We start from the raw sequence: 57015 nt of genomic DNA, 5'->3' as shown, positions 1-57015 counted from the left end.
CCATCTTCGCAGCAGGTGTTGGGCAAGCCGACGGTGACAGGCGATAATGGCGTTCTCAACCAGGTAGTGGCGGGCGGCGGATGGCCGCGGCCCGTGGACGTGGAGCCGGAGCCCAGGCGGGCCCCCGCACTGCCCAGCAACATCGAGCCGGTGCCCGCGCGCCCGGCCCGGCCCGCGCCTGACGCGGGCGGGATCCCCGGCCAGGCACGGCCATCTTCCTTGTAACTGGGCACAGCCCAGCGGAGACCTCGCACCATGTGTGGCATCGTCGGAATCGTCGGCAACCAGAACGTCGCCGGGCAGTTGTATGACGGCTTGACCGTTCTCCAGCACCGTGGCCAGGACGCGGCAGGCATCGCCACCGCCAACGGCAGTCGCCTGCGGGTGCAGAAGGCCACCGGCCTGGTCCGGGACGTATTCGATGCCCGCACCATGTCCACCCTGGAAGGCAGCGTCGGCATCGCGCACGTGCGCTATCCGACCGCCGGCTCGGAAGGCATGGACGAGGCGCAGCCGTTCTACGTCAATTCGCCCTACGGCATCGCGCTGGCGCACAACGGCAACCTGATCAATACCGAGGCGCTGCGCCAGCAGGTGTTCGAGCAGGACCGCCGCAACGTCAACACCGATTCGGACAGCGAAGTGCTGCTGAACGTGTTCGCCTACGAGCTGGAGCAGCAGCGCCAGCTGAGCCCGGAGGCCGCGATCCGTGCGGTGGCCGGCGTGCACCGTCGCTGCAAGGGCGGCTATGCGGTGGTCAGCGTGGTGCTGGGCCTGGGCCTGGTGGCCTTCCGCGATCCGCACGGCATCCGTCCGCTGGTGCTGGGCAAGCGCAGCCATGCCGAAGGTGATGAGTACATCGTCGCCTCCGAGTCGGCCGCGCTGGACGTGCTGGGCTTCCAGCGCGTGCGTGACGTGCAGCCGGGCGAAGCGCTGGTGATCACCGCGCGTGGCGAACTGTTCTCGGAGATCTGCGCCGAACCGGCCGAGCACACCCCGTGCATCTTCGAGTACGTGTACTTCGCGCGCCCGGATTCGATGATCGACAACGTTTCGGTGCACAAGGCGCGCATGCGCATGGGCATCAAGCTGGGCGAGAAGATCCTGCGCCTGCGCCCGGACCACGACATCGACACCATCATCCCGATTCCGGATACCTCGCGCGACGCCGCGCTGGAGATCTCCAACGTGCTGGGGGTGAAGTACCGCGAAGGCTTCATCAAGAACCGCTACATCGGCCGCACCTTCATCATGCCGGGGCAGGGTGAACGGGTGAAGTCGGTGCGCCGCAAGCTCAACCCGATCCACCTGGAGTTCCGCAACCGCGTGGTGCTGCTGGTGGACGATTCGATCGTGCGCGGAACCACCAGCCAGCAGATCGTGCAGATGGCCCGCGATGCCGGCGCGCGCAAGGTCTACCTGGCCAGCGCCGCGCCGCCGGTGCGGTTCCCGAACATCTACGGCATCGACATGCCGGCCGCCGAAGAGCTGGTCGCGCATAACCGCAGCGTGGAAGAGATCGAAGCCCACCTGGGTTGCGACTGGCTGATCTACCAGGACATCGAGGACATGGAAGCGGCGGTCAGCGAAGGTAATCCAGCGCTGCGCAGCTTCGATTCGTCCTGCTTCAACGGGCATTACCCGACCGGCATCGAGCCGGGCTACTTCGAGCGCATCCAGCAGCTGCGTTCGGACGACGCCAAGCACAAGCGCCGCGCCTGAGGTCCAGGCGTGGTGGATGTAGCCGACGTAGGAGGCGATCTGCTGCGCGCTGCACAGCAGTGCCTGGCCGAAGCCGATCCGCTGCGCAAGGTGGCGCTGACCCAGGCCCATGCCGCCGCGTTCCGCGCCGGCCGGCTGAAGGTGGCCACCGATGCGCCGGCGCCGGAGCCGATCCGCATGCCGGGTCGGCCGGCGCAGCTGGTGCTGGTGCATCCGCGCGAGGTGCCGCGACGCGGACTGGGTGGCGTGGAGGGACGCGCCGCCTTCATCCACGCCATTGCCCACATCGAGCTCAACGCCATCGATCTGGCCTGGGATGCGGTGTATCGCTTCCGCGGCCTGCCGTCGGCCTTCCATGCCGATTGGGTCAGCTGCGCCGATGACGAATCGCGGCACTTCATGCTGCTGCGCGAACGGCTGCTGGCCCATGGCCACGACTACGCCGATTTTCCCGCGCACAACGGCCTGTGGGAGATGTGCGAAAAGACCGCGCACGATGGCCTGGCGCGCATGGCGCTGGTGCCGCGCGTGCTGGAAGCGCGTGGCCTGGACGTGACCCCGGGCATGATCGACAAGCTGCGCAATGTGGGCGACGGTGAAACCGCCGAAGTGCTGGAGGTGATCCTGCGCGAGGAAGTGGCCCATGTCGCCGCCGGTTCGCGCTGGTACCGCTGGTACTGCGACCGCGCCGGCGTCGAGCCGCGCGCACGCTTCAAGGAGCTGCTGGTGGAGTACGCCGGCGGCTACCTGCACGGGCCGTTCAACATGGAAGCCCGCCTGTTGGCCGGCTTCGATGCCGACGAACTGGCCAACCTGGTCGAGCAGGCGGGTTGAAAAGAGGGGAGGAGGGAGTCAAGGCGTTTGTGCCACAGACGACTTGATTCCCTCCGTCGCCTTTTTCATGCGTTGGGCAAAACCACGCGCTTGCCGTCGACCGTCGGGCGGTTGATGTAGAACAGCCCGGGCCCGGGCCGGTAGGGCAGTTCGCTGACCCCGGCGTCAGCGGCGTAGGTCAGTGCGGTGTCGCCCAGCGCGTCGAAATTCCAGTGCGCCGACTGCATCAGGTAACGCCGGCGCAGCAACGCTTCCTGCGGCTGGGTGAGCGCCTGCCCAGCCACCAGGCGACGCGCGATCGGCTGCAGGGCGGAGGGCAACGCCCACTCGGCAACATCGGCGGCATGGCCACGCCACTGCACACCGGCGTCGATGGCGTGCTGCTGCATCACCTGCAGTGCGATCAGTTGGTAGCGCCAGTCGATGCGCCGCCGCAGCACCACCGCCGCGGTCACATACAGCGTCGGTGCCAGCAGCACGCTGCGGCTGCCCGCACGGCGCTGCTGCTGCCACTGGTGCCAGACGTCCACCCAGACCTCGTTCGCGCCTGCCCCCAGCTGTTGCCGCCAGCGCTCGGCATCGGCCTGCGCTTCGGCATAGGCCGTGGTGGCCTGCAATACCGCCAGCGGCGGTGTCTGGTAATCGGCAACGGCGGGGCGACGCAGCTGCTGGCGCCGAGGCCGGCTCAACAGCTTCGGTCCTTCTTCCACCTGGTTGTAGCCGCCACCGATGTTGGCATGCACCCCCGGCAACGCGATCTCGGCAAACGGGGGCGCCACGCTGGTGAGCGGATAGTGCTGGCGATGCTCGTCACGCGCGGTCAACTGCACCACGTGCGCGGCCACGCCGTCGCGCAGCCGTACCTGCGGCTGCTCGTCCGCGCGCCCACTGTTGACTGCTACCACCGTGTCGAACAGGCCGATGAAACGCACCACCGGTGTAGCCGGTGCGAAGTCCTCCGTGCAGGCCAGGCCCGAGGCCTGCAACTGCTGCCGCCAGCGCGCGCTGTCCCAGCCCTGCAGCTGGTTGGCAACGTCACGTGCCGCAGCGGCACCGCGCGAGTAGCCGAACAGGTCCAGCTGCACGCGCCGCAGCGGCGTTGTCCAGCGCGCGGAAAGCGCGGCCAGCGCCGCCGGCAACAGCACCTGCAATGCGCGTTGCACTTTGGCACGCACGCCGCTGGCGCCGATGCCGAACGCCAGTCCGATCAGATCGTCGTCGGCATCATCGCGGGTTCCCACCCCTTCCACGTAGATCGACAGCGAGGGTGAGGCATGGGTCTGGCGGCGGCTGTCCGGATAGAGCTGCTGCAATCGCGCGATGTTGGTCAGGCCGTTGTCGTAGCTGCTGGTCAGCCGGCTCTGGTAGGTCGAGTCATCGTCGGCCCGCATCTGCGCCGGTCGCGGCTGCGGTTGCTGCGGGCGGCCGCGCGCCAGGTTGTGCGCGTTGTTGCGGGTGCCGTCGAAGAACAGGCCAATCCGCAGCAAGCCGACAGCTTCGTCCGTGTCCTGCGATGGTGCCATGTGCATTCCCCGTCGTGGCTGCGTCACGGTAGCGCGAAAGTGGTGTGTTGACGACGTGTAGTGATGCTTTTGACCTGCCTGAACGCAGATGCGGTCGATCACATTTCCCGATTTTCATTCTCATCATCTATTGAATTCACACGACCGGCGCAGGCCAGATGGCCAAACCCGGCAGATCCGGGTCGTGCTGCATCAACGCTGTTCACATCATTCAAGGAGCGACGCAATGTTGTCCAGATCGATTGGCAAAGCGGCAGGTGGCCTGGTGTTGGGTTTGTCGGTGGTAGCGGCCGCACACGCGGCTCCCCTGTTCGAACCGGTGACGGTACTCAGTCGCGCCTCGGCGTCGAGCGAGCCCGCGCTGGGCAAGCTGCTGGCGACCCCGTCCACGGCCACGGTGCAGGAAGTCCGCGTTGATGCGGCAGCCACTGCATCGACGCAGCTGGAGTTCGAGCTGCTCGGCCAGCGCGTGCAGGCAGTACGCAGCAAGCTCGAAGCGCTGCCCGACGGCGGCAGCATCTGGTATGGCCAGTTCCGTTCGCCTTCGGACAAGCTGACCGCCGCGACCTCCAACGGCCAGGACGATCCGGGCAATTCGCTGATCCTGGTGCGCTCGGGCAACACCCTCACCGGTTCGATCCGCAAGGACGGCAAGTTGTACCGACTGCGCCCGCTGGGCAACCGCCATGTGCTGGTCGAGGTGGACGAATCGCGGATGCCGGCCGACCATCCGGCCGACTACAACCAGTTGCCGAAGATCCCGATGGGCGACAGCGACCGCATCGGCATCGCGCAGGCATCGTCGGGCACCCCGGCCACCATCCGAGTGCTGGTGGTGGCAACCAACGCGGCGGTGGCGGCCTACGGCGGCAACATGCAGTCGCTGGTGCAGCTGGCGGTGGCCGAGTCCAACCAGGGCTACACCAACAGCAACGTCGGCCTCACCCTGCAGCTGGCCGGCTACGAGACCACCAGCTACAGCGAGTCGGGCAGCTTCGATACCGACCTGGCGCGGTTCCGTGGCACCAGTGATGGCTACATGGACAGCATCCACACCAGCCGCAACACCACCACCGCCGACGTCGGCGTACTGCTGATCAACAACAGCGCCTATTGCGGCCTGGCCTCGGGTATCGGCTCGACGGCGTCGACCGCGTTCGCGGCGGTGTACTGGGACTGTGCGACTGGGTACTACTCCTTCGCGCACGAGATCGGCCACCTGCAGAGCGCACGGCATGACATCGCCACCGACCCGAGCACCTCGCCCTATGCCTATGGCCATGGCTACCGCTATGAACCGTCCAGCGGCACCGGCTGGCGCACCATCATGGCCTACAACTGCACCCGCAGCTGCCCGCGCCTGAACTACTGGTCGAACCCGAACATCAGCTACAACGGCATCCCGATGGGCAATGCCAGTACCGCCGACAACCAGCGCGTGCTGGTCAACACCAAGCACACGATCGCCGCCTTCCGCTGAGCCCAGGCGCCGACCAGGGTCGGCGTCTACCAGGGCGCGTGCACCTGCTCTGGTAGATGCCAACCTTGGTTGGCACCCTGCGATCCATCAGTCGCGCGCGAGGGTCTCCAGCGACCAGCCGCTGGCATCCACGCGCAGTACCGAGCCCTGTTCGTACCAGTCGCCCAGCACGATGCGGGTGCGGTCTCGGCCGCCGGCCTGCAGCGCATGGATGGCCGGGCGGTGTGTATGGCCATGGATCATGGCGTCCACACCATGGCGCACGAAGGTGGCCTCGACCTCGGCCGGCGCCACGTCGGTCACGGTCTCGAACTGCGCACGATCGCCCTGCTTCATTTCCGACTGGCGGGCCTGGCTGGCGTCACGTGCCTTCTGTGCGAAGGCGATGCGAGCGGCCAGCGGCTGCGACAGGAACTGTGCCTGGAACGCCGGATCGCGGGTCTGCGCACGGAACTGCTGATAGGGGATGTCATCGGTGCACAGCAGATCGCCGTGCTGCAGCAGCACCGGGCGTCCGTACAGCTCGATCACGCACGGGTCGGGCAGGATGCGCAGGCCGGCACGGCGCGCATAGTCCTCGCCGAGCAGGAAGTCGCGGTTGCCACGGATGAAGTACACCGGCACGCCACTGTCGGACAGCACCTTCAACGCATCGGCCACCGCATCGGCGGCGGGCGAGGGTGTGTCGTCGCCGATCCAGGCTTCGAACAGGTCGCCGAGAATGTACAGGGCATCGGCGCCGGGCGCCTGCTCGCGCAGGAAGCGCAGGAACAGGTCGGTGATCTCCGGACGGCTGGGGTCCAGGTGCAGGTCGGAAATGAACAACGTGGTCATGCCCGCATTCTAGGGCATCAACGATGACGGTAGCGCCGCAGGAGTAGCAGGGGTCAGATCCCTCTCCGAAGGAAAAGGCATCTGATCCCGAGGGCTACACCGGCAGCGGCAACCAGGCCAGGCTGGCCGAGGCCAGCCCGATGGCGATGCCCGTGGCGGCCAGCACATCGCTGGGGTAATGCAGCCCCAGTACCACGCGCGACAGGGCCACGCCGCAGGTGAACGGCACCAGCAGCGGCGCCAGCCACGGGTAGTAGGCCAGTGCGACGATGGTGAACGACACCGCGTGCAGCGTGTGCCCGGAGGGGAAGCTGAACTCGTCCAGCGGCGCCACCCAGGCGCGGATGCGCAGGTCGGCCGCGTACGGGCGGGGACGTCGGGTCCAACGCTTGAGGCCCTTGTACAGCAGCAGCGCAGCCAGCCCGGTGGCGGCCATGTGCACCGACGCGCGCAGGCCGTCAAAGCCATCGATCAGCACCAGCGCACCCATCAGCACATACCAGAACACGCCATCGCCGAGCCGGCTGATCACCGCGAACAGGCGACGCACGCGGCGGCGCCGGCAATAATGGTTGGCTCGCCGGCACAGGCGCGCTTCGCGACCGGCCAGCAGTTCAAGCGGCGTGGTGCGCATGGCCGCTCCTCCGCGACTGGGCCAGTTCGGCCAGCAGGGCATCGAACTCGGCCACTACCTGCTGGGGATGCAGTCGCTTCATCGCACGCGCGGCGTTGCTGCCGAGCTCGCGCCGTTGCGCATCATCGCCCGCCAGCTGCACGGCGGCGTCGATGAACTGCTCATCGCTGTCCACCGCCGCGCCGTTCTCGCCGGTACGCAGGTACTCGCGCGCGGCACCGTAATCGAAGGCCACCGTCGCCACACCGCTGGCCATGCTTTCCAGAGTCACGTTGCCAAAGGTCTCGCTGCGGCTGGGGAACAGGAACAGGTCGCCGCTGGCGAAGTGCCGGGCCAGGGCATCGCCGCGCTGGATGCCACAGAAGATGAAGTCGGGGTTCTCATGCGCCAGCTTCTCGCGGGCGGGGCCATCGCCGACCCAGACGAAGCGCGCCTTCGGCCGGATCTGCTGCAGGCGGCGGAACGCTTTCACCGCAAGACCCAGATTCTTTTCGGCGGCAATGCGGCCCACATAGATGGCCACCAGGCCGTTGCCATCCACGCCCCATTCTTCGCGCAGCGCGGGATCGCGCCGGCCCGGATCGAACTGCTGGCTGTCGACCGCGCGGGCCAGCAGGCGCACCCGCTCGAAACCCTGTTCGCCGAGGAACTGCTGCAGTTCGCGGGTCGGCACCAGGGTGGCATCGGCCTGGTTGTGGAAGCGCCGCATCCAGCGCATCGCCGCGGCCTGCAGCCAGGCTACGCCATAATCGGGAAGGTATTCGTCGAAGCGCGTGTGGAAGCCGCTGGCAACCGGAATGCCCAGGCGGCGCGCGGTGCGCAGCGCCGACCAGCCCAGCGGGCCTTCGGTGGCAACGTAGACCGCATCGGGGCGTTGCTGCTGCCAGTGCCGACCGAGCCGGATCGGCGCCGGCAGGCCGAAGCGCAGGCCCGGGTAACGGGGCAGCGCCGCGCCCGGCACCAGCAGGGTGCCCGGCGCCGAATCGAGCGCTTCGCTGGCCTGGCGGGGGCGTACCAGGTCGATCTCGTGCCCGGCCGCGCGCAGTCCCTGTTCCAGCCCCTGCACGGTAAGGGCAACGCCGTTCACTTCCGGCGGATAGGTCTCGGTGACGATGGCATAGCGCATGTCGGGCCTCCGGGTTTCGGGCATGCTCGGGCCTGGCGATGTAGCCAACATGACCGCTTTGCGACCATCAGATGACGGTGGCGCCGGCCAGCGCCTGGGCGCGGCGGCCAATAAAAAACCACGGCCCCGAAGGGCCGTGGTCGTCATGCTTCCGTCACAGCGCGATGGATCAGAAGCGCTGCTGGTACTTCATGTAGATGAAGCGGCCGATATCGTAACCACCGTAGTACGAGAAGGCCGAGTTCGGCTTGCTGTACATGACCGGGCCGGTCTTCTCGAACACGTTGTTGGCACCGACCGACACGGTGGCGTCCCACGGCAGCGAGTAACGCACCTGCACGTCGTGGAAGGTGACCGCGCCGCGCTCGTTGTAGTTGCGTGCGCCCTTGTACCACGGTGCGTACACACCCGGATCCGAGCACTCGTCCGGGTACAGCGCGATGTTCGAGCAGGTTTCCTTCACGCCCGAATAGTAACGCGCGGTCCAGCTCGCGCCGAAGTTGCCCCGCTCGTAGCCCAGCACCAGGTTGGAACGGACGCGGAAAGCGCTGCCGATGCCGTTGGTGACGATCGGGACGATCGAGCTGTCGTTGGAGGTGCGGTAGGTCGCACTGGACACGTAGGTGGTGGCCGAGTTCACGTTGAACTTGCCGAACCGGGTGTCCAGACGGTAGCTCACGTCCAGATCGTAGCCTTCGGTTTCCATGAAGCCCGCGTTGCGGTTGCCGAACTTCAGGTTGGTCACGATGCCGGTCACCGGGTCACGCTGGAAGCGCGAGCAGCGCGCGTCGATACCCGATTCGTAGCAGTCCTGCAGGATCTGGGTCGGCGTGTCGGCGATGATCGTGTTGTCGATGCGGATCTTCCACCAGTCCAGCGAGGCGTTGAAGCCCTGGATGAAGCTCGGGCTCCAGACCAGGCCCAGCGTCTTGCTGGTCGAGGTTTCCGGCGTCAGCAGCGGGTTCGACCCGGAGGTGAACGGCACCGGGGTCGCGTCCGTCGACGTGTTCACCGGGGTGCCACCCTGGCGCAGCTGGCGGAAGGTATTCGCATTGGCGATGTCGCGTGCGCAACGTGCACGGACTTCCGCGCTGGAGGCCGAGGAACCGAAGCGGGTGTCGCACGGATCGCTGAACTGCGCGAAGGTCTCCGAACCACCACCGAACAGGTCGCTGATGGTCGGTGCACGGAAGCCCTCGGCCCAGGTGCCACGCACCATCAGCGAGTCGATCGGCTTCCACTTGAAGCCGAACTTGCTGTTGAGCGTGTTGCCGAAGGTGTTGTAGTCCGAGAAGCGGGTTGCGCCATTAAAGGTCAGTTCCTTCGCGCCCGGCAGGTCGGCCAGCACCGGAACGTTCACTTCCAGGTAGGCCTCGTTGACGGTGTAGTCACCGCCGGTCGGGCCCGCGGCCAGGTTGGTGGTCGCGCCGGTCTGGGCCAGGGCATCCGGGGTGTACTTGCCTTCTTCCTTGCGGCTTTCCACGCCGAACGCGAAGCCCAGGTCGCCAGCCGGCAGGGTCACGATGCTGCCAGCGATGTTGGCAAAGAAGTTCTTGGAGGTGGTACGGCCCTTGGTGATCTCTTCCGGGAACAGCCACGCCTGCAGTTCTTCGTTGCCGTACAGGCCATCGGCAGCCGTCGTGCCGTACGGCACCAGCGGGTTCCACGGCTTGCACACGTCATAGGAGATCGGTGCAGCGGCGGTGCCGCACTGCACCTTGCCGGTGGCGGCGTTGTAGAACGACGGGCCGACGCCGCCGGCGACGCGACCCTTGTGCAGGTTGCCGGTCGCCACCGATTCCAGTTCATTGCGGTTGTACTGGTAACCCACTTCCCAGTCGAAGTAGCGGCTGCCGATCTCGAACGAACCGTCGAACGACGCCACCGCGCGGTAGGTCTTCAGCTCGCTGGTGGTCACGCGCGGCACTTCCCAGGTGCGGCGGTTCCATGCCACGGCGGTCGGGGTGGCATACCCGTGCTGGCGGCCGAACGGATTGAAGTAGCTGTCGATCGACATCGAGCCGACACCGGCGGTGCTCGACTGCAGCGGATAGCCCGCGATCTGGCGGGTGGACTCACGCTGGTTGTAGCCCAGCTCGGTGCGGAAGTTGACGTTGTCGGTGATCTTGAAGCGGCCGTCGAAATAGACCGAGTCGCGCTTGACCGGATACATCACGTGCATCTGGTCGTTGGCATTGCTCACGTCACCGGTGAACGGCGTGCTATCGGTGAGGTGGTAATTGGCCGGGTTGGTGGGATCCGCGCCGCGGTTGAGGGAATAGCCGCAGCCCGCAGTGGCGGTACAGCCCGGGCCGCGCAGACCGGTGAACTGGCCGTACTGGCTGATCGTGGTCCAGTTGCTGCTGTCGTACGGATGGCGATCGGTCATGCCGTACTTGCTGAAGCCGCGATCGCGCGCCCACACGCCCTTCTCTTCGGCATGCTCGGCGGACAAGGTCAACGACACGCGATCGTTGCTCCAGCCGGCGACCACGTCGAAGCGGTCACGTGCGCCGTCGCCCTGGCTGTACTGGCCGTGATAGACGTTGGCGGTCACACCGGTGACATTGGAGCGGGTGATGATGTTCACCACGCCGGCCATGGCGTCGGAGCCATAGATCGCAGAGGCGCCGTCCTTCAGCACCTCGATGCGCTCCACGGCGGACACCGGCAGCGTGGAGATGTCCTGGTAGCCGGACGTGCTGATGCCCATGCGCTTGCCGTTGACCAGCACCAGCGTGCGCTGGGTGCCCAGGTTGCGCATGTCGATGTAGGTGCCACCCGCGTTTTCACCCGCGGTCAGCGCATTGGCGCGGCTGATGGTCGGGCTGCCCATCGCGGTGACGTTCTGCAGGATGTCGGCAACCGAGCTGAAGCCCTGCTTTTCGATGTCGTTGCGGCTGATCGCGAACACCGGCTGGGCGGTTTCCACGTCCACCTGGCGGATGCGCGAGCCGGTGATCTCGATGCGGTCGAGGTTGGTGGGCGTTGCGTTGCTGCCGTCCTGGGCAAACGCGGGCAGGGCGGCCAACGTTGCGGTGGTAGCCAGGGCATAGCGGATGGCCTGCCCCAGTGCGGTGGTGCGTGAAGTCATGGCGAGCTCTCTCTCTCAGGTCGTGCACAAGACGCCAAAGTGGGCGTCGAAGGAGCCAGCTGGGTTGATGACCGAGCCGGTGACCCGATAGTAGTCTCGTTAGTTAATGCTCTGTAAAGAGTTCGTATCGATTTATGTCACGGGACACCCCCATCCTTCACAAAACGTGAACAAAAGCAGGCGCTTACGTGAGAGGTGCGATACGCGATACGGTGCCGTCGTGATGCGAAGCAGCACAAAAAACCGCCAGACTGCGCAAAGTGGGGGTGCGAAGTGCGTCACTCCTGCTGTCGTGTGGACAACAGGCGACGGCGTATTCAGGCTACGAACGGACGGAACTGGATGCCCAGCCCGGCGATCCCGTCGGTCTCGCCGATCAGGTCGGCGCGCAGCAGCGGACGGGCATCGATGAACGCCTGCGGCACGATCAGCGACAGCCGGTTGTCGTCGGCGGTCAGTTCCAGCGCCGGCAGCGGGTCGTCTTCATGCGCGCGGTTGAGCAGCACCGCCAGCCGCAGCAGGGCCGCCAACCGGCGCGCGGTCAGCAGCAGGCGTTCGGGCAGGGCGTCGAAGGCGGTCTTGGTCACGCTGCGGCGATGGCTGCGCACCAGCGCGGCCAGCATCTGCTGTTCCTGGCGGGAGAAGCCGGCGATGTCCGAGTGCTCCAGCACGTAGCTGCCATGCACGTGGTAGCCGCTGTGGGCAATCATCAGGCCCAGCTCGTGCAGGCGTGCGGCCCAGCCGAGCATGCGTGCGTCGTCGGCATCCAGGGCCCAGCGCTCCTGCACCTGCTCCAGCAGCGACAGCGCGGTGTCCTGCACGCGGTCGGCCTGTACGGCGTCGATGCCATAGCGCTGGCTGAGCGCAGCCACCGACTCCTCGCGCAGATCGTTGTCGCCGGCACGGCCGACGATGTCATAGAGGATGCCTTCGCGCATCGCCGCCTTGCTGACCAGCAGCTTCTGCAGGCCCAGCGCCTGGAAAGCGGCTTCCAGCACCAGGATGCCGCCGGCGATGATCGGGCGACGATCGCTGGACAGACCTGGCAACTGGATGTCGTCGATCTTCTTGGCTTTCAGCAGTTCGTCGCGCAGCTGCGGCAGCGCTTCAGCGGTGATCGCGCCCTTGCTCAGCTTCATCGTCGCGCAGATCTCGCTGATCGCCTTGTGCGTGCCCGAAGAACCCAGCGCCTCCTGCCAGCCCAGCGCGCGGTATTTGCTGGCGAAGGGCTGGAACTCGCGGCCGATCTCGGCCAGCGCGTCCTTCCAGCGCTTCTTGCTGAGCTTGCCGCCGGGGAAGAAGCGCCGGGTGCTGGCGATGCAACCGGCCTGCAGGCTTTCGCGCTCCAGGGTCTGCATGCCCATGCCGATGATGAATTCAGTGGAGCCGCCACCGATGTCGATCACCAGCCGGCGCTGGCCGGGCTTGGGGGGTTGCGCGTGGGCCACGCCCAGGTAGATCAGGCGGGCTTCTTCGCGGCCGCTGACCACTTCGATGGCATGCCCCAGTGCAGTTTCGGCCGGGACCAGGAACGACTGGGGAGAACGCAGCTGGCGCACCGTGTTGGTGGCCAGCGCGCGCACCCGATGCGCCGGCACATTGCGGATGCGCTGGCCGAAGCGGGCCAGGCACTCCAGCGCACGCTGCCGGGCCGCAGCGGAGAGGCCGCCCTTGCCGTCCAGGCCGTCGGCCATGCGTACCGTTTCGCGCAGGCGGTCGATCACCCGCAGCTGGCCGAGCGTGTAGCGCGCGATGACCATGTGGAAACTGTTGGAGCCAAGGTCGATGGCGGCCAGCAGGTCGCCATCCTGCAATGCGGGCGGAGTCGTGGTGGTATGCGGCATGGACGAATGTTAGCCGAAGGGGCGGTGTGCTCGTCACCGCGTGGCCTTCACATTTTGGAAGAGGGGAGTGCGGCAGGGCTGCGCCCTGCACCCTCAGAGGCCAGAGCAACGGCAACAGCAACAGCGGGCTATCCGTGGGATGGCGGGGTGGGTCCGATGGCAGAGGACGCCGTGAACCCGTCCATGGGGGCTGGGTCGCCGCAGCCATGCGGCTCACACCCCTGTCACCGGACCCACCCCGCCTTAGACAGTTCTCTGCGATCTGATGGTGGGTGCCGACCGTTGGTCGGCACCGATCCAATCCCGATCAAAATCGGTGCCTACCGCTCCTGGCAGGTGTCGACCTTGGTCGGCACACCGGGTCACAGCCCCTGCATCAACGCCATCTGGGCCGAGTGCGGCGCCTCGTCATGGGCCGGGGCGCGCTTGTGGTACATGCCGTTGGCATCGAGCTCCCACGCGTTGAGGTTGTCGTCCAGGTAGTTCTGCAGTACCTCGCGGTACACCCGCTTGGCCAGTTCCGGGTCCAGGATCGGGAAGCAGGTTTCCACCCGGCGCAGCAGGTTGCGTTCCAGCCAGTCGGCGCTGGCGCAGTACATCTCCGGCGCGCCGTCATTGCCGAACCAGTAGACGCGGCTGTGCTCGAGGAAGCGGCCGACGATCGAACGCACGCGGATGTTGTCCGACACGCCCGGCACGCCCGGGCGCAGGGTGCAGGCGCCGCGGATGATCAGGTCGATCTGCACGCCGGCCTGCGAGGCGGCGTACAGCGCACGCACCACCTGCGGTTCGTTCAACGCGTTCATCTTGGCGATGATGCGCGCCGGGCGGCCGGCGGCGGCGATGCGCGTCTCGCGCTCGATGCGGCCGAGGATGCCGGTGTGCAGGGTGAAGGGCGACTGCAGCAGGCGCTTGAGCTTCATCTTCGAGGCCAGCCCGGACAGCTGCTGGAACAGCAGGTGCACGTCGTTGCCGATGTCCGCGTCGGCGGTGATCAGGCTGATGTCGGTGTACGCGCGCGCGGTACCGCTGTGGTAGTTGCCGGTGCCCAGGTGCACGTAGCGGCGCAGCTTGCGGCCCTCGCGGCGCACGATCAGCAGCATCTTGGCGTGGGTCTTGTAGCCGACCACGCCGTACACCACCTGCACGCCGGCTTCCTGCAGGCGATCGGCCAGGCCGAGGTTGGCTTCCTCGTCGAAGCGCGCGCGCAGTTCGACCACCACGGTCACGTCCTTGCCGTTGCGCGCGGCCTGGATCAGCGCATCGACAATGAGCGAATCCTTGCCGGTGCGGTACAGGGTCTGCTTGATCGCCAGCACGTTGGGATCGATCGCGGCCTGCCGGATCAGCTCCAGCACTGCGGTGAAGGCATCGAACGGGTGGTGCAGCAGCAGGTCCTGGCGCGCGGCGATCTCGAAGATGCCGTCGCTGTCGCGCAGGGTGCGCGGGGTCATCGGCGGATACTTCAGGTCCGGCTGCGCGATCAGGTCGTACAGCTGGATGATGCGGTTGAGGTTGACCGGGCCGTCGATGCGGTACACCGCGTTCTCGGTCAGGCCGAAATTCTGCAGCAGGGTGCGCACGATCTCGCGCGGCATGTCGTGCGCGATCTCCAGCCGCACCGCTGGCCGGTAGCCGCGATCGACCAGTTCATCGCGCAGCGCCAGCGCCAGGTTCTCCACTTCTTCCTCGTCCACCACCAGTTCGGAGTTGCGGGTGACGCGGAACTGGTAGGCGCCCTGGACTTCCATGCCCGGGAACAGCTCGTCGACGAAGGTGGACAGCACCGAGGACAGGAATACGAAGTTCTGCGAGCCACCCAGCTTCTCCGGCAGCTGGATGATGCGCGGCAGCGAGCGCGGCGCGCGCACGATGGCCAGGTGGCCGGCACGGCCGAACGCGTCGGTGCCCTTCAGCACCACCACGATGTTCAGCGACTTGTTGAGGATCTTCGGGAACGGATGCGCTGGGTCCAGGCCCAGCGGCGACAGCACCGGCATGATCTCGTTGCGGAAGTAGGCGCGCAGCCAGCGCTTCTGGCGATCGCTCCAGGAATGGCGGCCGAGCACGCCGATGCCGGCGTCCATCAGCGCCGGGCGCAGCGTCTCGTTCCAGCAGCGGTACTGCTGGTCCACCAGTTCGGCGGCGCGTTCGTGGATGGCATTGAGGATGGCCTGCGGGCTCATCCCGTCCGGCGCCGGCGGCAGGCCGAATTCCTGCGCATGGCGCACGGCGGCGGCACGGATCTCGAAGAATTCATCCAGGTTGGTGCAGGAGATGCACATGAAGCGCAGGCGCTCCAGCAGCGGCACCTGCGGGTCCATCGCCTGGGCCAGCACGCGGAAGTTGAAATCCAGCTGTGACAGCTCGCGGTTGATGTACAGCGCCGGGTCGCGCAACGGATCGTTGTCCGGGCTCACGGGGAGGGGGAGGGATCCGAGGCTGCTCATGGCGTCATTCTTCGATGGTGGTCAGGGGGGCGGACTCACGTGGGCGCACGTGGTCGGCATCGAAATGGCAGGAGAACACCGAGCCCTTGCCGACTTCGCTTTCGATCTCCAGCCGCGCATGGTGCAGGCCGAGGATGTGCTTGACGATCGACAGGCCCAGGCCGGTACCGCCGCTCTCGCGCGAACGGCTGCTGGAAACACGGTAGAAGCGTTCGGTCAGGCGCGGCAGGTGGTTGGCCGGAATGCCATAGCCGGAGTCGCGCACCGCCAGCACCGCGCCGTCGCCTTCGCGGCGGAATTCGACCGCAATGCGGCCGCCGGCCGGGGTGTAGCGCACCGCGTTGGTGACCAGGTTGGAGAAGGCGCTGTGCAGTTCCTTGGTCGAGCCCTGCAGGTCGACACCGGCCAGATCGTCGATGCTGATCTGGTGGCGGCCCTGGCTGTGCGCTTCGGCCTCGCGGCGCAGCGTGGCCAGCATCGGCTGCATGGCCACGGTCTCCTCCTCGCTGTGTTCCTGCGATTCCAGCCGCGACAGGGTCAGCAGGTCTTCCACCAGCTGGGCCATGCGTTGGCTCTGCTTGCGCATTTCTTCCAGCATCGGACCTGTGCCCGGGAAATCCTCCGGGTCCATCATGTCCAGGTAGCCGTGCACCACGGTGAGCGGCGTGCGCAGCTCATGTGAAACGTTGGCCACGAAGTCGCGGCGCACCTGCTCCAGGCGCAGCAGCTTGCTGACATCGCGGGCGATCAGCAGCCAGTAATCGGAGGAATAGGGAATCAGGCGCAGGTTCAGGCGGATCGCCGGATCGACCGGCGAGGGCACGTCCAGGATCGGCTCGGCATTGCGGCCGCCGGCCAGCCAATGCGCCAGCGGCATCGGCTGCAGGCGTTCGACCAGCGCCTCGCCGAGGTCGCCCGGATGGTGCAGGCCGAGCAGAGCGGTGGCCGCTTCGTTGAACCACTGCACGCGCTGGCTGTTGCGGTCCAGCACCACCACCGCATCGGGCAGCGCGGCGGCAGCGGCGCGGTAGCTGCGCAGCATGTCCAGCAGGCGGCGCTTGCGCACGCGCATTTCCACCTGGTTGCGGTACAGCAGGCGGTCCAGCTCGTTCCAGACACCGGTGCCTTCTTCGGCGGTGTCCCAGCGCTGGCGCGCGGTCAGCCGGCGCAGCACGCTGCGCAGGCGCCAGTAATGCCAGGCCAGCGTGGCCAGTGCGCCCAGCGCGATGCACAACCACAGGTGGCCCGTGAACCACCCCACCAGTCCGGCGAACAGCAGTACCGCGGCAACGGTGGCCAGGGTCTTCAACCAGGCAGAGCGGATGTGGCGGGGCATTGCGATCTCGTCGTTGAGGTGCGGCGGTTCACTGGGGGGAACCGAGGGTTATAGCAGAGTTGCCGGCACCGGCACCCGCGGGTGCGCGGCGCCGGCACGACGAGACTCAGGTGGCCGTGGAAAAGCGGTAACCGGCGCCGCGCACGGTCTGCACCATGTTTTCGGCGTTGAACGGTTCCAGCGTCTTGCGCAGGCGGCGGATGTGCACATCGATGGTGCGTTCTTCCACATACACGCTGCCGCCCCACACATGGTCCAGCAGCTGGGCGCGGGTATAGACGCGCTCGGGGTGGGTCATGAAGAAGTGCAGCAGGCGGTACTCGGTCGGGCCGATCGGCACCGGCTGGTCGTTGGCGAACACGCGATGGGCAGCGCCATCGATGCGGATCGGGCCGACCGCCACGCTGCCATCCTCATCGTCCTCGCGGGCACGACGCATGACCGCGCGGATGCGGGCCAGCAGTTCGCGCGCCGAGAACGGCTTGACCACGTAATCGTCGACACCGGCTTCCAGGCCACCGACGCGGTCGTTCTCTTCGCCGCGGGCGGTCAGCATGATGATCGGCACTTCGCGGGTCAGTGTTTCCTTGCGCCAGCGACGGGCCAGGTCCAGGCCGCTGGTGCCGGGCAGCATCCAGTCCAGCAGGATCAGGTCGGGGACGCGGTCGGCGATCGCGGTCTGGGCCTCACGGGCATCGCCGGCGTGGACCGGTTCGTAATCGCCCTTGCGGAGGGCGAAGGCGACCATTTCACGGATCGCGGGCTCGTCGTCGACGATCAGGATGCGTTTCTGCACGAGGACACCGTAGGGCTCGGTTACTGGAGTGGTGCCAGTAGACTACGGTTTGATGACATGTTTGTGACTACCCGGCCGGAACCGGCCGCGATTGCCATCGGCCGGTCATGCGCGGCTCAGCGGCGGTCCAGATCCGGGTCCTGCACGCCCTGCCGGCGCAGTTCCAGCACGGTGGGGGTGATCGCCTCGATCCGCGCATCCACCCGGGCGCGGCCGATGTAGTCCAGGGCCGGGTTGCGCTTGAGCGCCTGCAGCTGCATCAGCGCCTGCTCCGGGCGCCCGCTGAGGAAGGCGGCCTCGGCATAGGCCTCGCTGGCCCGCACGCTGTCACCGGCCAGCTCGCTGGCGCGGGCGTAGCGCTGCTGGAAGACCGGATCGTTACCACTTTGCGACAGCAACGGCCGCAGCATGGCCTGGGCACGCTTGCCGGCGTCGGGGTTGCCCTGTTCGTTGAGGATCTCGGCATAGGTCAGCGCCACCGGGCGGCTGTTGGGGTGCTCGCGCAGCAGCTGCTCGAACCGGCTGTTGGCCTGCGCGGCCTGGCCCGCCCGCGACTCGGCCTCACCCAGGCCCAGGGCCAGCCACAGGTTGCCCGGATGGTCCTGCAACAGGCCGGCCAGCGTCTGCCGGGCCTGGCCGGCGCCACTGCGGCCACCGCGCATCACCGCCAGGGCCTGGCCGTAGCGCTGTGCGTCATTGAGGCCGTTCTTCTGGCGCTTGGCCAGGTCGGCATATTCGCGCTCCAGCTCGGGGGTCGAGTCGGCGCTGAGCACGCGCAGGCGCTCACGTGCCCAGTCGAAGTCGCCGCTGGCGCCACGGCTGAGCTGCCCCATCGGGACACGCAGCACACTGGCCGGCAGCAACGGGTTGTTGCCGCGCAACAGGGGTTCGGCCAGGCCGGGGTCGGCCGGGTCCACCCGTTCCCTGCGCTCGCCGGTCGGCGTTGTGGTGGTCAGCAGCACCGTGTCCTTCTTCATCTGCTCGGCGCGGGCCTTGGCCTCGCTGATGCGGGTGATGTTGACCGGGTGGGTGCGCAGGAACTCCGGCACGCTGTAGCCGCCCTCGTTGCCACGCATCGCTGCCGACATCCGCTCGAAGAAGCCGGCCATCGCATCCACGTCGTAGCCGCTGCGCGACAGGGTGCGGATGCCCAGGCGGTCGGCCTCGGACTCATTGGAGCGGGTGTAGTTGATCTGCCGCTGCTGCATCAGGCCCATGCCCGAGCTGATCGCGGCCATGGTGGCGTTGCCCGAGGAGCTGCTGTTGCTGGCCTGGGCGGCGACCACCGCCGCCAGCATGCCCAGCAGGATCGGGATCTGGTCGCGCTGGGCACGTTCGACCCCGCGCAGCACATGCTGCTGGGTGACGTGGGCGATTTCGTGGGACAGCACCGCGGCCACCTCGTCCTCGCGCTCGGCGGTCAGCACCAGGCCGGCGTTGACCCCGATGTAGCCGCCCAGGGTGGCAAAGGCGTTGATCTGGCGGTCCTTCATCACAAAGAAGGTGTAGGGCTGGCGCGGCTGGTCGCTGTTGGAGCCGAGCCGGGTGCCCATGGTCTGCAGCCAGTCGTTGACCAGCGGATCATCCAGCAGGTAACCGTAGTTGCGCAGCTCGCGCAGCATCATCGCGCCGTACTCGGCCTGGCGCGCCGGGGTCAGCAGCTCGCCGGCCGAAGAGCCGATGTCGGGCAGCTTCTCCTGGGCCCGGGCCAGCGGCATGGCCAGGGTCAGGGTGACGGCGGTAGTCAGCAGCAGGGCTCGCAAGCAGAAGGTCCTCGGGCGGGGCCCGCCCAGCGTGGCAGGGCAGGGGGCAACCATTCGTTAATCCACAGTGTTGCGGCCGTGGCGTGGAAATTCCAGCGCACCGGTACCATATGTAGACCGTCGATCCATCGTGGAGTTTCCCGTGACAGCCCAGACCGCCGGCGGTGCCCCCGCCATCACCATCTATTCCACCGCCGTCTGCCCCTACTGCGTGGCCGCCAAGAACTTCCTCAAGAGCAAGGGCCAGCAGTGGACCGAGGTCCGCATCGACCTGGACCCGGTCGAGCGCGAGAAGATGATGGCGCTGACCCGCCGCACCAGCGTGCCGCAGATCTTCGTCGGCGACGTCCATGTCGGCGGCTACGACGACATGATGGCCCTGCACCGTGAAGGCAAGCTCGAGCCGCTGCTGGCCGGGCAGGGCCAGGCATGAGCGCGGCCGACGACGGCAGCAAGGACCGCATCGCCGAGTTCACCGACTTCCGCAAGCGCATGAACGAGCGCATCCTGGGTGAACCCAACCAGGTGGTGCGCCGCTTCTTCGCGCTGGACACGCAGACCTACCAGGCCGGCGCGCTGGACGTGAAGACCAAGGAGCTGCTGGGCCTGGTGGCCTCGATGGTGCTGCGCTGCGATGACTGCATCAGCTACCACGTGGCCCAGTGCAAGGACGCCGGGGTGAGCCGCGAAGAGTTCTTCGAGACCTTCTCGGTCGGCCTGGTGGTGGGCGGCTCGATCGTGATTCCGCACCTGCGCCGCGCGGTCGACTTCCTCGACCAGCTCGAGGGCGGCGCCGCCGCCCCGGCAGCGCACGAGCACTGAGGTAGTGCCGGCCGCTGGCCGGCAACCCCGACCATGCCGGGTTCAGGCAATGCCGGCCAGCGGCCGGCACTACCGGGCCGGCGAGGGGGCCTGCCCCGCGATCCAGCAGCCCAGGAGCCCCCTTGTTGTTCAAGGGGGCGCGCCGACAGGCGCGGGGATAAGGTGGAATGGGCGGGCAATTCTGCCTTACCCGGCTCGGACTAATTGCCTATTTGGGGTCTCTGAGCCGGGTAAGGCATAATTGCCGGTGAAACTTCCTTTGCGCCGGCGTTTCCGGGCACGTCCGGACGGCGTTTTTCCCCCTGTTCGGAACATCGATCAATGACGCAGAAAATTACGGTCATCCGCGGCGACGGCATTGGCCCGGAAATCATGGACGCCACCCTGTTCGTGCTCGACCAGCTCAACGCTGGCCTGGAGTATGAAGATGCCGACGCCGGCCTGGTGGCCCTGGAAAAGCACGGCGACCTGATGCCGGCGGTGACCCTGGAATCGATCGCGCGCAACAAGGTGGCGCTGAAGAGCCCGCTGACCACCCCGGTCGGTGGTGGCTTCACCTCGATCAACGTCAGCCTGCGCCGTCATTTCGACCTGTACGCCAACGTGCGTCCGGCCCACACCTTCCCGAACACCAAGTCGCGTTTCGACAATGTCGACCTGATCACCGTTCGTGAGAACACCGAAGGCGCTTACCTGGCCGAAGGCCAGGAAGTGTCGGCCGATGGCGAGACCGCTTTCTCCGGCACCCGCATCACCCGCAAGGGCTCCGAGCGCATCGTGCGCTACGCCTTCGAGCTGGCCCGCAGCGTCGGCCGCAAGAAGGTCACCGCGGTGCACAAGGCCAACATCATCAAGTCGACCTCGGGCCTGTTCCTGAACGTCGCCCGTGAAGTGGCCGCGCAGTACCCGGACATCGAGTTCCAGGAAATGATCGTCGACAACTGCTGCATGCAGCTGGTGATGCGTCCGGAACAGTTCGACGTGATCGTCACCACCAACCTGTTCGGCGACATCATCTCCGACCTGTGCGCCGGCCTGGTCGGCGGCCTGGGCCTGGCCCCGGGTGCCAACATCGGCAAGGACGCGGCGATCTTCGAAGCCGTGCACGGTACCGCGCCGGACATCGCCGGCCAGGGCAAGGCCAATCCGTGCGCGCTGCTGCTGGCAGCCGCACAGATGCTGGACCACGTCGGCCAGCCGGAAAACGCCGAGCGCCTGCGCAAGGCCATCGTCGCCACCATGGAAGCCAAGGACTCGCTGACCGGCGACCTGGGCGGCACCGGCACCACCATGAGCTTCGCCAAGGCCATCGCCAGCCGCCTGTAAGCGGCCGGCGTTCCGGCTGGAGATCGTCTTAGCGATGTCCAGTCCGTGCCCGCATGGGTTGAAGACGGGCCGTCCTTGTACGGCCCGTCTGCGCTTTTAACTGTGGCTTTTCACCAGCAGGGTTTTTCAGATGCCTGAGGCGGCCGTGTGGGTCGTGGCGGCCGTTGCCGTCTATGCAATCGGCGTGGCCATCTACGCCGTCTTCTATTGGCCGTGGTCCCGCGCTCAGCGCGCGCTACGCCGCCTGCGCACGCATGGGGCGCCCCTCCGCAGCATGCGGGAGAGCGAGGCGCGCATCCTGCGGTTGGTCGAATTTCCGGCAGGATTGCCTGTGTATCTGCTCGAAGGCAACTGTGCGGCGTTCGTGATCAGGAGCAGGATCTCTCCGGCCCAGCATGTGCAGACGCTGGCCGACGTCCCCGTGAGGTATCCGGCAGGCCTTGCAAGTGCCGTGCGCGCGGGCAGCAATACTGCCGAAGTGGTGCTGGGTCGTGACCACGCGATGATCGTGCGACTCAATGGGGTCAAGCTGACCCCGTAGCGTCGGGCCATGCTTGGCCTTGCTTTCAAGGGCCCCGGACGAAAAGCAGAAGCAGTCGAGCACGGCTCGACTCTACAGTGCGTTTTTCGCACAGATCATGTGCTGTTACATGGCTGGTTCGTGCGTCAGGCGCTCCGCATCCTGTGCCCCACACCCATCGCACAGGAATCCGCACATGAACCTCACCGCCTTTGGCCTGGCCAGCCTGATCGGCATGGCCGCCGCTGCCCCGGTTGCCGCCGTCGAGCCATCCCACCCCACCATCCGCCACATGGCCGGCGCGCCGTCGGTGGCCGCGCTGGATGCAGCGAAGACCGCCGTGCTGGTGATCGACTTCCAGAACGAGTATTTCGATGCCAGCGCCGCATCGGGCTTTGCCGGTGGCCGCATGGTCATCCCCGATGGCGTGGCTGCGCTGCGCCAGGCCAAGCGGGTGGTCGAATTTGCCGACGCCAACGGCATCCGCGTGATCCACGTGCAGCACGTGCTGCCGGCCGGTGCGCCGCTGTTTGCACAGGGCAGCGTCAATGCGGCCTTCCATCGCGACCTGCAGCCGCGCAAGGGCGAGACCGTGGTGCAGAAGGACAACGTCAGCGTGTTCGCTGGCAGCTCGGCCGCGGTGCTCGACACGGTGCTGAAGGACGCCGGCATCGACACGCTGATCGTCACCGGTCTGCAGACCCACGCCTGCGTGGCCGGTGCCGCGCGCGATGCGGCCGCTGCGCCGCGCGGCTATCGGGTGATCGTGGCCTCCGATGCCAGTGCCAGCCGTGACCTGGACCTGGCCAATGGCGGTCGCATCGATCATCGCGTGCTGCACGAGGCCTCGCTGGCGCAGATCGAGGACACCTTCGGTGATGTCATGCGTACCGATGCGATTCTGGCGCTGCCGGTGCGCAAGGCCGGCAACGGCGCTTGATAAGCTGGCGGGGTCCGCACGTCGCGGGCCCCGCCCTGTGGAGCCGACCACCGATGGACCACTTTGCCGCTCTGCGCGCGCTGCGCGCCATCGTTGATGCTGGCAGTTTTACCGCCGCCGCCGAGCGCCTGGGCACCACGCACTCGGCGATGTCACGGCAGCTGCGCCAGCTGGAAGAGCACCTGCAGGTTCGCCTGCTCGATCGCAACAGCCGACGGTTGTCATTGACCGAAGCCGGACGCGACTACTACCGGGAGGCCGGCGCGCTGCTGGACCGCCTGCAGGAAGTCGATGACCGCGCGCGCGCCGGGCAGGCGCAGCCCAGCGGCACCGTGCGGATCAGTGTGCCGCAGGTGGTGGCCAGCCAGGAGTTGCCGCAGTGGCTGCCATCATTCCTGCAGCGCTACCCGCAGGTGACGCTGGACCTGTCGGCCGATGACCAGCTGGTGGATGTGGTCGGTGGTGGCTTCGACCTGGCCCTGCGCATCGCCGCCACGTTGCCGGACAGCCAGCTGGTCGCGCGCGAACTGGCCAGCTGTCCGCGCATCCTGGTGGCTGCGCCGGTCTATCTGGCACGTCATGGTCTGCCGCGGCAGGCTGCGGATCTCGAACAACACACGCTGCTGGGATTCAGTCCCACCCCGTCAATGCCGCCCTGGCAGCTGCAGGGGCCGCGCGGTGCCAGCGTGAGCATCGAGGCCGGCCAGCGCCTGCGCGTGGATGCCACGCCCGCGCTGTATGCCGCCGCGCTGGCCGGAATGGGCATCAGCCTGTTCACTGCACTGACCGTCCAGGAGGACCTGCGCGCGGGCCGCTTGATCCGCGTGTTGCCGGCCTGGCATGCCGGGCAGCGCCGCTACTTCGCGTTGTATCCGCATGCACGTGCACTGGCGCCGAAAGTGCGCGTGCTGGTCGAGCACCTCGCAGCGCACTACGCTGCCCAGGTGGGCGCGGCAGGGTAGCCGCGCATCTGCAACCGAGGTGGTGATGGAGTCGGTGTATCTGCTGGTCGCGCTCGGCGCGATCGTCGCTGGATTCGTGCAGGGCTTGTCCGGCTTCGCCTTCGGCATGGTGGCGATGTCGTTCTGGGCGTGGGGACTGGAGCCGCGCCTGGCCGCCACGCTGTCGGTGTTCGGCGCGCTGGTCGGCCAACTGGTGGCGGTGTTCACCGTGCGCCGCGGTTTCAACCTGCGCCTGCTGCTGCCGTTCGTGCTGGGCGGGCTGGCCGGCATTCCGATGGGCGTGATGGTGCTGCCGCAGCTGGACATGGACTGGTTCAAGGCGCTGCTGGGCGGCTTCCTGGCACTGTGGTGCCCCGTGATGCTGATGGCGCGGTCGTTGCCGCCGGTCACCGTCGGCGGCCGCGTGGGCGATGCGATCGCAGGCATGGCCGGGGGTGTGCTCAGCGGCATTGGCGGTTTCGCCGGACCGGTGCCGACGCTGTGGAGCACGCTGCGGGGCTTCGGCAAGGACGAGCAGCGTGCGGTCATCCAGAATTTCAATCTGGCGATGCTGGCAGTGACCATGGCCACCTATGTCGGAAGTGGCCTGGTGACGCGGCAGATGCTGCCGTACTTCGCCATCGTGGCACCGGCGATGCTGGTGCCGACGCTGTTGGGCGCGCGGGTCTACATCGGCATCAGTGAAGCGCGTTTCCGGCAGGTCGTGCTGAGCCTGCTGACCGCTTCCGGCATCGCGCTACTGGCGTCGTCACTGCCGGTGCTGCTGGCCGGGCGGTAGCTGTGGAAGGTCATGGGATCCTGCTCCGTAGCGTCGAGCAAGCTCGACGCTACGAAAAAGCCGCGACCCTTGTGGATCACGGCTTGTCGTTTACGGCACGCCAGGACTCAGCGCTGCTGGATCTTCGACAGCAGTCGCAGGAACTCCACATACAGCCAGACCAGGGTCACCATCAGGCCGAATGCGCCATACCATTCCATGTACTTCGGCGCGCGCTGGGCCACGCCGGTCTCGATGAAGTCGAAATCCAGCACCAGGTTGAGTGCGGCCACTACCACCACGAACAGGCTGAAGGCGATGCCCAGCCAGCTGGCGTCGTGGATCACCGGCACGTTGATGTTGAAGAAGCCGAGTACGAACGAGGCCAGGTAGAGCAGGGCAATGCCCCCGGTGGCGGCGACCACGCCCATCTTGAAGTTCTCGGTGGCCTTGATCACGCCGCTGCGGTAGGCGATCAGCAATGCGGCCAGCGTGCCGAAGGTCAGCAGCACGGCCTGGAACACGATGCCCGGGTACTTCATGTTGAACAGGGCCGAGACCGCGCCCAGGAACAGGCCTTCGACCAGTGCGTACATCGGCGCGGTGACCGGCGACCATTCCTTCTTGAAGATGGTGATCAGCGCCAGCACCAGGCCACCGATCGCGCCGCCCATGGCGTACAGGCCGGCAGCGCCGGTCATCTGGCCGTACGCGTCGACCGACTGGTTCCAGGCGAAGGCGGCGGTCAGCACGGTCAACAGCAGCAGGATGCCGGTCTTGTTGGCGGTGCCGTTGAGGGTCATCACCTGGTCGGGGCGGGTCACCACCGAACCGTTGGCGAGGTCGAGGAAAGTCGACTCGGAAAGAGCCGGGTTGCCGCTGCGCATGCGCGTTCTCCGTGCGAATGAGGGTCTGGACGGCCATCCGGCCGATCACCGCGAGCATAGCCGATGACCGCGCACGGCGCTGTTGCCGGCGCCTGCGTCGCGCTGCCCGCGTTGACAGTTCGCAATGCGCTTGGCGACAATGACCAGCTCCCCGGGCCCGCCCGAGGGGATTGCAAGACCGGGGTATAGCGCAGTCTGGTAGCGCGCCTGCTTTGGGAGCAGGATGTCGGGGGTTCGAATCCCTCTACCCCGACCAATCCCACATCACGTCGGATTGGACACCGTTCCGGTTCGGGCGCCCGTAGCTCAACTGGATAGAGCACCGGCCTTCTAAGCCGGCGGTTACAGGTTCGATTCCTGTCGGGCGCGCCATTGGAATCAATGGTTTATAGATTATCTTGATGCTGGCGGAGCCTCTCCGGGGAACACCGGGGATGCGCGGATCGCGACATCGTGGGCAACAAAAAAGGCCAGCGCGGTGCGCTGGCCTTTCTGCGTCCTGGCGGGGCACTGCGTTGCAGTGCCCCGCGTGGATCACAGCTGCTCGAGTTCGCCCACATCAACCCTGCCGCCACCGCAGTTGCCGTGGCAGCCGCCGCCGATCGGGCCGCTGCCGCCACCACCGCCGCCGCCGCCGCCACCACCACCACCACCGCCGCCACGTGCAGGGGGCGGCAGGACGGTGGAAACAACCGTGCCACTGTCGAACACCTGGTTGTAGCGCAGGGTGTAGTCCGCGCAGACAATGCCATTGCACACCGTCAGGGTGTCGCCGGGCTTCATCCGGTTCGCGACCTGCCACACGGTCCCGCTCGAGGGGCTCAGGCGCTCACGCTCCCGGGACAGCACGCGATACGTTGCTTCATCCGGATTCGGTACGGTGACCGTGCACTCGCTGCAGTTGAGAACGCCGCGATTGGCCGCAGACGCCTCCCAGGCAGTCAGGAGTACCAGTGCGCCGAGCAGGATCGAAAGATGCTTCGTTCGAAACCCTGGAGTGTCCTTGATTCCCACAGTTTTCATGTTTTCCTTTCCCCTATTTCAGGATGCAACAGTTCTGATAGATGTTTTCAGCAAGGGTTCGTGAGTTGGCCTTCTCCTCCTGAGTCAGGTCTTTCTCGTAGCGCATCAGATCGTCATGGGTGACCAGGCGCGGGTTGACCCTCTGCAACGCGCGCGCGTATGCCCAGGCGCGCACAGGGTCGGGTTGGGTGAAGCTGCCGGCGGCGTACGCTCTTTCCAGATCACCGAGTGCGGAAATGTTTCCCTGTGCAGCCAGTGCATCGAGATAGTTGAGCGCGGTCTCCTTCCATTGGCTGAGCCGGGCCGGATCCCGAATGGCGTCATCCAGTGAGCCGATGACCTTCTCGGGAGAGAGCGAGTAGGCGCGCATGGCTTCCTGCGAGCCCATGGCAGCAGCCTTGGAGAGCCAATCGGTGTGGTAGATGTCACGCTCCAGCGCCAGCGATTCGCACTCCTTGAGCAGGCGCTCGGATCGTTCCAGGAACCAGCCGCCCGCACCGACGCTGGCGGCCGAGTCAGCCAGTACGTCGGCGCGGTCCGAAGTGAAGGTCTGGCACTGCTCGATGGTCAGATGGATCTCGTAGGTTGCCGTGGCATCGCCGGCGTCGGAGCGCAGCATCAGTTGCCTGACGTGGGCGAGTGCATCGCCCGCAGGGCGGAATTCGTGTGCCCGGGTGATCTGGTAGGCCTTGGGTCCCACTGCGGTGTACGAGCCGGGCGGGATCCTGCTGTCCCTCTCAAGCCGCTGTGCGGTTGCCGCACCGGAGCCTGGCGGCTGCGCCTGCCGGGTTGATTCCTGCGACGGGCCGATGCGTCTGGTTGCATCCGCGTGCATGGCATCTGCAGGCGCCTGCTGCAGGTGGACGAACAGTGCAATGGCCGCCACTGTCAGCACCGCTGCCAGTGCGATCACTCCGATTAGCCGTTTTCTCATCTGGTGTTTCACCTTCGTTGCCGGACGGGACAGGGTTTCAAACGTCCGCCTCGCCTTCCATGTCCCGCTGCTAACGGTGCATGAGCGGACCTCCCCCACTGTCATTCGCGATCCGTTCACTATTCGTTCATCTATTGTTCACGCGTCAGCTCGCCGATGAGGATCGGGGGCTGGCGCCCGGAATTGGGCGTCGGAGGTGTTGCGGTGGCGGGCCGTCCGTGCGCTGCGGCGCAATGCCACAAAGTGGTGGGTGGACAGCCGTGTGTCGTGTTGTCTGGATGGCCGATCCGTTTCCGCGTCCATCACCGGACCGCGCGTTTCCGACCATGCGTGGCCAATGACGTAGGCGTGCATCGCACTGCGTCCACACCTGGCCGCAGGAGAGTGGAGAACACGCGCGATGTTGTGGGTCGCCGCAGAGCAGAAACGCGGCTGGCGCCGCTGACCGTTCGCGGCACAGGGTGCGAAATTGTGGCCACGCATCGCTGATGCGGGTGCCTGCACATCAATGTGAAGAAACGCTTGCAATTCCTTCGCGACTCCCGGAAAATGCCGGACTCGCTTCGGGGGACGGACTTCTGGTTCCACCCGGTTGCAAAGCATCAAGGTTCCAACGCCAGCCTCTTCGGCGAGGGAGCAAGCGTTTCAGTGGTGGCTGTAGCTCAGTTGGTTAGAGTACCGGATTGTGATTCCGGTGGTCGGGGGTTCGAATCCCCTCAGCCACCCCACTGTTTCAACCGCTTCGGCGCAGCCGAAACGGTATTGCAATAAACAGAATGCACGCTACAATGTGCGTCTGAGTTTCACGGGCCGTTAGCTCAGTTGGTAGAGCAGTTGACTCTTAATCAATAGGTCCAAGGTTCGAATCCTTGACGGCCCACCAAGACGGAAGCCACCTGGTACGCCAGGTGGCTTTTTTCTTTAAGTGTGACTCCTTCCTTTTGTTGGATCACACGCGGCAGACCCCGCCTGGCGTGGATCTGCCGCAGCAGCGGGATCGCAGTGCTGGTTTCAACGATGTTGAAAATAGTGCTTGCGCCCACCGAGCGGATCGGGTCATAATTCGCGCCCCGATTTCGGGCTGTTAGCTCAGTTGGTAGAGCAGTTGACTCTTAATCAATAGGTCCAAGGTTCGAATCCTTGACAGCCCACCAGACGAAAGCCACTTGGTCTACCAAGTGGCTTTTTTCTTGCCCGCGCATCTGGCTGGCCTTCATCCACGCATGGCGTGGATCTACTGAAGCGGTGATGAAACCCGGGGCATACGCGTCATCGGTGTTTTCAATGCTGTGCGCTGCTTCTCACCGCAGCGCCTCCTGCATCGCACCCAATGGTGGTTCCGCGCCGATGGCGCATGCATGGAGGACCATCCTGATGGCTGATTTCAATCGACTGCGCCTGGCGCTGCTGTTGCCGTTCGCACTGGTGGCGCTGACCGCGTGTGAGGCTGGGAGTGAGGCTGCCGGACATGATGCCGCTGCGCAGAGTGCTCCGGCTGCTCCGGCCGGGGAGGTGATGCCGATGCAGCCGACCGCGCCGATGGAGGGGGCGGCGCCGTCCGGGGCGGTGCAGATGCGCCGGACCGATGACGGCGGTGTTGAGATCCGCAAGATGGACGCAGCGGACGGGCAGGGCGCTGGCGCGGCGCCGGCCGAACCCCGACAGCCCTGATCCATCAGCGTCCCGGGCGGCTGCCGGCCGCCCGGGACGGCATATTCAGCTTTGTGCAGGCCTTCCGCTTCCTGCGTCCGCCTGCGACAATGAACGCCTGTGCCGGCCACGCGAAAGTGGCGGAATTGGTAGACGCCCTGGATTTAGGTTCCAGTGCCGCAAGGCGTGGGGGTTCGAGTCCCCCCTTTCGCACCAGTGCCGGCCTGTCCCCGCCCTGATTGGGCCATCGGCGCCCCCTTGACCGGCACGCGCTGGCAGTGCACGCCGAATTGGGCGAAACTAAAGGGCTGCGGCAAGCAGGCGCGTCCCAGACGTCGTGTCCTTACAACCGTTTCATCCCATCATCGAGCCGGGGGCCTGGGCCACCGGTGGCAGGAGTCAACATGCAAGCTTCGATCGAATCCACCGGCAACCTGGAACGCCGCCTGAGCTTCTCGCTGCCGGAAGACCGTCTGCAGAGCCACATCGTCGGCCGCCTGGGCGAAATCGCCCGTACCACCCGCATCAAGGGTTTCCGTCCGGGCAAGGTGCCGGCCAAGGTGATCGAGCAGCGCTTCGGCGCGCAGGTCCGTGGCGAGGCGCTGGACGGCCTGCTGCGCGAAACCTTCGACGCGGCCGTGCGTGAGCATGACCTGCGCATCGTCGGCAGCCCGCGCATCGACAAGGGCGAGGAGGGTGAATTCTCCTTCGTGGCCACCGTGGAAGTGGTGCCGGACTTCGGCGACCTCGACGTCAGCAAGCTGACAGTGGTGCGCCACACCGCCGAGATCAGCGACGCTGACATCGACCAGATGATCGAGAACCTGCAGAACCAGCGCCGTACCTGGGCCCCGGTCAGCCGTGGCGCGCAGGACGGTGACCTGGTGGCCGTGGAGACCTGGTCGCAGGCCGGCGAAGAGCGCCTGCCGGCCGAAGGCACCGAGAAGGGTTCGATCGTGCTCGGCCAGGGCATGATGTTCGACACCATCGAGAAGGGTCTGGTCGGCCTGGCCAAGGGTGAAGAGAAGACCCTGGACGTCGACTTCCCGGCGGACTGGCGCGTGCCGGTGCTGGCGGGCAAGACCGTGCAGGTCACCGTCAAGGTGACTGAAGTGTCCGAGCCGGTCGTGCCGGCGGTGGACGAAGCCTTCATCAAGAGCTTCGGCGTGAAGGGCGGCGACGTCGAGCAGTTCCGCAGCGACATCCGCGCCAACCTGGAGCGTGAGCTGAAGGGCGCGCTGATGAACCGCCTGCGCCGCGAAGTGGGTGAGCAGCTGATCGCCGCTTACTCCTCGGTGGAAATGCCGCCGCGCTTGGTCGACAACGAAGCCCGCGCCATGCTGGCCCAGCAGGTCGAGCAGATCCGCCGCAACGGCCAGAACGTCGGTGAGATCCCGGCCGACGCCCACGAAGGCTTCAAGGACGCGGCTGCCAAGCGCGTGCTGGTCGGCCTGGTGGTGGGTGAAGTGGCCCGCACCAATGATCTGCGCCTGGAACCCAAGCGCCTGAACGAAACGATGCGTCTGATCGCTTCGACCTACGAAGAGCCGGAACAGGTCATTGAGATGTACCGCAACGACCCCCAGCTGATGTCTGGCCTGCAGAACCGTGTGATGGAAGAGCAGGTGATCGACTGGATCGCCGAGCGTGCCCAGCACACCGAAGAGAAGCTGTCGTTCCAGGACGCGATCCGCCAGTAAGCCTGGGCGGATCACCGCATCCCCCGCGCCGTTGCCGGCGCGGGGTTGTTTCCCCCCAAGACAGGTACCTCACGTAATGGACAACCGAACCAAAGCCCTGAACCTGGTTCCGATGGTGGTCGAGCAGACCAGCCGCGGCGAGCGTGCCTACGACATCTATTCGCGCCTGTTGAAGGAGCGCCTGATCTTCCTCGTGGGCCCGATCGACGATCACATGGCCAACGTGGTGGTGGCGCAGTTGCTGTTCCTGGAATCGGAAAACCCGGAAAAGGACATCAACATCTACATCAACTCGCCGGGTGGCGTGGTCACCGCCGGCATGGCGATCTACGACACCATGCAGTACATCAAGCCGAATGTGAGCACCACCTGCATCGGCCAGGCCGCCTCGATGGGCGCCCTGCTGCTGGCCGCGGGCGAAGCCGGCAAGCGCTATGCGCTGCCGAACTCGCGCGTGATGATCCACCAGCCGCTGGGCGGCTATCAGGGCCAGGCCACCGACATCGACATTCACGCGCGTGAGATCCTGACCCTGCGTTCGCGCCTGAACGAGATCCTGGCCAAGCACACCGGCCAGTCGCTGGAGACGATCGCCCGCGATACCGAGCGCGACAACTTCAAGAGCGCCTTTGAAGCCCAGGCCTACGGTCTGGTCGACCAGGTGCTGGAGCGTCGTCCGGATGAGTCGATCCAGGCCGGCTGACCGGCCTTCACGGGGCCAGGGAGGCTCCGTTCCTGCAGGGTCGGGCGGGACTGGTGTCCCCTCGGCCCTGTGCTATTCTCGAATCGAACCCCCGTTCAGCGGGTGGGGTAACTGGGTAAGCGAAGCATGAGCGAAGACCGCCAAGGTCGTTCCACGGACACCGGCAAGATCCTCTACTGCTCTTTCTGCGGCAAGAGCCAGCATGAAGTGCGCAAGCTGATTGCGGGTCCGAGCGTGTTCATCTGCGATGAATGCGTGGAGCTGTGCAACGACATCATCCGTGAGGAACTTGAGGAAAAGGCGCAGTCGGCGCGCAGTTCGCTGCCCAAGCCGCGCGAGATCCTCGAGGTTCTCGACCAGTACGTGATCGGCCAGAACCGCGCCAAGCGCACCCTGGCCGTGGCCGTGTACAACCACTACAAGCGCATCGAGAGCCGTCAGAAGAACGACGACGTCGAACTGGCGAAGTCGAACATCCTGCTGGTCGGCCCGACCGGTTCGGGCAAGACCCTGCTGGCCGAGACCCTGGCCCGCCTGCTCAACGTGCCGTTCACCATGGCCGACGCCACCACGCTGACCGAAGCCGGTTACGTGGGCGAGGACGTGGAGAACATCATCCAGAAGCTGCTGCAGAAGTGCGACTACGACGTCGAGAAGGCGCAGCAGGGCATCGTCTACATCGATGAGATCGACAAGATTTCGCGCAAGAGCGAGAACCCGTCGATCACCCGCGATGTGTCCGGCGAAGGCGTGCAGCAGGCGCTGCTGAAGCTGATCGAAGGCACCGTGGCCAGCGTTCCGCCGCAGGGCGGCCGCAAGCACCCGCAGCAGGAATTCCTGCAGGTGGACACCAAGAACATCCTGTTCATCTGCGGCGGTGCGTTCGCCGGGCTGGACAAGGTGATCCAGGCCCGTTCCACCGACGTGGGCAGCATCGGCTTCGGTGCCAAGGTCAAGAGCAGCGAGCGCAAGCAGGAAGTGGGCAAGGTGCTGGCCGAAGTCGAGCCGGAAGACCTGATCAAGTTCGGCCTGATTCCCGAGTTCGTCGGCCGCCTGCCGGTGGTGGCGACCCTGGAGGAACTGGACGAGCCGGCACTGATCAAGATCCTGACCGAGCCGAAGAACGCCATCACCAAGCAGTTCAAGAAGCTGTTCGAGATGGAGAACGTCGAGCTGGAGTTCCGTCCGGACGCGCTGTCGGCCATTGCCCGCAAGGCGCTCAAGCGCAAGACCGGTGCCCGTGGCCTGCGCACCATCGTCGAATCGGTCCTGCTGGACACCATGTACGACCTGCCGTCGCAGGAAAACGTCAGCAAGGTGGTGGTGGACGAGTCGGTGATCGAGCACAAGTCCGAGCCGTACCTGATCTACCAGACACCGGCGGCCCCTGAACAGAAGGCCGCAGGCGCCGAGTGATCCTTCCAGGTTGTTGATTGGAAAGGATTTTCAAGGAATGCCTTGCATCTGAAAGCCGATGGCCCCATAACGGGGCCATCGGCTTTTTTTGTCTCCGGAAGATGCCCTCCCGGAGGCGGTTTTCCCCTTCCCTGGAGCCCCCATGGCCCGTTCCCCAAGTGAAACCCTCGACCTGCCGGTCCTGCCGCTGCGCGACGTAGTGGTGTTCCCGCACATGGTCATCCCGCTGTTCGTCGGTCGTGACAAGTCCATGCACGCGCTCGAACAGGCAATGGAATCGGACAAGCGCATCCTGCTGCTGGCGCAGAAGTCGGCCGAGACCGACGACCCGCATGCGGCCGACCTCTACCAGGTCGGTACGCTGGCGCAGGTGCTGCAGCTGCTGAAGCTGCCCGACGGCACCATCAAGGTGCTGGTCGAAGGCCTGTCGCGCGTGCAGGTCACCCACGTCGACGAGCGCAACGGCTCGCTGCACGGCCAGGCGGTGGAGATCGACGCCGTTGACGGTCGCGAGGCGCGCGAGGTCGAAGCGATCGCACGCTCGCTGATGTCGCTGTTCGAGCAGTACGTGAAGACCAACCGCAAGCTGCCGCCGGAACTGCTGCAGACGCTGTCGGGCATCGATGAGCCGGCACGCCTGGCCGATACCATCGCCGCCCACATCAGCGTGCGCCTGGCCGACAAGCAGCGCCTGCTGGAGACGCTGGCGGTGAGCGAGCGCCTGGAGATGCTGGTCGGTCTGGTCGATGGCGAGATCGACGTGCAGCAGATGGAAAAGCGCATCCGCGGCCGCGTGAAGTCGCAGATGGAAAAGAGCCAGCGCGAGTACTACCTCAACGAACAGATGAAGGCCATCCAGAAGGAACTGGGTGACCTGGACGATGCGCCGGGCGAGCTGGAAGAGCTTGCGCGCAAGATCGCCGAAGCCGGCATGCCCAAGGCGGTGGAAGCCAAGGCGCGCAACGAACTGAACAAGCTCAAGCAGATGTCGCCGATGTCGGCCGAAGCGGCGGTCGTGCGCAACTACCTGGAGTGGCTGCTGGGCGTGCCGTGGAAGAAGCGCAGCAAGGTGCGCAAGGACCTGAAGGCCGCGCAGGACACCCTGGATGCCGATCACTACGGTCTGGAGAAGGTCAAGGACCGCATCCTGGAATACCTGGCGGTGCAGTCGCGGGTGAAGCAGATGAAGGGCCCGATCCTGTGTCTGGTCGGGCCGCCGGGCGTGGGCAAGACCTCGCTGGGCCAGTCCATCGCCAAGGCCACCAACCGCAAGTTCGTGCGCATGTCGCTGGGCGGCGTGCGCGACGAGGCCGAGATCCGTGGCCACCGCCGCACCTACGTCGGTTCGATGCCGGGCCGCATCGTGCAGAACCTCAACAAGGTCGGCAGCAAGAACCCGCTGTTCGTGCTCGATGAGATCGACAAGATGTCGATGGACTTCCGTGGCGATCCGTCTTCGGCGCTGCTGGAAGTGCTCGATCCGGAGCAGAACAACGCGTTCAACGACCACTACCTGGAAGTGGACCTGGACCTGTCCGAAGTGATGTTCGTGGCCACCTCGAACTCGCTCAACATTCCGGGCCCGCTGCTGGACCGCATGGAAGTGATCCGCATCCCCGGCTACACCGAGGATGAGAAGCTCAACATCGCCACCCGCTACCTGGTTCCGAAGCAGATCAAGGCCAACGGCCTGCAGCCGGAAGAGCTGGAGATCGGCAGCGATGCCATCCAGGACATCGTGCGCTACTACACGCGCGAATCGGGTGTGCGCAATCTGGAACGCGAGATCGCCAAGATCTGCCGCAAGGTGGTGAAGGAGATCGCGCTGGCCGGCCCGCAGCCGGCGGCGAAGGCGAAGAAGGGCGCGAAGAAGAAGGCGCTGGTGAGCGTGTCCGCCAAGAACCTGGACAAGTACCTGGGCGTGCGTCGCTTCGACTTCGGCCGCGCCGAGGAAGAAAACGAGATCGGCCTGGTCACCGGCCTGGCGTGGACCGAGGTGGGCGGCGACCTGCTGCAGATCGAATCGACGCTGGTGCCGGGCAAGGGCCAACTGATCCTGACCGGCCAGCTCGGCAACGTGATGAAGGAATCGGCGTCGGCGGCGTTGTCGGTGGTGCGTTCGCGCGCGGTCGGTTTCGGTATCGATCCGGAGTTCCTGCAGAAGCACGACGTGCACCTGCACGTGCCCGACGGCGCCACGCCGAAGGATGGCCCGAGTGCCGGTGCGGCGATGGTCACCTCGCTGGTGTCGATGCTGACCAGGGTGCCGGTGCGTGCCGACGTGGCGATGACCGGCGAGATCACGCTGCGCGGTCGCGTCACCGCCATCGGCGGGCTGAAGGAGAAGCTGCTGGCAGCGCTGCGCGGCGGCATCCGCACGGTCATCATTCCGGAGGAGAACCGCAAGGATCTGGCGGACATCCCGGCCAACGTCACCCGCGATCTGAAGATCGTGCCAGTGAAGTACATCGAAGAGGTGCTGGATCTGGCATTGGAGCGTCCGCTGGCGCCCAAGAAGGCGCGTAAGAGTGCGCAGCGCGTCACTGTGCGCAGCAAGGCCAAACCGAGTGGAAGCGCGCGCGTCAAGCATTGACGCGCGCTGTCCAATGGCCCGAAACCCGCGTCGTTGCTGGCTTTCCACCTTGCGTGGGGGTAGGGCCGCTGGTATAAAAGCAGCACTCGCGAATGAGTGATCGCTGTCAGCGATGACTGAATCGGCGAACCGTTTCCACATGGCGGCCGCATGCAGAACGCATGCGGTTGCTTCCCTGTCGAATAAGCGGAACCCACCGCCAAAGGAGTTGTAGAGAATGAACAAGACCGAATTGATCGATGCCGTTGCTGAAGCTGCCGACCTGACCAAGGCCGAGTCCAGCCGCGCTGTCGATGCCGTCGTTGCTGCCGTCACCAAGGCGCTGAAGGACGGCGATGCGGTCACCCTGGTTGGCTTCGGTACCTTCCAGGTCCGCGACCGTGCTGCCCGCACCGGCCGCAACCCGAAGACCGGCGACACCATCAAGATCGCTGCTTCGAAGAATCCGTCGTTCAAGGCTGGTAAGGCCCTGAAGGATGCTGTAAACTAAGCGGCTCGCTGGGGTGCTTAGCTCAGCGGTAGAGCGTCTCCTTTACACGGAGAGGGTCGGGGGTTCGAAACCCTCAGCACCCACCACAGCACCGCGGTAAAAGTTTGAGTGTGGAGCGGTAGTTCAGCTGGTTAGAATGCTGGCCTGTCACGCCGGAGGTCGCGGGTTCGAGTCCCGTCCGCTCCGCCATTCAACGAGGCCTCCGGCCAAAAGCTGGAGGCTTTGTTTTCTCCCCGGTCCAGGCCGGCAGGAAACAAAAGCAGCAACAACGCGGAGCGGTAGTTCAGCTGGTTAGAATGCTGGCCTGTCACGCCGGAGGTCGCGGGTTCGAGTCCCGTCCGCTCCGCCACTACATCGAGGCCCCCGGTTCAATGCTGGGGGCCTTGTCTTCTCCCCGGAAGGTTCGGGAGGAAGGCGAAAAGGTTTTTGCAAGAACGGAGCGGTAGTTCAGCTGGTTAGAATGCTGGCCTGTCACGCCGGAGGTCGCGGGTTCGAGTCCCGTCCGCTCCGCCATTGCAGAATTCTTAAGTCCCTGTGAAAAAACTTTGAAAAAAGTGTTCACCGGGCTGGGTTTCCAGGGAGTCTTCGGATATACTGGGCGCCTGCAAAGTTTCAGCGCGGAGCGGTAGTTCAGCTGGTTAGAATGCTGGCCTGTCACGCCGGAGGTCGCGGGTTCGAGTCCCGTCCGCTCCGCCAACTCTAAAAGCCCTCGGCGCAAGCCGGGGGCTTTTTCTTTGTGCCATCGCGAAGCGGTGCGCAGCCCACGCCGGTGCTGCTTTTGGTCCCTGCCACGAAGCGGGTTACACTGCCGGGCTCGCCAATCAGGCCTTGTGATTCCTCACCATGCTGCAGAAACTCCGCGACAAGACCTCAGGCTGGATCGTCACCGTGATCCTGGGGCTGCTGATGATTCCGTTCCTGTTCGTGATCGACAACAGCTACCTCGGTGGCGTTGGCGCACAGAACGTGGCCAAGGTTTCCGCGCCGCCGACCTGGTGGCGTTCGGCACCGTCGTGGTGGCCGGTGCGCATGCTGTGGCAGCACCATGAGATCAGTGCGCAGGATTTCCGCACCCGCTTCGAGCAGGAGCGCATGCGTGAGCGCCAGCAGCAGGGCGAGAACTTCGACCCGCGCGCGTTCGAAAGCACCCAGAACAAGCTGGCCGTGCTCGACCAGCTGATCGACGAGCAGGTGGTGCGCCTGGTCGGCGAGCAGGCCGGCGTGGTGATCGGTGATGGCGCGGTGCGCGAGTACATCGCCACGATGCCGGCCTTCCTCGATGCGAACGGCAAGTTCAACGAGAACAACTACCGCCTGGCGCTGGCCGGCGGCAATCCGCCGCGTACGCCGACCCAGTTCCAGGAGCTGGTGCGCGAGAGCCTGCAGCAGTCGGTGATCCCGGCCGGCCTGCAGAACTCCGGCTTCGTCACCCAGGCCGAAACCGAGCGCCTGCTGAAGCTGCTGGGCGAGACCCGCGACGTTGAACTGGCCGCGCTGCCGGAAGTGCCGGCCGATACCGCGCCGGTCACCGATGCACAGATCAAGCAGTGGTATGACAGCCATGGCAAGGATTTCCGCCAGGCCGAAACCGTCTCGCTGGAGTATGTCGAGATCAACGGTGGCAACCTGCCGGCACCGACCCCGGCCGATGAAGCAACCCTGCGCAAGCGCTATGAGGAAGAGAAGGCGAAGTTCACCTCGCCGGAGCAGCGCCAGGCCTCGCACATCCTGATCACCGGTGACGGTGCCGAAGCCAAGGCCAACAAGCTCGCGGCCGAAGCCAAGGCGGCCGGTGCCGACTTCGCTGCATTGGCCAGGGCCAATTCGGAAGATCCGGGTTCGAAGGCGCAGGGCGGTGACCTGGGCTGGGTCGAGCGTGGCGCGATGGTCAAGCCGTTCGAAGACGCCCTGTTCGCGGCCAAGGCGGGCGAGGTGATTGGCCCGGTCAAGACCGATTTCGGCTATCACATCATCAAGGTTGCCGCGGTGCGTGGCGGCCAGGGCAAGTCGTTCGAGGAAGTGCGTGACACGCTGGCCGCCGAGCAGCTCAAGGCCGATGGCGAACGTGGCTTCAACGATCTGGCCGGCCGTCTGGTCGATGCCATCAACAAGAGCCCGAGCGATCTGGCGGCGGCGGCCAAGGAAGTGAACCTGCCGCTGCAGACCCTGGGTCCGATCACCCGTGCCACCGCCAGCGGTATTGCCGCCGATCCGGCCGTGCTGCGTGCTGCATTCTCCGACGTGCTGGTGCAGGACGGTACCGCCAGCGATCCGATCGCCCTGGGCGGTGCCACCAACCACAGCGTGGTGATCCGCGTGGCCGCGCACACCCCGGAACAGGCGCTGCCACTGGACAAGGCGCGTGAGCAGGTGATCGCCGCGATCCGTGCCGACCGCCAGCGCCAGGCCAGCGACAAGGCCGCCGATGCCATCCTGGCCAAGCTGAAGGGTGGGGCCACCCTTCAGTCGCTGGCGGCCAGCGAGAAGCTGCAGCTGAGCCCGATGCCGGGCCTGCCGCGCAGCCAGCCGGTGCCGACCCCGGAAATCAACCGCGCCATCTTCAGCGCGCCGGTGCCGGCCGAAGGCAAGCCGAGCTACGGCAAGGTGGATGTCAACGGCCACGCGCTGCTGTTTGCGGTGAACAAGGTCAACCCGGGCGACATCAAGGAAGTGACCGCCGAGCAGCAGAAGCAGCTGAAGGACCAGCTGAGCCAGATCGACGGCATGGCTGCTGCGAAGGGCTACATCGAGACGATGCGCAAGAAGTTCGTGATCCAGACCACCGAAGCGAACCTGTAAGCGTCGCGCCATCGGTGAACGGAAAAGGCCCGGCATTGCCGGGCCTTTTTTGTGGGTGTGCGTAAGCGTGGAGCCTGCTCGGCCACGTTCTGTAGCGTCGAGCTTGCTCGGCTGGGTACACAGAAGCAGTCGAGCAAGCTCGACTCTACGGGGCGGTGTTTCGAGGGCAAGAAAAAAGCCGAGCGTGGGCTCGGCTCTACAGAGAGTGCCTGGCGGGCGCGTCAGTCTTCGACGCGCAGCACCGCGCCCGGCTTCAGCACGCTGCTGCCGCTCAGGCCGTTCAGCGACAGCAGGGCCTTCACCGGCATGCCGTAGCGGCGTGCGATGGTCCAGGCCGACTCACCATCGCGGACGGTGTGGCGGCGGCTGCGCGGACGATCAGCGATCGCGGCAACGGTCTTGGCGGCCTGCGGCGTGGGCGCTGCGGCAGCCACCGGTGCGGCGCTGGCGACCAGCGCGGTCGCCGTCTCGGTTACCGTCGCATTGGCGGCCGAGACCGGCGCCAGCACCCGGGTGGTGCCCGAGGCGCGGCCACCGCCGGCCAGGGCCGGGTTGAGGCGGGTGATGCGGGCCGGGTCCAGGGCGCGCTGTGCGGCCCACTGCTGCACGCTGGTACCGGCCGGCAGGGTGTGGTCCTTCAGCACCGGTACGGTGCGGTCCAGCGAGGCCATTACGCCCGGCTGGTCTTCCACGTCTTCCAGCACGCAGGCCAGGGCATGCAGCTTCTCGACGTAGGCATAGGTGACCGGCGACAGGCCCGGCAGGGCGGACGGCTTGGCGTTCTGCGCGTTCATGCCGGCCTTGCGCAGCGATTGCAGCACGCGGTACTCACCGGCGTTGTAGGCCATCGTGGCCAGGCGCCAGTCGCCACCGAACATGCCGTGCAGGGTCTTCAGGTAACGCACCGCGGCCTGGGTCGAATCCACCGCCGACAGGCGGCCATCGTAGCCGTTGCTCATCGGTACGCGGTGGTTGCGTGCTGTGGTGGCGATGAACTGCCACAGGCCGGTGGGGCCGCTGCCGTTGCGGGCGTTGGGCCGGTAGCCGCTTTCCACGAACGGGATCAGGGCGAACTCGGTGGGCAGGCTGGCCTTGCGCAGCTCTTCGACCACATAGCCGAACAACACCAGGGCATCGTCATCCTGGTTGGCCAGGCGCGAGGGCGCATGGGCGAACTGCTTCTGCCAGCGCGGGCTGGTGGCCTCGGCGTCGCAGCTGGGCTCAGCCAGGCCGTCGCGGAAGCTGGTGAAGATCTCCTGGCCGTTGCGTACCGATGGTGCCGGCAACGCTGCCGGATCCAGCGGCAGGGCAGCAGCGGCGGTCAGGTTCTGGCTGATGCCGGCGCCCAGCGACTGCGCGCCCGCGTTCCCGGCCAACCCCAGGGCGAGCCCCAAGGCCAGCGTCAGACTTCGGCGCATCATGCGCGGAAGCCGTCTTTCCAGTGCCGGAGACCGGCCATCACGTCGACGTCGTCCACGACGTCACGGCCCAGGTGTGCCGACACCGACGCACGGATCGGCGCGGTGTGCACACGCAGGAAGGGATTGCAGTCAAATTCCTTGGCCAGGGTTACCGGCAGGGTGGAACGGTCATCGCGGCGCATGGCCAAAGCCTCCTCTTGGCGCTGCCACAGGGCAGCGTTGGCGGGGTCGACATGCCGCGCGAAGACGGCATTTGACACGGTGTACTCGTGGGCGCAACAAAGCAGCAGTTGCGCGGGCAAGGTACCCAGCTTGCGCATCGATGCCAGCAGCTGGGACGGCGTACCTTCGAACAGGCGTCCACAGCCCAGGCTGAACAACGAATCTCCGCTGAAAAGATGTTCAGCAGTGTGAAACGCGATGTGGCTGCGGGTATGCCCGGGCACGGATAGTACGTGGAACATCTGCCCCAATGCCTGAACGCGTTCACCTTCGCCGACCCGCTCGGTCGCGCTGGCGATGCGCTCTTCCACGGGAGCCACCACCCGCACGCCGGGAAAACGGGCCTGCAACGCGGGCACGCCGCCGATGTGATCGTCGTGGTGGTGGGTGAGCAGGATCGTGTCCACGCGCAGGCCCTGATCGGCCAGTGCGAGCACCGGGGCGGCATCGCCAGGGTCGACGACCACGGCCGCGCCGTCGTCGCCGCTCAGTGTCCAGATGTAGTTGTCCGCAAATGCGGGCAGGGCAGTCAGTCGCATAGAATTGGACCATGCCCGCGCTGCAGAGCACCCGTCAAGCGAGCCAGACCCCGTGGTTCGACAGCGAACCGGCGGCGGCCCTGCGCGTTCTGGAACGACAGTTGCTGTTGCCACAGCTGTCGGCGCTGCCTGCGCAGCCCTGGTTGTGGATCGCGCCGAGTGCGGCCTGGCTGGGCGACGCAGCACTGGGCGGGCGCGGCCTGCGCCTGTACCGGCAGGGGGGCGGCTATGCCGGCGATACCCGCTGCGCGCTGCCGTTGCCGCTGGCCAACGAGAGCGTCAATGCCATCGTGCTGCAGCATGTCACCGCCGCCGATGCGGACCGGCTGCTGGACGAGTGCGAACGCGTGCTGATGCCGGGTGGGCACCTGTGGTTGAGCAGCCTCAATCCGTTCAGCCCCTACCGCACGCGCTGGCGCCAGCATGGACTGGTGGTGCGCACGCCGCAGCGGATCCGCCTGCTTCTCGGCCGCCATGGCCTGGAGTGCGACGATATGCGTTACCTCGGCCCGCTCTGGCGCGGCGCCGGCAGCCGCCGAGCCGGTGGCTGGGCGCCACTGCGCGCCGCCTGCCTGTTCCATGCGGAAAAACGCACGCTGGCCCTGCCCGGGCCGAAACCGTTGCCGGTGCGCTGGCACGGCACCGTTGCTACCTGATCCTGGAGTTGTATTGAAAACCATTGAAATCCACACCGACGGTTCCTGCCTTGGCAATCCCGGCCCGGGCGGCTGGGCTGCGTTGCTGCGTTACAAGGGCCATGAGCGCGAACTGAGCGGCGGCGAAGCGCACACCACCAACAACCGGATGGAGCTGATGGCGGCGATCTCCGGGTTGGAGACGCTGACCGAGCCGTGCAACATCGTGCTCTACACCGATTCGCAGTATGTGCGACAGGGCCTGACCCAGTGGATGCCCGGCTGGATCCGCAAGAACTGGAAGACCGCCGGCGGCGATCCGGTGAAGAACCGCGAGCTGTGGGAGCGCCTGCATGCGGCCACGCTGCGGCACCAGATCGACTGGCGCTGGGTGAAGGGCCACTCCGGTGACCCGGACAATGAACGGGTGGATACCCTGGCCCGCAACGCGGCGATCCAGATCCGCGATTCCAGCCCGGTAAACTGAGCCCATGCGTCAGATCATCCTCGATACCGAAACCACCGGCCTGGAATGGAAGAAGGGCAACCGCATCGTCGAAATCGGCTGCGTGGAGCTGTTCAAGCGCCGCCCGACCGGCAACAACTATCACCAGTACATCAAGCCGGACTGTGAGTTCGAACAGGGCGCGCAGGAAGTCACCGGCCTGACCCTGGAGTTCCTGGATGACAAGCCGGACTTCGCGCAGATCGCCGATGAGTTCCTGGCGTTCATCGATGGTGCCGAACTGATCATCCACAACGCGGCGTTCGACCTGGGCTTCCTCGACAACGAACTTTCGTTGCTGGGCCCGCAGTACGGGAAGATCACCGACCGCTGCACGGTGATCGATACGCTGGTGATGGCACGCGAGCGCTTCCCCGGCCAGCGCAATTCCCTGGATGCACTGTGCAAGCGGCTGGGCGTGGACAACTCGCACCGTGCGCTGCACGGCGGCCTGCTCGATGCGCAGATCCTGGGCGATGTCTATATCGCGCTGACCTCGGGCCAGGAAGAGATCGGCTTCGGCCTGGGCGATGACGAGGGCGGTGGTGCCGGTGCGGCGCTGCACGCCTTCGACACCAGCAAACTGCTGCCGCGCCCGCGCGTGGTGGCTACGCCGTCGGAATTGGAAGCGCACACCGCGCGGCTGGAGCGACTGCGCAAGAAGGCCGGCCACGCCCTGTGGGATGGCCCGAAGGTGGAAGAGCCCGCCAGCGCGTAATGCCTGGGATGGGGTAGTGCCGGCCGCTGGCCGGCAGCTGCGTGATACGAGGTTTCCCGATGAGCCGGCCAGCGGCCGGCACTACCGTGAGTCAGTGGCAGCGCACCAGGATCACGCTGATGTTGTCGCGGCCGCCGCCATCGAGTGCGGCCGCCACCAGGGTGTCCACGCATTCCTGCGCGCTGGCATCGTCGAAGGCCAGGGTGCGTGCGATGCCACGGTCATCCACCTCTTCGGTGAGGCCGTCACTGCACAGCAGCAGCTGCATGCCCGGGCGCAGCTCACCGCTGGTGGTGGCCACATTCAGATGCGCCGGATCGGTCACACCCAGTGCCTGGGTGACCACGTTGCGGTGCGGATGTGCACGCGCCTGTTCGGCGGTCAGGTTGCCCTGCGCGACCAGCTCCTGCACCACGCTGTGGTCCTGGCTGAGCTGGGCCAGCTGGCCGTCGCGCCACAGGTAGGCACGGCTGTCGCCAACCCAGGCCACTTCATAACGATTGCCCTGCACGCGTGCGGCGACCACGGTGGTGCCCATCGGCAGCGTGTCATTGCGCCGGCGCGAGGTGCGGATGATCTCTTCATCGGCGGTGCGGATGGCCTGCACCAGCGGTGCACCGCGCCGCACTTCGCGGACGATGGTCTCGCGAGCCAGCGCGCTGGCTACTTCGCCGCAGGCGTGACCGCCCATGCCGTCGGCCACCAGCCACAGGGCCAGCTCGCTGTCACCGTAGTAGGTGTCCTCGTTGAGCTCGCGGCGCAGGCCGGGGTGGGTGAGGTGTCCGAATTCGATCATGGTGGGTCGTGGGCGGGGTATTGCGGGGGAGACAGGCATCATCGGGGGGCCGCCGGCATCCGGCAAGGCATGCGCCGAGGAAATTTTCACTTCATTGGCTGGAATGACTTGTCGCCGGCCTCACTTCCTCGTATGATGCGCGTCCCCGGTCCGCCGGGGACCACCCGGAGAGGTGGCAGAGTGGTTGAATGTACCTGACTCGAAATCAGGCAGGCGTTTATAGCGCCTCGGGGGTTCGAATCCCCCCCTCTCCGCCAGATAAAGAAAAAGCCGCCCTGTGGGCGGCTTTTTTCTTGGCCAACGTTCGGGAGATGCAGGTGGTGGTTGTAGTGATCGACACCTCTGATGCGGGGGGGAGAACCCCCGACGGGGTTCGACGGTTCTGCAGGAGCAGAACCGGACAGCCGTAGGCTGGCCCTGGAGCGCGCGGCGCGGAAGGGTCGGGTGCATGGATGCACCCGACAATCCCCCCTCTCCGCCAGATAAAGAAAAAGGGCTGCCGAAACGCAGCCCTTTTTCTTTATCTGGCGCGGGACGCGACGCGCTTTGCGCGTCGCCCCACACGTTGCTGCGCAACGCGTGGACCCCTCCCTTCGCCTGCCTCCCCCCGCCCCTGTCGGGGCGGCCCCTCAACAGAGGGGCTTGTTCCTCCAGATGCATCAGTAGAACCACGCCATGCGTGGATCCACCCATCCCATTGCGGGCCGCAGGTTAAACTGCCTGCATCATCTGCTGGAGCCTTCCCCATGACCGCTGAAATCCTCGTTCCCGTTTCTTTCGGCGAGCTGCTGGACAAGATCTCGATCCTGCAGATCAAGTCCGAGCGCATCAGTGACAAGGGCAAGCTGGCCAACGTGCGCAAGGAGCTGTCGGCACTCGACCAGACCTGGATGGCGCACCCGGCGGCGGTGAAAGACATCGCCCGGCTGCGTGCCGAGCTGAAGACGGTCAACGAGCAGCTGTGGGACATCGAGGACGATATCCGCCTGAAGGAAAAGGCGCAGGCGTTCGACCAGGGTTTCATCGACCTGGCGCGCAGCGTCTACCTGCGCAATGACGAGCGCGCACGGATCAAGAAGGCGATCAACCTGGCGCTGGGTTCGGCCTATGTGGAAGAGAAGTCCTACCAGGATTACGCGCAGCGCGGGTGAGGTAGACCCGCCGGGCGTGGCCCGGCGCTACCGATGATCCATCGACTCAGGTGAGGTGGTCCGCCACGTAGCGTTCGAAGGCGGCGATGCCGTCCTCGACGGTGATCAGTTCCATGACCTCGTCGAACTCGATCTTGGTGCCCCACTTCAGGTCGGCCGCCTGCTTGCCGAGGTACTTGCGCGCAGCATCGTCATAGCGGTCCACGCAGTAGCGGCGGTCCGAGTAGGGGCCGCTGCGGTGCGGATTGCTGGCCGCATGCAGGCCCAGCACCTTGGTGCCCATCGCGTTGGCGATATGCATCGGGCCCGAGTCCGGGGTCATCACCAGGTTGGCGCGGGCCAACAGGGCAGGCAGCTGCTTGAGCGTGTCCTTGCCGACCAGATCCAGTGCCGGTACAGGCAGCTGCGCCTGGATGGCATCGGCCATGCTGCGCTCCAGCTCGCTGCGGCCACCGCACAGCACGACCTGCCAGCCGCGCTGTGCGGCATGGATGGCCACGGCGGCATAGCGGTCGGCGTACCAGTTGCGGCGCACGTGGCTGGAACACGGCGAAATCATCAGCACCGGGCGACCGTCGTCCTGCCACTGCGCGGCAGCCCACTCATGGGCGGACGGCGGTACCGCCAGATCCCAGCTGACCTCGGTCTGGCGCAGGCCCAACGGTTCGCAGAAGCTGCCGATCGCATCCAGTACGTGGATGCCCGGGCGGTCGGGAATGCGTTCGTTGATGAAGAGCCCGTGCAGGTCCTTGGAGCGGCTGCGGTCGTAGCCGATGCGGCGATCGGCCGGAATGAAGGCCGACAGCAGATTGGCGCGGAATGCGACCTGCATCTGCAGCAACGCTTCAAACCGCCCCGGTGGCAGCTGCTTGCGCAGTTCCTTGACGCCGGCCATGCCGCTCTTCTTGTCGTAGGCGTGGAAGGTGACGCCCGGCACGCCATCGAGCAGCTTGTGGCCGGCCTTGTCGATGATCCAATGGATCGGCGTATCCGGGCGCGCGGCCTGCAGGGTGCGCACCAAGGGCACGACATGGGTGACATCGCCGAGTGCGGACAGGCGCAGGAGGCACAAGGATGAGGACGCTGATGCCATGTGTTGTTAGACTCAATGAAATGGTCGCATTCGACGCCAATGAAGCGCTGACGCCATGCCGCGAGGGTCGCGGCATCGGGGCCATTCTGTTCGACCGCGAGCGGCTGCGGCAAGCCGAGATCGGCCTGTTCTCGCCACAGCACTGGGGCAGCAGAGCCCGGCCGGTGGGCGAGGGTGGCCGTGGCAGTGCCTGGTTCGTCGATGCGCCGTTCGGCGCCAGCGTGCTGCGGCACTACCTGCGGGGCGGCCTGGCCGCCAAGCTCAGCCATGACCAGTACCTGTGGCGCGGCTCGGACCGGACCCGCAGCTTCGCCGAATTCCGGCTGATGCGCGCGCTGCGCGAAAAGAAGCTGCCCGTGCCCCGGCCGATCGCCGCGTTCTACATGCGCGAGGGCCTGCGCTACCGGGCTGCGATCCTGATGGAGCGGATCGAGGGCGTGCGCTCGCTGGCCGACCGTGCACTGGTGGCCGGCCGCGGCGCGCCGTGGGAGGAGACCGGTCGGCTGATCGCCCGCTTCCATCGTGCCGGGCTGGACCATGCCGACCTCAACGCGCACAACATCCTGTTCGATGGCAACGGCCACGGCTGGCTGATCGACTTCGACCGTGGCGTCATCCGTATTCCGGCCACCGCCTGGCGCGAACGCAATCTCAAGCGCCTGCTGCGCTCGCTGATCAAGCTGCGCGGTGAACGCAGCGTGGAAGACGTGCAGAAGGACTACGCGCGGCTGCGCCGCGCCTATGACATGGCCTGGAACCGGGGCACCTGATGGACTGGTCGTTGCGTTTCCTCGGCGTCGGCAATGCGTCGGCGGTCGAGCTGGGTTCGCCGATGTCGGTGATCGAACGCGATGGCCGGCCCTGGCTGACCATCGATTGTGGCGGCGAAGGCCTGACCGCCTTCAAGGCGCACTACGGGCACATGCCGCAGGCGCTGTTCGTCACCCATGTGCATCTGGACCACGTGGCCGGCTTCGAGCGGCTGTTCGTCGATACCTTCTTCAGTGCGCAGCGGCGTGGCAAGGTGCGCCTGTATGTGCCGGCCACGGTGGTGCCGCTGCTGCACAAGCGCATCGGTGACTACCCGAACGTGCTGGCCGAGGGCGGTGCCAACTTCTGGGACGCGTTCCAGCTGATCGTGGTGGGCGATGCGTTCTGGCACGAGGGGGTGCGCCTGGAGGTGTTCCCGGTGCGCCACCACTGGCCGGAAACGGCCTATGGCCTGCGCCTGCAGGGCGCGCTGACCTGGAGTGGCGATACCCGGCCGATTCCGGAGATGCTGGCCCGCTTCGCCAGCGACAACGAACTGGTCGCCCACGACTGCGGCCTGCACGGCAACCCGTCGCACACCGGCGTGGATGACCTGGAGCGTGAGTACAGCGCTGAACTACAGGCGCGGATGATGCTGTACCACTACGCCAGCGTGGCCGATGGTGCGGCGCTGGCCGCGCGCGGGCACCGTGTCGCGCAGCCGGGGCAGTGCGTGCCGCTGGCCAGCCCGACGGCGCCGCACGTGTCGGTGCAGGATCCGCCGTGAGCGGCACCGGCCAGCCCGCCGACGCGGCGCTGGCCGCTGAACTGGAGGCGCTGGAGCGCGCGCTGCATGCACCGCAGGTGCGCGCCGACAGTGAGCGCCTGGCTGCATTGCTGGACGAGGATTTCAGCGAGATCGGCAGTTCCGGGCAGTGTTATGGCCGTGCGGCCGCGCTGGCGGAGATCCCGCTGGCGCGGGCGCAGGTACTCATCGAGTCGGATCGGTACGCAGTGCGGCTGTTGGCCGATGGCCTGGCACAGGTGCGCTACCGCAGCCGCTATCACGTCGATGGGCAGGCGCAGCGCTGGGTGCTGCGCAGTTCGCTGTGGCGCCGGCACGCGCAGGGGGGGCGGGTGGTGTTCCACCAGGGCACGCCGGAGGCACGGTAGCGCCGGGGCATGCCCGGCGAGGGGCGCCAACCAAGGTTGGCAGCTACCCGGGCCGGGCGTGGCCGGAAAAGGCGGTGGCCCCGCCGGCTGGCCTCGGCGCCCGCGTCGATCGATACCGTTGCTGCCTTCCGGCCCTGGCGGGGTTTTCGACCTAGCGTCGCGAGGGGCCGACGGGGCCACCATAGAGACGTTGGCCGCCCGGTGGGCGGCCAGTTCACGGATCAGGGGAAGCAGCGCGGGTTGCGCCGGAGACCACAGCCGGACTGCGCATCGGCTGGCCGATGGCAGACGCGCATTCTACCGCACGCGCACGCACCGACGCCAGCTTCACGCACTGAATCGGCTGTAACCCGTTCCCGGCCACGCCGGCCGTGGCGGTTCCCCGTTGCTAGAATGCCGGCCAGGAGGAACGACCTCCCCCACATCGGGAATCAAAGACCAGGACGGCCTGGCCCTACCAAGAGGAGGGCCGTCATGGCCTGGATCTATCTGTTGTTCGCCGGCCTGCTGGAAATCGTCTGGGCCGTGTCCATGAAGCAGTCCGAAGGCTTCAGCAAGCTCACCCCCACCGTGGTTACCATCATCGGCATGATCGCCAGCTTCTGGCTGTTGGCGGTGGCCATGCGCAGCCTGCCGCTGGGGACCGCCTACACGATCTGGACCGGCATTGGTGCGGTCGGCGCATTCGTGGTCGGCATCGTTTTCCTCGGCGAACAGGTCAGCCCGATGCGGATTGGTGCGGCGGTGCTTATCGTTTCCGGCCTGGTCCTGATGAAACTCTCCAGCAGCTGAGGGTTAATCCCGGCTGGATTATGCAGGGCAGGGTCTGCCTGCTGTGAATATGCAATGTGCATTTTCGGCAAAATAGATTTACCCGCCCGTTTTATTTGACGCGCGTCATGAAATTTCGTTGGGTGATTCACGCGGCACTGGCGGCATCGGTCGCACAGTGCCGCCATTCGTCGCGCGGAATCGGGGAGTTTCCGAGCCGATGGATACGCTGGAGCGCCGCTCTCGATGCGCGCCCGCGTGAAGATGTGAAGATTTTCCGAAGTTAATGCGCCAGGCCTTGTTTCCGCAGCGGGAACCGGGATGGGCCGCATCGTCTTCAAAAAAACTGCCCGCAGTGCCATCCGGTCTTTTCATGGAGATTTACCGATGAACCGCATTTACCGTCTGGTTTTCAATCGCGCCCTCGGCGTAATGCAGGTTGCATCGGAGGTTGCCCAGAATCCGGGTGGAAGCGCAGTTTCCACCGGGAGGCCACCGCGCCTGCGGGCGCATCAGCTGGCGGTAGCGTTGGCCGCCACGCTGGCCAGTGGTTCGGCGTTCGCTGCGTGCACGGGAACCACTACGGTCAATTGCGATGGCGCAACCAACCTCACCAACTACGCCAATGGCACCAGCGGGCTGACCCTGAACATCGCCAGCGGTGCAGTGTTCAGCGTGCCGCCGCTGCTGGGCGGCAATGCGGTGACGCTGACCGGCAGCAACACCACGGTCAACAATGCCGGCACGATCGATCCGTCCCTGACCGGTGGGCTGAGCCTGGCCGCTGCCGGCCTGGTGGTCGGCAACAACACCGCCGGTGGCAGCACGATCACGGTCAACAACGAGACCGGTGGCCAGATCAAGGGCATCTTCAATATCGGTACCCTGTTCGGCTTCGGCGGTCAGGCGGTGACCGCGCAGAATGCTGCCGGTGGCACGACCACCCTGGTCAACGATGGTTCGATCGGAATGTCGCTGCTGGGCTTGGGGCAGGTGGCCGATGCAACCTCGGTGGTGACCTACGGCGGAGCACAGGCCAACGTGACCAACCGCGGCAGCATCACCGGCCGTGTCGGCCTGGGTGCTTCGGCCGGAAATACCTTCACCAATGCGGGCACGGTCAGCGGCAGCGTGCATCTGGGTGATTCCACCGGGGGCAATACCTTCACTGCCGTGGCTGGCTCCAGTGTCGCTGCGGGCGGTGGCCTGGCTGCAGCGGGCACGCTGGTGGGCGTGGCCGGCGTCAAGGTGGCGGCCGCCGGATTCGTCGACGCCGGCGCCGGTACCGGTGCGGCCAACAACACGCTGGTGCTGCAGGACAATGCCGGCAACAACGGACCGGCCACCAGCATCGGCTGGAGCAACTACGTCGGGTTCCAGAGGCTGACGGTCAACAGCGGCACCTGGAACCTGCAGGGACCCTGGTCGGGAACCGGCGCGATCACCCTCGGCGGCGGTCTGGTCAACTTCAACAGCAGCACTTCTTTCGGCTCCGGTCTGTTCACCGTCAACGGCGGCACCATCGCTGCCAGCGGCGCAGGCCTGGCGCTGGGCAACAATTTCACCCTCAACAACGCGTTGACCCTGGGCGGCACGCAGGGCTTCGCGTTGAATGGCGTGCTGTCCGGTGGCGGTGGCCTGACCGTCAACAACACGGGGGTGGTGACGCTGGGCGCTGCAAACCTGTTTGGCGGCGGCGTCAACCTCAATGCCGGCGGCCTGCTGCTGGGCAATGCCGGTGCGCTGGGCAGCGGCAACCTGACCGTCGGTGGCGCCGCCTCGCTCGATACCAGCGCCGGCTTCGTGCTTGGCAACAACCTGGTGATCAGCGGCAGCGGTTCGCTGAACCTGCTGGGCAGCAATCCGTTGTCATTGAACGGCTCGATTTCCGGTGCCGGCAATCTGGTCAAGAACGGTGCCGGCACTCTCACCTTGAACGGTGCCAATTCGCTGACCGGCAACTTCAGCCTTGCCGGGGGCTCGCTCGCGCTCGGCGCGGGCGGCAGCCTGTCACCCACCGGTGCGATGACGCTGGGCGTTGGCACCACGCTGGACCTGACGGCAGCGGCCAACCAGACCATCGGCTCGCTGGCCGGCCTCGGCGGCGCGGTCAATCTGGGCAGCCACACGCTGACCTTGGGCGGGCTGGGCAACACCAGCTACAGCGGCACGTTCGGTGCCGGCACGGGTGGTCTGATCAAGCTGGGGACCGGCGTGCAGACGCTGTCGGGTGTCAACAATCTCAGCGGCGGTGTTGCGCTCAACGCCGGTGGCCTGCTGCTGGGCAACAACGCTGCACTCGGCAGCGGCGCGCTCAGTGTGGGGGGCAACGTGAGCCTGGATGGCACCACCGCGCTGTCCCTGACCAATGCGATCACGCTGGGCGCTGGCGGAACGCTGAACCTGCTGGGCAACCAGGCGCTGACGCTCAACGGTGTGATCGGTGGCGTGGGTGGGCTGACCAAGAATGGCGCGGCAACGCTGACGCTCAATGGTGCCAATACGTTCGGTGGCGGGCTGGCGTTCAATGCCGGCAGCCTGGTGCTGGGTAATGCCGGCGCGCTGGGCACCGGTGCACTGAATGTCGGTGGCGCGGTGACGCTGGATGCCAGTTCGGCGCTGAGCGTGGGCAATGGCATCAACCTGGGCGGCGGTGCGTCGCTCAATGTGCTCGGCGGCAATGCACTGACGCTGGGCGGTGTCATCGGCGGCAGCGGCAGCCTGGTGAAGAATGGCGCCGCAACACTGACCCTGGGCGGTGCCAACACCTACACCGGCGGCACCGCCATCAATGCGGGCACGGTGGCGATCGGTGCCGGTGGCAGCCTGGCCGCAACCGGCGCGGTCACCCTCGGTGGCGTCGGCGCGGTGCTGGATCTGTCCGCCGGCGGCAACCAGACCGTGGGCGCACTCAGTGGCGTGGCCGGCAGCACGCTGGCGCTCGGCGCCACGACGCTGACCTTCGGCGACGCCACCAACCAGACCCTGGCAGGCGTCATCACCGGTACCGGCGGCCTGGTCAAGCAGGGGGCCGGCACGCAGACACTGAGTGGAGCCAACACCTTCAGTGCTGGCCTGAACCTGGCTGCCGGTGGGCTGGTGCTGGGCAACAACGGTGCCCTCGGCAGCGGCGCGTTGACGGTCAGCGGCAACGGCACGCTGGACGGCACCGCCGCGCTGAACCTGGGCAATGCGGTGAACCTGACCGGTTCGCTGACCCTGCCGGGCGCACAGAACCTGACCCTGGGCGGTGTGGTGGCCGGGACCGGCAGCCTGGTCAAGAACGGCGCTTCGGTACTGACACTGACCGGTACCAATACCTTCAGCGGCGGGCTGACGCTCAATGCCGGCAGCCTGCTGCTCGGCAACAGCGCCTCGCTCGGCAGCGGCGCACTGAACGTCAATGGTGCGGCCACGCTTGATGGCCTGACCGCGCTCAACCTGGCCAACAACATCGCCCTGGGCGGCGGCGCTTCGCTGACACTGCCGGGCAATCAGGCAACCACCGTTGGCGGCGTGGTCTCCGGCACCGGCGCGCTGGTCAAGAACGGTGCCAGCACGCTCACGCTCAATGGAGCCAATACCTTCAGCGGCGGCCTGTCGCTCAATGCCGGTGGCCTGCTGCTGGGCAATGCCGGCGCGCTGGGCACGGGGGCATTGAATGTGGCGGGGAACACGACCCTGGACAGCAGCGTCGCGCTCACGCTGGGCAATGGCGTGAACCTGACAGGCGGCGCGGTGCTGGACCTGCTGGGCAGCCAGGACGTGACGCTGGGCGGTGTCATCGCCGGAACCGGCGAACTGGTCAAGAACGGCGCTTCGACGCTGACCTTGAATGGCCCCAACACCTTCTCCGGTGGTGTCGGCCTCAATGCCGGTGTGCTGCGGCTGGGCAATGCCGGCGCACTGGGCACGGGCGCATTGGATGTGGGTGGCAATGCGTCGCTGGATGCCAGCGCCGCACTGAACCTGGGCAACAGCGTCGGCCTGGCCGCAGGTGCCAATCTCACCGTGCTGGGCAGCAACGACCTGACGCTGGGTGGGCCGGTGTTCGGCGCCGGTGGATTGATCAAGGACGGCGCGGCACGGTTGACCCTGAGCGGTGCCAACCTCTATGCCGGCGGCACCACCATCAACAACGGCACGCTGGCGCTGGGTGCCGGTGGCAGCCTGGCGGCGGGCGGCGATGTGACGCTCGGCAATGCCGGAGCGGGCTTCGACATTTCCGCGGCCGGCGGCAACCAGACCGTCGCTGCGTTGAACGGCGTGGCCGGAACCGCGCTGACGCTGGGCGGCAATTCGCTGACCTTCGGCAGCAATGCCAACGCCACCTTTGATGGCGTGGTCAGTGGCACCGGCGGCCTGGTCAAGACCGGTACCGGCATCCAGACGCTGTCCGGTGCCAACACGTTCAGCGGTGGCCTGGCGCTCAATGGCGGCGGGCTGGTGCTGGGCAACGCCGATGCGCTGGGGACCGGCGCGCTCGGTGTGGGTGGTACCGTCAGCCTCGACAACACGGTGGCGCTGAACCTTGCCAACGCGGTGAACTTCGGTGCCGGCACGCAGCTGACCCTGGGCGGCAGCAATGACGTCACCCTGGGCGGCGTGCTGAGCGGCAACGGCAGCCTGGTCAAGAACGGTGCTGGTCTGCTGACGCTCAACAACAGCAACACCTTTGGCGGCGGCCTGACCTTGAATGGTGGCGGCCTGGTGGTTGGCGCCAGCGGTGCGCTGGGCACCGGTGCGTTGAATGTGTCCGGTAGCACCACGCTGGATGCCGGCGCTGCGGTGACGCTGGGCAACGCCGTGAACCTGGGATCGGGCGTGGCACTGACCCTGCCGGGCAGCAACGCGCTGACCCTTGGCGGCATCGTGGCCGGCAATGGCAGCCTGATCAAGAATGGTGGTGCGACGCTGACACTGTCCGGCGCCAACACCTATACCGGTGGCACCACCGTCAATGCCGGCACGCTTGCGTTGGGCGCGGGCGGCAGCCTGGCGGCGGCAGGTGATGTCACGCTGGGCGCTGCAGGGGCGACCTTCGACATCTCCGGCGCAGGCAGCAGCCAGACCATCGGTGCGCTCAACGGCGTGGCGGGAACTTCGCTGGCCCTGGGCGGCAATTCGCTGACCTTCGGCAGCGCTGGCAACGGCGCGTTTGATGGACTGATCAGTGGTGGCGGCGGCTTGGTGAAGGTGGGGGCGGGTGTGCAGACCCTGTCCGGCGCCAACACCTTCGGCGGCGGCGTGACGCTCAATGCCGGCGGCCTGGTGCTGGGCAATGACGCGGCGCTGGGGACCGGCGCACTTACCGTCGGTGGCGCGGCCACACTGGATACCACCGCGCTGGCGACGCTGGCCAACAACGTTGTGCTCAATGCCGGGCTGACCGTGCTGGGCACCAACGCACTCACCGTCAACGGTGTGCTCTCCGGGACCGGCAGCCTGACCAAGAACGGCCTTGCAACGCTGACCTTGAACGGCATCAACACCTACACCGGCGGTACCAACATCAATGCCGGAACGCTGGCGCTCGGCGCCGGCGCAAGCCTGGCCGCAAGCGGAACCGTCAATCTCGCCACCGGCGCCACGCTGGACCTGTCGGCCGGCAACGGCACGCAGGTGTTCGGCACGCTGGTGGGCAACGGCACGGTCAACCTGGGGGCCAACAACATCGAAGTGGGCAGTGCCGCCAACGGCACCTTCAGCGGTTCGATCGCCGGCACCGGTGGCCTGACCAAGGTCGGCAGCGGTATCGAAACACTGACCGGCATCAACACCTACACCGGCGGCACCACCATCAACGCCGGCACGCTGGCGATCGGTGCCGGTGGCAGCCTGGCGGCGACCGGTGCAGTGAACGTGGCGGCGCCGGGGGCGGGCTTCGACATCTCGGCCTCCGGCGCCAACCAGACCATCGGTTCGCTGTCCGGCGTGGCCGGCTCGACGGTCAGCCTGGGCGCCAACACCCTGATCCTGGGTGGCGTCAGCAGCAGCACCTTCGATGGCGCGATCGCCGGTACCGGCGGGTTGGTCAAGAACGGCGCGGGCATTCTCACCCTCGGCGGCGCCAATCTGTTCAGCGGCGGCGTGGCATTGAACGGTGGCGGGCTGGTGGTCGGCAACAACGCGGCACTGGGCAGCGGTGCGTTGAACGTCGGTGCCGATGCGTCGCTGGACAGCAGCCTGGCGGTGACCCTTGGCAATGCCATCGACCTCACCGCCGGCGCCAACCTCAACCTGCTCGGCAGCAATGCGCTCACGCTGGGGGGTGTCATCAGCGGTGGCGGTGGCCTGATCAAGAATGGTGCGGCGACGGTGACCCTGACCGGCGCCAACACCTACACCGGCGGTACCACCATCAACAGCGGCACGCTGGCCATCGGTGCCGGCGGCAGCCTGGCCTCCACCGGCGCGGTGAATCTTGCCGGTGCCGGCGCGCTGGATATCTCCGGCGCTGGCAACCAGAGCATCGGTTCGCTGGCCGGTGTGGCCGGCAGCAGCGTGGCGCTGGGCGGCAACTCGCTGACCCTGGGCGGCGTGGCCGACAGCACCTACAACGGCGTGATCAGCGGCAGCGGCGGATTGATCAAGAACGGTGCCGGCGTGCAGACACTGACCGGCGCCAATACCTTCGGTGGAGGCGTCAGCCTCAACGCCGGTGGCCTGGTGGTAGGCAACAACGCCGCGCTGGGTACCGGCACGGTGACCGTGGGTGGCAATGCCACGCTCGATTCCAACAGCGCGATCACCCTGGGCAACAACTTCGTTCTCAATGCCGGCCTGACCGTGCTGGGCAGCAACGACCTGACCCTCAACGGCAGCCTCAGCGGCACCGGTTCGCTGACCAAGAACGGCCTGGCCACGCTGACCTTGAATGGCGCCAACACCTATACCGGCGGCACGTTCATCAATGCCGGCACGCTGGCGCTGGGGGCAGGGGCCAGCCTGCATGCCAACGGCATCGTCAACCTGGCCAGCGGCGCGACCTTCGATCTGTCGGCCGGCGCCGGTACGCAGCAGTTCGGCACGCTGATCGGCGACGGTACGGTGAACCTGGGCGCGAACACGCTGACCATCGGTGATGCCACCAACGGCACCTTCGCCGGTTCGGTGGCGGGCACCGGTGGGCTGATCAAGGAAGGCACCGGTACCCAGACCCTGACCGGCACCAACACGTTCACCGGCGGCACCACCATCAACGCCGGCACGCTGGCGATCGGCGCCGGCGGCAGCCTGGCGGCGAGCGGTGCGGTCACCCTGGCCAATGCCGGCACCGCGTTTGATATCTCCGCAGGCGGCAACCAGAGCATCGGTTCGCTGGCGGGCGTGACGGGCTCGGCTGTGTCGCTGGGCGGCAACACGCTCACCCTCGGCGGCGTCGGCAACACCGCGTTCAACGGTGTCATCGGTGGCACCGGCGCGTTGATCAAGGACGGCGCGGGCGTGCAGACGCTGGGCGGTGCGAACACCTTCACTGGCGGGGTCACCCTCAATGCCGGTGGCCTGGTGGTCGGCAACAACGCGGCACTGGGCAGTGCTGCGCTCACCGTCGCCGGCAACGGCACGCTCGATGCCAACGCGGCGGTGACCCTGGCCAACGATGTCGCCCTGGGCGCCGGCGCCAACCTGGACGTGCTCGGCAGCAACGATCTGACCCTGGGTGGCGCGATTTCCGGCGCAGGCGGCTTGATCAAGGACGGCCCGGCCACCCTGACCCTGACCGGCGCCAGCAGCTATACCGGCACCACCACCCTCAACAGCGGCACGCTGGCGGTGGGCGCGGGCGGCAGCCTGTCCGGCGCCAGCACGGTGAACCTGGCCGGCACCGGCACCCTGGACATCAGTGCCGGTGGCAACCAGAGCATCGGCGGCCTGGCCGGTGTTGCCGGCAGCACAGTGGCGCTGGGCGGTGCCACGCTGACCACTGGCGGCAACAACGCCAGCACCACCTTCGCCGGCGTGCTCAGCGGTACCGGTGGCCTGGTGCAGGGCGGTACCGGCACGCTGACCCTCAGTGGCGACAACACCTACACCGGGGGTACCACCGTCAATGGCGGCAGCACGCTGCAGATCGGCAATGGTGGCAGCACCGGTTCGGTGCTGGGCGACATCACCAACAACGGCAGCCTGGTCTACAACCTGGGTACCACTGCAACGGTGGGTGGCGTGGTCAGCGGCAGCGGCGGCCTCACCCAGGCTGGCAGCGGCACGCTGGTGCTGACCGGCAACAACACCTACACCGGCGGTACCACCATCAATGCCGGTGGCACGTTGCAGGTC

General features: G+C 66.5%; 44 protein-coding genes, 12 tRNA genes and 1 other RNA gene (2 of these 57 running past the window's edge). 39 read left to right on the top strand and 18 right to left on the bottom strand.

Annotated features, from left to right (window positions below):
* The 3 genes in view from AC5YGJ_RS02350 to AC5YGJ_RS02340 are tightly spaced (at most 30 nt apart) and all read left to right on the top strand, a layout consistent with a single transcriptional unit that may run on beyond the window.
* Positions 1-225, top strand: partial view of a CvpA family protein gene (locus AC5YGJ_RS02350; RefSeq protein WP_496185593.1) — the 3' portion only. 537 nt of this gene lie to the left of the window's left edge; only the last 225 of its 762 coding nucleotides appear in the window; its start codon lies beyond the left edge, outside the window; the stop codon is at positions 223-225.
* 30 nt (positions 226-255) lie between these two features.
* A complete protein-coding gene (gene purF / locus AC5YGJ_RS02345) occupies positions 256-1722 on the top strand; it encodes an amidophosphoribosyltransferase (protein WP_057497638.1) in 1467 nt (488 codons plus the stop codon).
* Positions 1723-1731: 9 nt separating this feature from the next.
* Entirely contained in the window at positions 1732-2556 is an 825-nt protein-coding gene (locus AC5YGJ_RS02340; protein WP_107229984.1) for a ferritin-like domain-containing protein, read from the top strand.
* A gap of 65 nt (positions 2557-2621) precedes the next feature.
* On the opposite strand, the gene AC5YGJ_RS02335 is transcribed toward AC5YGJ_RS02340, so the two are convergent.
* Positions 2622-4079, bottom strand: a complete 1458-nt coding sequence (locus tag AC5YGJ_RS02335; RefSeq protein WP_496185592.1) for a phospholipase effector Tle1 domain-containing protein — start codon at positions 4077-4079, stop codon at positions 2622-2624.
* A gap of 226 nt (positions 4080-4305) precedes the next feature.
* On the opposite strand from AC5YGJ_RS02335, the gene AC5YGJ_RS02330 reads away from it, so the two are divergent.
* Positions 4306-5559, top strand: a complete 1254-nt coding sequence (locus AC5YGJ_RS02330) for a M12 family metallo-peptidase (RefSeq protein WP_309333423.1) — start codon at positions 4306-4308, stop codon at positions 5557-5559.
* A gap of 87 nt (positions 5560-5646) precedes the next feature.
* Here AC5YGJ_RS02330 and lpxH read toward each other — a convergent pair whose 3' ends face one another.
* From lpxH to AC5YGJ_RS02285, 9 genes are all read right to left on the bottom strand, one after another.
* Positions 5647-6393, bottom strand: a complete 747-nt coding sequence (lpxH, locus tag AC5YGJ_RS02325) for a UDP-2,3-diacylglucosamine diphosphatase (RefSeq protein ID WP_309333425.1) — start codon at positions 6391-6393, stop codon at positions 5647-5649.
* Between the two features lie 94 nt (positions 6394-6487).
* Positions 6488-7027 carry a phosphatase PAP2 family protein gene (locus AC5YGJ_RS02320; protein WP_309333427.1) on the bottom strand — a complete coding sequence of 180 codons (540 nt, stop codon included), beginning with the start codon at positions 7025-7027 and terminating at the stop codon, positions 6488-6490.
* Positions 7008-8153, bottom strand: coding sequence for a glycosyltransferase family 4 protein (locus AC5YGJ_RS02315; protein ID WP_475285062.1), 1146 nt, complete (start codon positions 8151-8153; stop codon positions 7008-7010). The genes AC5YGJ_RS02320 and AC5YGJ_RS02315 overlap by 20 nt, the downstream gene beginning before the upstream one ends.
* Before the next feature lie 169 nt (positions 8154-8322).
* Complete coding sequence (locus tag AC5YGJ_RS02310; protein ID WP_496185591.1) at positions 8323-11247, bottom strand: TonB-dependent receptor domain-containing protein; 2925 nt, start codon at positions 11245-11247, stop codon at positions 8323-8325.
* Between the two features lie 317 nt (positions 11248-11564).
* Positions 11565-13091, bottom strand: a complete 1527-nt coding sequence (gene ppx / locus AC5YGJ_RS02305; protein WP_496185590.1) for an exopolyphosphatase — start codon at positions 13089-13091, stop codon at positions 11565-11567.
* Positions 13092-13453: 362 nt separating this feature from the next.
* A complete protein-coding gene (gene ppk1, locus AC5YGJ_RS02300; RefSeq protein ID WP_309333435.1) occupies positions 13454-15541 on the bottom strand; it encodes a polyphosphate kinase 1 in 2088 nt (695 codons plus the stop codon).
* Between the two features lie 4 nt (positions 15542-15545).
* Entirely contained in the window at positions 15546-16877 is a 1332-nt protein-coding gene (phoR, locus tag AC5YGJ_RS02295) for a phosphate regulon sensor histidine kinase PhoR (RefSeq protein ID WP_107229993.1), read from the bottom strand.
* A gap of 106 nt (positions 16878-16983) precedes the next feature.
* Entirely contained in the window at positions 16984-17673 is a 690-nt protein-coding gene (gene phoB / locus AC5YGJ_RS02290) for a phosphate regulon transcriptional regulator PhoB (RefSeq protein ID WP_005408258.1), read from the bottom strand.
* Positions 17674-17789: 116 nt separating this feature from the next.
* Entirely contained in the window at positions 17790-19436 is a 1647-nt protein-coding gene (locus tag AC5YGJ_RS02285; RefSeq protein ID WP_496185589.1) for a M48 family metalloprotease, read from the bottom strand.
* A gap of 142 nt (positions 19437-19578) precedes the next feature.
* Here AC5YGJ_RS02285 and grxC point away from each other — a divergent pair, with 142 nt between their 5' ends.
* The 7 genes from grxC (at position 19579) to AC5YGJ_RS02250 (ending at position 24784) form a co-directional block, all read left to right on the top strand.
* Positions 19579-19869, top strand: coding sequence for a glutaredoxin 3 (grxC, locus tag AC5YGJ_RS02280; RefSeq protein WP_049400919.1), 291 nt, complete (start codon positions 19579-19581; stop codon positions 19867-19869).
* Positions 19866-20258 (top strand): carboxymuconolactone decarboxylase family protein, encoded by a 393-nt coding sequence (locus AC5YGJ_RS02275; RefSeq protein WP_249841800.1) that lies wholly within the window; start codon positions 19866-19868, stop codon positions 20256-20258. The genes grxC and AC5YGJ_RS02275 overlap by 4 nt, the downstream gene beginning before the upstream one ends.
* 321 nt (positions 20259-20579) lie before the next feature.
* Positions 20580-21584, top strand: coding sequence for an isocitrate dehydrogenase (locus AC5YGJ_RS02270; RefSeq protein WP_107229995.1), 1005 nt, complete (start codon positions 20580-20582; stop codon positions 21582-21584).
* Positions 21585-21714: 130 nt separating this feature from the next.
* The gene (locus tag AC5YGJ_RS02265) at positions 21715-22125 is read left to right on the top strand and encodes a hypothetical protein (protein WP_496185588.1); all 411 of its coding nucleotides are present in this window, start codon (positions 21715-21717) and stop codon (positions 22123-22125) included.
* Between the two features lie 175 nt (positions 22126-22300).
* A complete protein-coding gene (locus AC5YGJ_RS02260; RefSeq protein ID WP_496185587.1) occupies positions 22301-23044 on the top strand; it encodes a cysteine hydrolase family protein in 744 nt (247 codons plus the stop codon).
* A gap of 53 nt (positions 23045-23097) precedes the next feature.
* Positions 23098-24006 (top strand): LysR family transcriptional regulator, encoded by a 909-nt coding sequence (locus tag AC5YGJ_RS02255; protein WP_309340077.1) that lies wholly within the window; start codon positions 23098-23100, stop codon positions 24004-24006.
* Positions 24007-24031: 25 nt separating this feature from the next.
* Positions 24032-24784, top strand: coding sequence for a sulfite exporter TauE/SafE family protein (locus AC5YGJ_RS02250; RefSeq protein WP_309340075.1), 753 nt, complete (start codon positions 24032-24034; stop codon positions 24782-24784).
* A gap of 107 nt (positions 24785-24891) precedes the next feature.
* Here the strand turns inward: AC5YGJ_RS02250 and AC5YGJ_RS02245 are convergent, their stop codons facing one another.
* Positions 24892-25650 carry a Bax inhibitor-1/YccA family protein gene (locus AC5YGJ_RS02245; protein WP_309340073.1) on the bottom strand — a complete coding sequence of 253 codons (759 nt, stop codon included), beginning with the start codon at positions 25648-25650 and terminating at the stop codon, positions 24892-24894.
* Between the two features lie 179 nt (positions 25651-25829).
* Here AC5YGJ_RS02245 and AC5YGJ_RS02240 point away from each other — a divergent pair.
* Positions 25830-25906, top strand: a tRNA-Pro gene (locus AC5YGJ_RS02240).
* Between the two features lie 39 nt (positions 25907-25945).
* Positions 25946-26022 (top strand) — tRNA-Arg (locus tag AC5YGJ_RS02235).
* Between the two features lie 162 nt (positions 26023-26184).
* Here AC5YGJ_RS02235 and AC5YGJ_RS02230 read toward each other — a convergent pair.
* Positions 26185-26664, bottom strand: a complete 480-nt coding sequence (locus AC5YGJ_RS02230; RefSeq protein WP_496185586.1) for a hypothetical protein — start codon at positions 26662-26664, stop codon at positions 26185-26187.
* 22 nt (positions 26665-26686) lie between these two features.
* Positions 26687-27586 carry a hypothetical protein gene (locus tag AC5YGJ_RS02225; protein WP_496185585.1) on the bottom strand — a complete coding sequence of 300 codons (900 nt, stop codon included), beginning with the start codon at positions 27584-27586 and terminating at the stop codon, positions 26687-26689.
* A 672-nt stretch (positions 27587-28258) separates the two neighbouring features.
* Here AC5YGJ_RS02225 and AC5YGJ_RS02220 point away from each other — a divergent pair.
* The 16 genes from AC5YGJ_RS02220 (at position 28259) to AC5YGJ_RS02145 (ending at position 38958) form a co-directional block, all read left to right on the top strand.
* Positions 28259-28335: transfer RNA gene (locus tag AC5YGJ_RS02220), tRNA-His, on the top strand.
* Positions 28336-28414: 79 nt separating this feature from the next.
* Positions 28415-28490: transfer RNA gene (locus AC5YGJ_RS02215), tRNA-Lys, on the top strand.
* Between the two features lie 195 nt (positions 28491-28685).
* Positions 28686-28761, top strand: a tRNA-Lys gene (locus AC5YGJ_RS02210).
* 220 nt (positions 28762-28981) lie between these two features.
* On the top strand, positions 28982-29278 hold the full coding sequence (locus AC5YGJ_RS02205) for a hypothetical protein (protein ID WP_496185584.1): 297 nt from the start codon (positions 28982-28984) through the stop codon (positions 29276-29278).
* Between the two features lie 110 nt (positions 29279-29388).
* A tRNA-Leu gene (locus AC5YGJ_RS02200) sits at positions 29389-29473 on the top strand.
* 188 nt (positions 29474-29661) lie between these two features.
* Complete coding sequence (gene tig / locus AC5YGJ_RS02195) at positions 29662-30957, top strand: trigger factor (RefSeq protein ID WP_249841793.1); 1296 nt, start codon at positions 29662-29664, stop codon at positions 30955-30957.
* A gap of 76 nt (positions 30958-31033) precedes the next feature.
* Positions 31034-31660 (top strand): ATP-dependent Clp endopeptidase proteolytic subunit ClpP, encoded by a 627-nt coding sequence (gene clpP, locus AC5YGJ_RS02190; RefSeq protein ID WP_019659528.1) that lies wholly within the window; start codon positions 31034-31036, stop codon positions 31658-31660.
* A 126-nt stretch (positions 31661-31786) separates the two neighbouring features.
* The gene (gene clpX, locus AC5YGJ_RS02185; RefSeq protein WP_004154600.1) at positions 31787-33076 is read left to right on the top strand and encodes an ATP-dependent Clp protease ATP-binding subunit ClpX; all 1290 of its coding nucleotides are present in this window, start codon (positions 31787-31789) and stop codon (positions 33074-33076) included.
* Between the two features lie 142 nt (positions 33077-33218).
* Positions 33219-35669, top strand: a complete 2451-nt coding sequence (lon, locus tag AC5YGJ_RS02180) for an endopeptidase La (protein ID WP_496185583.1) — start codon at positions 33219-33221, stop codon at positions 35667-35669.
* Positions 35670-35886: 217 nt separating this feature from the next.
* Complete coding sequence (locus tag AC5YGJ_RS02175; RefSeq protein ID WP_004146343.1) at positions 35887-36159, top strand: HU family DNA-binding protein; 273 nt, start codon at positions 35887-35889, stop codon at positions 36157-36159.
* 11 nt (positions 36160-36170) lie between these two features.
* A tRNA-Val gene (locus AC5YGJ_RS02170) sits at positions 36171-36245 on the top strand.
* Positions 36246-36271: 26 nt separating this feature from the next.
* Positions 36272-36348 (top strand) — tRNA-Asp (locus AC5YGJ_RS02165).
* 83 nt (positions 36349-36431) lie between these two features.
* A tRNA-Asp gene (locus AC5YGJ_RS02160) sits at positions 36432-36508 on the top strand.
* 87 nt (positions 36509-36595) lie between these two features.
* A tRNA-Asp gene (locus AC5YGJ_RS02155) sits at positions 36596-36672 on the top strand.
* 106 nt (positions 36673-36778) lie between these two features.
* A tRNA-Asp gene (locus AC5YGJ_RS02150) sits at positions 36779-36855 on the top strand.
* Positions 36856-37002: 147 nt separating this feature from the next.
* Positions 37003-38958: a peptidyl-prolyl cis-trans isomerase gene (locus tag AC5YGJ_RS02145; protein ID WP_249844878.1), complete on the top strand. Its 1956-nt coding sequence runs from the start codon at positions 37003-37005 to the stop codon at positions 38956-38958.
* Between the two features lie 221 nt (positions 38959-39179).
* Here the strand turns inward: AC5YGJ_RS02145 and AC5YGJ_RS02140 are convergent, their stop codons facing one another.
* On the bottom strand, positions 39180-40379 hold the full coding sequence (locus AC5YGJ_RS02140; RefSeq protein ID WP_107230007.1) for a lytic transglycosylase domain-containing protein: 1200 nt from the start codon (positions 40377-40379) through the stop codon (positions 39180-39182).
* Positions 40376-41140 (bottom strand): hydroxyacylglutathione hydrolase, encoded by a 765-nt coding sequence (gloB, locus tag AC5YGJ_RS02135; RefSeq protein ID WP_496185582.1) that lies wholly within the window; start codon positions 41138-41140, stop codon positions 40376-40378. The genes AC5YGJ_RS02140 and gloB overlap by 4 nt, the downstream gene beginning before the upstream one ends.
* 11 nt (positions 41141-41151) lie before the next feature.
* Between gloB and AC5YGJ_RS02130 the strand changes: the two genes are divergently transcribed.
* From AC5YGJ_RS02130 to dnaQ, 3 genes are read left to right on the top strand one after another with little or no spacing between them, the layout of a single operon-like run.
* On the top strand, positions 41152-41796 hold the full coding sequence (locus AC5YGJ_RS02130) for a methyltransferase domain-containing protein (RefSeq protein WP_496185581.1): 645 nt from the start codon (positions 41152-41154) through the stop codon (positions 41794-41796).
* Between the two features lie 13 nt (positions 41797-41809).
* Positions 41810-42262, top strand: coding sequence for a ribonuclease HI (rnhA, locus tag AC5YGJ_RS02125; protein ID WP_014036151.1), 453 nt, complete (start codon positions 41810-41812; stop codon positions 42260-42262).
* A gap of 4 nt (positions 42263-42266) precedes the next feature.
* The gene (dnaQ, locus tag AC5YGJ_RS02120) at positions 42267-42998 is read left to right on the top strand and encodes a DNA polymerase III subunit epsilon (RefSeq protein WP_249844875.1); all 732 of its coding nucleotides are present in this window, start codon (positions 42267-42269) and stop codon (positions 42996-42998) included.
* Positions 42999-43089: 91 nt separating this feature from the next.
* On the opposite strand, the gene AC5YGJ_RS02115 is transcribed toward dnaQ, so the two are convergent.
* Positions 43090-43794 (bottom strand): PP2C family protein-serine/threonine phosphatase, encoded by a 705-nt coding sequence (locus AC5YGJ_RS02115; protein ID WP_107230011.1) that lies wholly within the window; start codon positions 43792-43794, stop codon positions 43090-43092.
* A 166-nt stretch (positions 43795-43960) separates the two neighbouring features.
* On the opposite strand from AC5YGJ_RS02115, the gene AC5YGJ_RS02110 reads away from it, so the two are divergent.
* Together AC5YGJ_RS02110 and AC5YGJ_RS02105 are read left to right on the top strand one after the other, a co-directional pair.
* Positions 43961-44051: transfer RNA gene (locus AC5YGJ_RS02110), tRNA-Ser, on the top strand.
* Between the two features lie 489 nt (positions 44052-44540).
* The gene (locus AC5YGJ_RS02105) at positions 44541-44945 is read left to right on the top strand and encodes a DUF6165 family protein (protein WP_496185580.1); all 405 of its coding nucleotides are present in this window, start codon (positions 44541-44543) and stop codon (positions 44943-44945) included.
* A 46-nt stretch (positions 44946-44991) separates the two neighbouring features.
* Here AC5YGJ_RS02105 and AC5YGJ_RS02100 read toward each other — a convergent pair whose 3' ends face one another.
* Positions 44992-46038 carry a glycosyltransferase family 9 protein gene (locus tag AC5YGJ_RS02100; RefSeq protein ID WP_496185579.1) on the bottom strand — a complete coding sequence of 349 codons (1047 nt, stop codon included), beginning with the start codon at positions 46036-46038 and terminating at the stop codon, positions 44992-44994.
* Between the two features lie 20 nt (positions 46039-46058).
* Here AC5YGJ_RS02100 and AC5YGJ_RS02095 point away from each other — a divergent pair, with 20 nt between their 5' ends.
* The 3 genes from AC5YGJ_RS02095 to AC5YGJ_RS02085 are packed head-to-tail and all read left to right on the top strand — an operon-like array spanning position 46059 to position 47961.
* A complete protein-coding gene (locus AC5YGJ_RS02095; RefSeq protein ID WP_057496945.1) occupies positions 46059-46808 on the top strand; it encodes a 3-deoxy-D-manno-octulosonic acid kinase in 750 nt (249 codons plus the stop codon).
* A complete protein-coding gene (locus tag AC5YGJ_RS02090) occupies positions 46808-47575 on the top strand; it encodes an MBL fold metallo-hydrolase (RefSeq protein ID WP_496185578.1) in 768 nt (255 codons plus the stop codon). Before AC5YGJ_RS02095 ends, AC5YGJ_RS02090 begins: the two co-directional genes overlap by 1 nt.
* Positions 47572-47961: a nuclear transport factor 2 family protein gene (locus tag AC5YGJ_RS02085; protein WP_496185577.1), complete on the top strand. Its 390-nt coding sequence runs from the start codon at positions 47572-47574 to the stop codon at positions 47959-47961. The genes AC5YGJ_RS02090 and AC5YGJ_RS02085 overlap by 4 nt, the downstream gene beginning before the upstream one ends.
* A gap of 83 nt (positions 47962-48044) precedes the next feature.
* Here AC5YGJ_RS02085 and ffs read toward each other — a convergent pair.
* Positions 48045-48135: signal recognition particle sRNA small type (gene ffs / locus AC5YGJ_RS02080), an RNA gene on the bottom strand.
* A 300-nt stretch (positions 48136-48435) separates the two neighbouring features.
* Here ffs and AC5YGJ_RS02075 point away from each other — a divergent pair.
* Positions 48436-48753 carry a DMT family transporter gene (locus AC5YGJ_RS02075; RefSeq protein ID WP_107230015.1) on the top strand — a complete coding sequence of 106 codons (318 nt, stop codon included), beginning with the start codon at positions 48436-48438 and terminating at the stop codon, positions 48751-48753.
* A 366-nt stretch (positions 48754-49119) separates the two neighbouring features.
* Positions 49120-57015, top strand: partial view of an autotransporter-associated beta strand repeat-containing protein gene (locus AC5YGJ_RS02070; RefSeq protein WP_496185576.1) — the 5' portion only. It continues 2997 nt past the right edge of the window; the window shows 7896 of its 10893 coding nt (coding positions 1-7896); the start codon lies at positions 49120-49122; the stop codon falls past the right edge of the window.

The sequence above is a fragment of the Stenotrophomonas sp. CS3K5 genome (assembly GCF_059515225.1).
This window is presented reverse-complemented; position numbering and strand designations above follow the sequence as displayed.

Bases quoted from the DNA above. Each gene is read 5' to 3' on its own strand.
- tig (WP_249841793.1), top strand. From the start codon at position 29,662: ATGCAAGCTTCGATCGAATCCACCGGCAACCTGGAACGCCGCCTGAGC.
- AC5YGJ_RS02310 (WP_496185591.1), bottom strand. From the start codon at position 11,247: ATGACTTCACGCACCACCGCACTGGGGCAGGCCATCCGCTATGCCCTG.
- ppx (WP_496185590.1), bottom strand. From the start codon at position 13,091: ATGCCGCATACCACCACGACTCCGCCCGCATTGCAGGATGGCGACCTG.
- AC5YGJ_RS02255 (WP_309340077.1), top strand. From the start codon at position 23,098: ATGGACCACTTTGCCGCTCTGCGCGCGCTGCGCGCCATCGTTGATGCT.
- AC5YGJ_RS02205 (WP_496185584.1), top strand. From the start codon at position 28,982: ATGGCTGATTTCAATCGACTGCGCCTGGCGCTGCTGTTGCCGTTCGCA.
- AC5YGJ_RS02100 (WP_496185579.1), bottom strand. From the start codon at position 46,038: ATGGCATCAGCGTCCTCATCCTTGTGCCTCCTGCGCCTGTCCGCACTC.
- AC5YGJ_RS02075 (WP_107230015.1), top strand. From the start codon at position 48,436: ATGGCCTGGATCTATCTGTTGTTCGCCGGCCTGCTGGAAATCGTCTGG.
- clpP (WP_019659528.1), top strand. From the start codon at position 31,034: ATGGACAACCGAACCAAAGCCCTGAACCTGGTTCCGATGGTGGTCGAG.
- AC5YGJ_RS02105 (WP_496185580.1), top strand. From the start codon at position 44,541: ATGACCGCTGAAATCCTCGTTCCCGTTTCTTTCGGCGAGCTGCTGGAC.
- AC5YGJ_RS02330 (WP_309333423.1), top strand. From the start codon at position 4,306: ATGTTGTCCAGATCGATTGGCAAAGCGGCAGGTGGCCTGGTGTTGGGT.
- dnaQ (WP_249844875.1), top strand. From the start codon at position 42,267: ATGCGTCAGATCATCCTCGATACCGAAACCACCGGCCTGGAATGGAAG.
- AC5YGJ_RS02260 (WP_496185587.1), top strand. From the start codon at position 22,301: ATGAACCTCACCGCCTTTGGCCTGGCCAGCCTGATCGGCATGGCCGCC.
- AC5YGJ_RS02115 (WP_107230011.1), bottom strand. From the start codon at position 43,794: ATGATCGAATTCGGACACCTCACCCACCCCGGCCTGCGCCGCGAGCTC.
- AC5YGJ_RS02095 (WP_057496945.1), top strand. From the start codon at position 46,059: ATGGTCGCATTCGACGCCAATGAAGCGCTGACGCCATGCCGCGAGGGT.
- purF (WP_057497638.1), top strand. From the start codon at position 256: ATGTGTGGCATCGTCGGAATCGTCGGCAACCAGAACGTCGCCGGGCAG.
- ppk1 (WP_309333435.1), bottom strand. From the start codon at position 15,541: ATGAGCAGCCTCGGATCCCTCCCCCTCCCCGTGAGCCCGGACAACGAT.
- lon (WP_496185583.1), top strand. From the start codon at position 33,219: ATGGCCCGTTCCCCAAGTGAAACCCTCGACCTGCCGGTCCTGCCGCTG.
- AC5YGJ_RS02265 (WP_496185588.1), top strand. From the start codon at position 21,715: ATGCCTGAGGCGGCCGTGTGGGTCGTGGCGGCCGTTGCCGTCTATGCA.
- AC5YGJ_RS02335 (WP_496185592.1), bottom strand. From the start codon at position 4,079: ATGGCACCATCGCAGGACACGGACGAAGCTGTCGGCTTGCTGCGGATT.
- AC5YGJ_RS02245 (WP_309340073.1), bottom strand. From the start codon at position 25,650: ATGCGCAGCGGCAACCCGGCTCTTTCCGAGTCGACTTTCCTCGACCTC.
- AC5YGJ_RS02090 (WP_496185578.1), top strand. From the start codon at position 46,808: ATGGACTGGTCGTTGCGTTTCCTCGGCGTCGGCAATGCGTCGGCGGTC.
- AC5YGJ_RS02175 (WP_004146343.1), top strand. From the start codon at position 35,887: ATGAACAAGACCGAATTGATCGATGCCGTTGCTGAAGCTGCCGACCTG.
- gloB (WP_496185582.1), bottom strand. From the start codon at position 41,140: ATGCGACTGACTGCCCTGCCCGCATTTGCGGACAACTACATCTGGACA.
- AC5YGJ_RS02270 (WP_107229995.1), top strand. From the start codon at position 20,580: ATGACGCAGAAAATTACGGTCATCCGCGGCGACGGCATTGGCCCGGAA.
- AC5YGJ_RS02250 (WP_309340075.1), top strand. From the start codon at position 24,032: ATGGAGTCGGTGTATCTGCTGGTCGCGCTCGGCGCGATCGTCGCTGGA.
- AC5YGJ_RS02140 (WP_107230007.1), bottom strand. From the start codon at position 40,379: ATGATGCGCCGAAGTCTGACGCTGGCCTTGGGGCTCGCCCTGGGGTTG.
- AC5YGJ_RS02130 (WP_496185581.1), top strand. From the start codon at position 41,152: ATGCCCGCGCTGCAGAGCACCCGTCAAGCGAGCCAGACCCCGTGGTTC.
- AC5YGJ_RS02320 (WP_309333427.1), bottom strand. From the start codon at position 7,027: ATGCGCACCACGCCGCTTGAACTGCTGGCCGGTCGCGAAGCGCGCCTG.
- lpxH (WP_309333425.1), bottom strand. From the start codon at position 6,393: ATGACCACGTTGTTCATTTCCGACCTGCACCTGGACCCCAGCCGTCCG.
- phoR (WP_107229993.1), bottom strand. From the start codon at position 16,877: ATGCCCCGCCACATCCGCTCTGCCTGGTTGAAGACCCTGGCCACCGTT.
- AC5YGJ_RS02315 (WP_475285062.1), bottom strand. From the start codon at position 8,153: ATGCGCTATGCCATCGTCACCGAGACCTATCCGCCGGAAGTGAACGGC.
- AC5YGJ_RS02275 (WP_249841800.1), top strand. From the start codon at position 19,866: ATGAGCGCGGCCGACGACGGCAGCAAGGACCGCATCGCCGAGTTCACC.
- clpX (WP_004154600.1), top strand. From the start codon at position 31,787: ATGAGCGAAGACCGCCAAGGTCGTTCCACGGACACCGGCAAGATCCTC.
- AC5YGJ_RS02145 (WP_249844878.1), top strand. From the start codon at position 37,003: ATGCTGCAGAAACTCCGCGACAAGACCTCAGGCTGGATCGTCACCGTG.